The organism is Maridesulfovibrio spiralis (SeqCode) (assembly GCF_048571135.1).
Classification (GTDB): Bacteria; Desulfobacterota; Desulfovibrionia; order Desulfovibrionales; family Desulfovibrionaceae; genus Maridesulfovibrio; species Maridesulfovibrio spiralis.
Genome location: NZ_CP182344.1, coordinates 3,858,186 through 3,915,856, shown reverse-complemented (window position 1 = coordinate 3,915,856; position 57,671 = coordinate 3,858,186). Strand labels below are relative to the sequence as shown.

50 protein-coding genes (1 of these 50 only partly in view) are annotated in these 57,671 nt (G+C 46.0%); 14 read left to right on the top strand and 36 right to left on the bottom strand.

The annotated features are described in order from the left end of the window. Both ileS and ACNI29_RS17585 read right to left on the bottom strand, forming a co-directional pair. Window positions 1–72, bottom strand: partial view of an isoleucine--tRNA ligase gene (ileS, locus tag ACNI29_RS17590; protein ID WP_419779666.1) — the 5' portion only. It extends 2,742 nt beyond the left edge of the window; the window shows 72 of its 2,814 coding nt (coding positions 1–72); the start codon lies at window positions 70–72; its stop codon lies off the left edge, out of view. Between the two features lie 271 nt (window positions 73–343). Next, entirely contained in the window at window positions 344–604 is a 261-nt protein-coding gene (locus ACNI29_RS17585) for a DUF493 family protein (protein WP_419779665.1), read from the bottom strand. A 222-nt stretch (window positions 605–826) separates the two neighbouring features. On the opposite strand from ACNI29_RS17585, the gene ACNI29_RS17580 reads away from it, so the two are divergent. Further along, complete coding sequence (locus ACNI29_RS17580) at window positions 827–1,246, top strand: hypothetical protein (protein ID WP_419779664.1); 420 nt, start codon at window positions 827–829, stop codon at window positions 1,244–1,246. 187 nt (window positions 1,247–1,433) lie between these two features. After that, the gene (locus tag ACNI29_RS17575) at window positions 1,434–1,979 is read left to right on the top strand and encodes a hypothetical protein (RefSeq protein ID WP_419779663.1); all 546 of its coding nucleotides are present in this window, start codon (window positions 1,434–1,436) and stop codon (window positions 1,977–1,979) included. Between the two features lie 50 nt (window positions 1,980–2,029). On the opposite strand, the gene ACNI29_RS17570 is transcribed toward ACNI29_RS17575, so the two are convergent. The 3 genes from ACNI29_RS17570 to nadC form a co-directional block, all read right to left on the bottom strand. Next, window positions 2,030–3,610, bottom strand: coding sequence for an L-aspartate oxidase (locus tag ACNI29_RS17570; protein WP_419779662.1), 1,581 nt, complete (start codon window positions 3,608–3,610; stop codon window positions 2,030–2,032). Between the two features lie 78 nt (window positions 3,611–3,688). Beyond that, window positions 3,689–4,711 (bottom strand): quinolinate synthase NadA, encoded by a 1,023-nt coding sequence (gene nadA, locus ACNI29_RS17565; protein ID WP_419779661.1) that lies wholly within the window; start codon window positions 4,709–4,711, stop codon window positions 3,689–3,691. Between the two features lie 11 nt (window positions 4,712–4,722). After that, window positions 4,723–5,598: a carboxylating nicotinate-nucleotide diphosphorylase gene (gene nadC, locus ACNI29_RS17560; RefSeq protein ID WP_419779660.1), complete on the bottom strand. Its 876-nt coding sequence runs from the start codon at window positions 5,596–5,598 to the stop codon at window positions 4,723–4,725. 171 nt (window positions 5,599–5,769) lie between these two features. Here nadC and mgtE point away from each other — a divergent pair, with 171 nt between their 5' ends. Together mgtE and ACNI29_RS17550 are read left to right on the top strand one after the other, a co-directional pair. After that, complete coding sequence (mgtE, locus tag ACNI29_RS17555; RefSeq protein ID WP_419779659.1) at window positions 5,770–7,122, top strand: magnesium transporter; 1,353 nt, start codon at window positions 5,770–5,772, stop codon at window positions 7,120–7,122. A 227-nt stretch (window positions 7,123–7,349) separates the two neighbouring features. After that, window positions 7,350–8,774: a transferase gene (locus ACNI29_RS17550; protein ID WP_419779658.1), complete on the top strand. Its 1,425-nt coding sequence runs from the start codon at window positions 7,350–7,352 to the stop codon at window positions 8,772–8,774. Window positions 8,775–8,849: 75 nt separating this feature from the next. On the opposite strand, the gene ACNI29_RS17545 is transcribed toward ACNI29_RS17550, so the two are convergent. From ACNI29_RS17545 to ACNI29_RS17520, 6 genes are all read right to left on the bottom strand, one after another. Continuing rightward, complete coding sequence (locus ACNI29_RS17545) at window positions 8,850–9,521, bottom strand: adenylate kinase (RefSeq protein ID WP_419779657.1); 672 nt, start codon at window positions 9,519–9,521, stop codon at window positions 8,850–8,852. A gap of 72 nt (window positions 9,522–9,593) precedes the next feature. Next, window positions 9,594–10,619: a tRNA lysidine(34) synthetase TilS gene (gene tilS / locus ACNI29_RS17540; protein WP_419779656.1), complete on the bottom strand. Its 1,026-nt coding sequence runs from the start codon at window positions 10,617–10,619 to the stop codon at window positions 9,594–9,596. A 173-nt stretch (window positions 10,620–10,792) separates the two neighbouring features. After that, window positions 10,793–11,128, bottom strand: a complete 336-nt coding sequence (locus tag ACNI29_RS17535) for a hypothetical protein (protein ID WP_419779655.1) — start codon at window positions 11,126–11,128, stop codon at window positions 10,793–10,795. Window positions 11,129–11,139: 11 nt separating this feature from the next. Next, the gene (gene hemA / locus ACNI29_RS17530; protein ID WP_419779654.1) at window positions 11,140–12,459 is read right to left on the bottom strand and encodes a glutamyl-tRNA reductase; all 1,320 of its coding nucleotides are present in this window, start codon (window positions 12,457–12,459) and stop codon (window positions 11,140–11,142) included. Between the two features lies 1 nt (window position 12,460). Further along, the gene (ccsA, locus tag ACNI29_RS17525; protein WP_419779653.1) at window positions 12,461–13,288 is read right to left on the bottom strand and encodes a cytochrome c biogenesis protein CcsA; all 828 of its coding nucleotides are present in this window, start codon (window positions 13,286–13,288) and stop codon (window positions 12,461–12,463) included. Continuing rightward, the gene (locus ACNI29_RS17520) at window positions 13,275–13,952 is read right to left on the bottom strand and encodes a precorrin-2 dehydrogenase/sirohydrochlorin ferrochelatase family protein (protein ID WP_419779652.1); all 678 of its coding nucleotides are present in this window, start codon (window positions 13,950–13,952) and stop codon (window positions 13,275–13,277) included. The genes ccsA and ACNI29_RS17520 overlap by 14 nt, the downstream gene beginning before the upstream one ends. Window positions 13,953–14,056: 104 nt before the next feature. Here ACNI29_RS17520 and ACNI29_RS17515 point away from each other — a divergent pair, with 104 nt between their 5' ends. The 4 genes from ACNI29_RS17515 to ACNI29_RS17500 all read left to right on the top strand — a co-directional run bounded on the left by ACNI29_RS17515 (window position 14,057) and on the right by ACNI29_RS17500 (window position 18,753). Then, window positions 14,057–15,277 carry a glycosyltransferase family 9 protein gene (locus ACNI29_RS17515; protein WP_419779651.1) on the top strand — a complete coding sequence of 407 codons (1,221 nt, stop codon included), beginning with the start codon at window positions 14,057–14,059 and terminating at the stop codon, window positions 15,275–15,277. A 13-nt stretch (window positions 15,278–15,290) separates the two neighbouring features. Beyond that, a complete protein-coding gene (locus tag ACNI29_RS17510) occupies window positions 15,291–16,565 on the top strand; it encodes a CgeB family protein (RefSeq protein WP_419779650.1) in 1,275 nt (424 codons plus the stop codon). A 61-nt stretch (window positions 16,566–16,626) separates the two neighbouring features. Continuing rightward, entirely contained in the window at window positions 16,627–17,505 is an 879-nt protein-coding gene (locus tag ACNI29_RS17505) for a CheR family methyltransferase (protein ID WP_419779649.1), read from the top strand. Window positions 17,506–17,535: 30 nt separating this feature from the next. Next, window positions 17,536–18,753 (top strand): HDOD domain-containing protein, encoded by a 1,218-nt coding sequence (locus tag ACNI29_RS17500; RefSeq protein WP_419779648.1) that lies wholly within the window; start codon window positions 17,536–17,538, stop codon window positions 18,751–18,753. Here ACNI29_RS17500 and ACNI29_RS17495 read toward each other — a convergent pair. From ACNI29_RS17495 to xerD, 11 genes are all read right to left on the bottom strand, one after another. Then, window positions 18,750–19,877 carry a sensor histidine kinase gene (locus ACNI29_RS17495; protein WP_419779647.1) on the bottom strand — a complete coding sequence of 376 codons (1,128 nt, stop codon included), beginning with the start codon at window positions 19,875–19,877 and terminating at the stop codon, window positions 18,750–18,752. The two genes, ACNI29_RS17500 and ACNI29_RS17495, sit on opposite strands and share 4 nt — an antisense overlap. 77 nt (window positions 19,878–19,954) lie before the next feature. After that, entirely contained in the window at window positions 19,955–21,217 is a 1,263-nt protein-coding gene (locus ACNI29_RS17490; protein WP_419779646.1) for a replication-associated recombination protein A, read from the bottom strand. After that, window positions 21,214–21,936: a 16S rRNA (uracil(1498)-N(3))-methyltransferase gene (locus ACNI29_RS17485; RefSeq protein ID WP_419779645.1), complete on the bottom strand. Its 723-nt coding sequence runs from the start codon at window positions 21,934–21,936 to the stop codon at window positions 21,214–21,216. The genes ACNI29_RS17490 and ACNI29_RS17485 overlap by 4 nt, the downstream gene beginning before the upstream one ends. Before the next feature lie 232 nt (window positions 21,937–22,168). Then, a complete protein-coding gene (gene lysA / locus ACNI29_RS17480) occupies window positions 22,169–23,407 on the bottom strand; it encodes a diaminopimelate decarboxylase (RefSeq protein WP_419779644.1) in 1,239 nt (412 codons plus the stop codon). A gap of 23 nt (window positions 23,408–23,430) precedes the next feature. Next, complete coding sequence (locus tag ACNI29_RS17475) at window positions 23,431–23,883, bottom strand: hypothetical protein (protein ID WP_419779643.1); 453 nt, start codon at window positions 23,881–23,883, stop codon at window positions 23,431–23,433. A 3-nt stretch (window positions 23,884–23,886) separates the two neighbouring features. Continuing rightward, on the bottom strand, window positions 23,887–26,544 hold the full coding sequence (gene mutS / locus ACNI29_RS17470; protein WP_419779642.1) for a DNA mismatch repair protein MutS: 2,658 nt from the start codon (window positions 26,542–26,544) through the stop codon (window positions 23,887–23,889). A gap of 15 nt (window positions 26,545–26,559) precedes the next feature. After that, entirely contained in the window at window positions 26,560–27,666 is a 1,107-nt protein-coding gene (locus tag ACNI29_RS17465) for a tetratricopeptide repeat protein (RefSeq protein ID WP_419779641.1), read from the bottom strand. A gap of 54 nt (window positions 27,667–27,720) precedes the next feature. Continuing rightward, complete coding sequence (locus ACNI29_RS17460; protein WP_419779640.1) at window positions 27,721–28,080, bottom strand: LapA family protein; 360 nt, start codon at window positions 28,078–28,080, stop codon at window positions 27,721–27,723. A gap of 20 nt (window positions 28,081–28,100) precedes the next feature. Beyond that, window positions 28,101–28,589 carry an HIT family protein gene (locus tag ACNI29_RS17455; RefSeq protein ID WP_419782119.1) on the bottom strand — a complete coding sequence of 163 codons (489 nt, stop codon included), beginning with the start codon at window positions 28,587–28,589 and terminating at the stop codon, window positions 28,101–28,103. Between the two features lie 305 nt (window positions 28,590–28,894). Beyond that, window positions 28,895–31,567, bottom strand: coding sequence for a CBS domain-containing protein (locus ACNI29_RS17450; protein ID WP_419779639.1), 2,673 nt, complete (start codon window positions 31,565–31,567; stop codon window positions 28,895–28,897). Between the two features lie 10 nt (window positions 31,568–31,577). Then, complete coding sequence (gene xerD, locus ACNI29_RS17445; protein WP_419779638.1) at window positions 31,578–32,489, bottom strand: site-specific tyrosine recombinase XerD; 912 nt, start codon at window positions 32,487–32,489, stop codon at window positions 31,578–31,580. A gap of 116 nt (window positions 32,490–32,605) precedes the next feature. Between xerD and ACNI29_RS17440 the strand changes: the two genes are divergently transcribed. The 4 genes from ACNI29_RS17440 (at window position 32,606) to ACNI29_RS17425 (ending at window position 37,266) form a co-directional block, all read left to right on the top strand. Continuing rightward, the gene (locus tag ACNI29_RS17440) at window positions 32,606–33,772 is read left to right on the top strand and encodes an LL-diaminopimelate aminotransferase (protein WP_419779637.1); all 1,167 of its coding nucleotides are present in this window, start codon (window positions 32,606–32,608) and stop codon (window positions 33,770–33,772) included. Further along, complete coding sequence (gene folK, locus ACNI29_RS17435; protein WP_419782118.1) at window positions 33,751–34,266, top strand: 2-amino-4-hydroxy-6-hydroxymethyldihydropteridine diphosphokinase; 516 nt, start codon at window positions 33,751–33,753, stop codon at window positions 34,264–34,266. Before ACNI29_RS17440 ends, folK begins: the two co-directional genes overlap by 22 nt. 56 nt (window positions 34,267–34,322) lie before the next feature. After that, window positions 34,323–34,589, top strand: coding sequence for a transcriptional regulator (locus tag ACNI29_RS17430; protein ID WP_419779636.1), 267 nt, complete (start codon window positions 34,323–34,325; stop codon window positions 34,587–34,589). Window positions 34,590–35,187: 598 nt separating this feature from the next. After that, window positions 35,188–37,266, top strand: coding sequence for a tetratricopeptide repeat protein (locus ACNI29_RS17425; RefSeq protein WP_419779635.1), 2,079 nt, complete (start codon window positions 35,188–35,190; stop codon window positions 37,264–37,266). Window positions 37,267–37,519: 253 nt separating this feature from the next. On the opposite strand, the gene ACNI29_RS17420 is transcribed toward ACNI29_RS17425, so the two are convergent. From ACNI29_RS17420 to gad, 3 genes are all read right to left on the bottom strand, one after another. Continuing rightward, the gene (locus ACNI29_RS17420; protein ID WP_419779634.1) at window positions 37,520–38,773 is read right to left on the bottom strand and encodes a M20 metallopeptidase family protein; all 1,254 of its coding nucleotides are present in this window, start codon (window positions 38,771–38,773) and stop codon (window positions 37,520–37,522) included. A 19-nt stretch (window positions 38,774–38,792) separates the two neighbouring features. Then, window positions 38,793–38,987 (bottom strand): hypothetical protein, encoded by a 195-nt coding sequence (locus ACNI29_RS17415; protein ID WP_419779633.1) that lies wholly within the window; start codon window positions 38,985–38,987, stop codon window positions 38,793–38,795. A gap of 87 nt (window positions 38,988–39,074) precedes the next feature. Then, window positions 39,075–40,418: a glutamate decarboxylase gene (gene gad / locus ACNI29_RS17410; RefSeq protein WP_419779632.1), complete on the bottom strand. Its 1,344-nt coding sequence runs from the start codon at window positions 40,416–40,418 to the stop codon at window positions 39,075–39,077. A 160-nt stretch (window positions 40,419–40,578) separates the two neighbouring features. Here gad and ACNI29_RS17405 point away from each other — a divergent pair, with 160 nt between their 5' ends. Both ACNI29_RS17405 and ACNI29_RS17400 read left to right on the top strand, forming a co-directional pair. Continuing rightward, entirely contained in the window at window positions 40,579–41,952 is a 1,374-nt protein-coding gene (locus ACNI29_RS17405) for a bacteriohemerythrin (protein WP_419779631.1), read from the top strand. Further along, complete coding sequence (locus ACNI29_RS17400) at window positions 41,953–42,642, top strand: DNA alkylation repair protein (RefSeq protein ID WP_419779630.1); 690 nt, start codon at window positions 41,953–41,955, stop codon at window positions 42,640–42,642. A gap of 287 nt (window positions 42,643–42,929) precedes the next feature. Here the strand turns inward: ACNI29_RS17400 and ACNI29_RS17395 are convergent, their stop codons facing one another. The 11 genes from ACNI29_RS17395 to ACNI29_RS17345 form a co-directional block, all read right to left on the bottom strand. Beyond that, window positions 42,930–44,384: a TrkH family potassium uptake protein gene (locus ACNI29_RS17395; protein ID WP_419779629.1), complete on the bottom strand. Its 1,455-nt coding sequence runs from the start codon at window positions 44,382–44,384 to the stop codon at window positions 42,930–42,932. Further along, window positions 44,384–45,751 carry a Trk system potassium transporter TrkA gene (gene trkA / locus ACNI29_RS17390; protein ID WP_419779628.1) on the bottom strand — a complete coding sequence of 456 codons (1,368 nt, stop codon included), beginning with the start codon at window positions 45,749–45,751 and terminating at the stop codon, window positions 44,384–44,386. The genes ACNI29_RS17395 and trkA overlap by 1 nt, the downstream gene beginning before the upstream one ends. A 187-nt stretch (window positions 45,752–45,938) precedes the next feature. Further along, window positions 45,939–46,202 carry a 30S ribosomal protein S20 gene (gene rpsT / locus ACNI29_RS17385; RefSeq protein ID WP_419779627.1) on the bottom strand — a complete coding sequence of 88 codons (264 nt, stop codon included), beginning with the start codon at window positions 46,200–46,202 and terminating at the stop codon, window positions 45,939–45,941. A 177-nt stretch (window positions 46,203–46,379) separates the two neighbouring features. Then, window positions 46,380–48,473: a glycine--tRNA ligase subunit beta gene (gene glyS, locus ACNI29_RS17380; protein WP_419779626.1), complete on the bottom strand. Its 2,094-nt coding sequence runs from the start codon at window positions 48,471–48,473 to the stop codon at window positions 46,380–46,382. A gap of 17 nt (window positions 48,474–48,490) precedes the next feature. Beyond that, on the bottom strand, window positions 48,491–49,363 hold the full coding sequence (gene glyQ, locus ACNI29_RS17375; RefSeq protein WP_419779625.1) for a glycine--tRNA ligase subunit alpha: 873 nt from the start codon (window positions 49,361–49,363) through the stop codon (window positions 48,491–48,493). A gap of 162 nt (window positions 49,364–49,525) precedes the next feature. Further along, window positions 49,526–50,266 carry a DNA repair protein RecO gene (gene recO / locus ACNI29_RS17370; protein ID WP_419779624.1) on the bottom strand — a complete coding sequence of 247 codons (741 nt, stop codon included), beginning with the start codon at window positions 50,264–50,266 and terminating at the stop codon, window positions 49,526–49,528. A 31-nt stretch (window positions 50,267–50,297) separates the two neighbouring features. Then, the gene (locus tag ACNI29_RS17365; RefSeq protein ID WP_419779623.1) at window positions 50,298–51,188 is read right to left on the bottom strand and encodes a helix-turn-helix domain-containing protein; all 891 of its coding nucleotides are present in this window, start codon (window positions 51,186–51,188) and stop codon (window positions 50,298–50,300) included. A gap of 87 nt (window positions 51,189–51,275) precedes the next feature. Further along, window positions 51,276–52,214 carry a SurA N-terminal domain-containing protein gene (locus tag ACNI29_RS17360; RefSeq protein ID WP_419779622.1) on the bottom strand — a complete coding sequence of 313 codons (939 nt, stop codon included), beginning with the start codon at window positions 52,212–52,214 and terminating at the stop codon, window positions 51,276–51,278. 130 nt (window positions 52,215–52,344) lie between these two features. Further along, window positions 52,345–53,307 carry a SurA N-terminal domain-containing protein gene (locus ACNI29_RS17355; protein WP_419779621.1) on the bottom strand — a complete coding sequence of 321 codons (963 nt, stop codon included), beginning with the start codon at window positions 53,305–53,307 and terminating at the stop codon, window positions 52,345–52,347. Window positions 53,308–53,340: 33 nt separating this feature from the next. Further along, window positions 53,341–56,790: a transcription-repair coupling factor gene (gene mfd / locus ACNI29_RS17350; protein ID WP_419779620.1), complete on the bottom strand. Its 3,450-nt coding sequence runs from the start codon at window positions 56,788–56,790 to the stop codon at window positions 53,341–53,343. 172 nt (window positions 56,791–56,962) lie between these two features. After that, complete coding sequence (locus ACNI29_RS17345) at window positions 56,963–57,442, bottom strand: chemotaxis protein CheW (RefSeq protein ID WP_419779619.1); 480 nt, start codon at window positions 57,440–57,442, stop codon at window positions 56,963–56,965. Window positions 57,443–57,671: the final 229 nt, after the last annotated feature.

Below are 57,671 nucleotides of genomic sequence, written 5' to 3'. Positions count from 1 at the left end.
ACGCTGTTTGAGGTTGGCTTTCATGGGAAATTTGGTCTTGGGCAGACACAGGGTCTTTTTATAATCGCTCATGACTGGAAAAGTCCTCCGAAACTATCTTTAAAGATATAATATTTGATTAAAGGCTGTTTATGAATTTCCTGTTGACGGAAAGAAGTTGTTCAAAACAAGATTAAAAATATCAGCTTGTTATCATTAAAATGAACAAAATCCGGCAGATTGTGGAAAAGAAAACAACCGTTTTGGCGAATACTTAAAAAAATAAAAAATGCTCAAAAATGAGCGGCGTTATCTTTAAACAAGGTGTGATGGAAGTCAACCCGGAGTTGCTTCATTATATATATTAGAGGGAAATGAGTCCTTCAATAGTGGCGGCTTTTTCGTAGATGTTCAGGATTACATCAGAGCTGTTGGCATGGATGACTACGGTTACGCTGGTGTATTTCCCTGTTTTGGAGTCTTTTTCAGTGTAGGGGAACCCGTCAATCATGGATTTAAGTTCATCCAGAGATTTGCTGGGGACAATGAATTTAAAAGTGTAATCGCAAGGCCACTCATGGTGTTCATCAAGAGTCGCTTTAAATTGTTCAATGGAATTTGCCATGTTTATCTCCTTATATCTTTGAAATATCTATTTTTTTGTAATTAAGCTTTGAACAGATGGGCAATATCTGCACCGCCTGTCGGGCAATGTTGATATATGGATCGTATATGGTGCTGTCAATGGTGCAAAAAAAGTTTTTCCCATATCCCTAAAGGATATCATTACAGTGTCGATATATTAAGCAGGTGTTCCTAAAATAATACAGAAGGGAAGGACGTAAAAATGAGTAGAAAAAATCTTCACGCAACAAATTTCAGGAAAGTGCTTGAATTGTTTCATGACGGGCGGGGCCATGATGCAGAGAGTCTGCTGCGAATTATTCAGGAAGACTATCTTGAGATGTACGAAGAGAACAAAGAATTGCGTTCCCAGATTAAAGAGGTTGCCGAAATTCTTGATCTTGCCGAATGCATGGAGTTTGACGGACAGAAATACTGGATTGATGAGGACAGCGAAAAGACCGGACCTTATTGTCAGGTCTGTTATGACCGTGATGGAGTCCTGATCAGGCTTCAGGAGCGGGCTAAGCATTGGGAATGCTACTCATGCCAGAATCTGTTTGTAAAAATGCCTACCGGAAATATAATTCATAAAAGTAGGCCGAAGAAAGAATCAAAGCCTTTACTCAGGCTTTTTAGCTAAAAAAATCATTTTTCAGTCCTTAATATACACCTTGAAACGGGCCTGTTCGTATTTGCGAGCAGGCCCGTTTCTTTTTTATTGCAACCAGTAAACTGTAACACAAAAGTGGTGGCAAAAAGATCTGATAGTATTTATGGGAAATTTCTGAGTATGTATTGATTATATCTGAATACAGCGGAGATTTTTTATGGTCCTTAATGAACGCCACATGCAGCTTTTGAAGCATGTTAGAAGTTATTCAAAAATAGAAAGATATCACGGCCTTTTGCCCAAAAGAGAAACCTACCTATATGATAAGGGGCTGATCGACAAACTTCTTGAAGCTGGTTTGATTGATGAAGGCAGCATCTGTACTGCTTGTGGAAACAATCTTGTAGGATACCGTATTTCACGAATGGCTGAGAAAGAATTCGACAGATTGGACATGGACGTCAAGGATAATGATTGGGAGACTTTCTGTGGTATTGATGTCGAGATAAACGAGATCCTGGATAAAGTTCACATCAAAGCTTTAATAGATATTTTTCACCTTTCAAGGATATCTCTCTTCCGTGGGATTGCACCCAGATGCATTCTGCAGGAAGCATTCACGGAAGATATTTTGAATGTGCTGCTTGATGTTGGATATATTAATAAGATTTCCCTCAAAGGGCCGGCAATACTTTATGAAAATGGTTTTGTTCTTGCGGATCGGGCTTCGCGGATGTTGAAGCAGGCCGGGTATGTAAAATAAAATGGGGCAACTCTTGTGAGCTGCCCCATTTGTTTGGATGCAGTGGTGTTTTAGCTGACCCGGTAATGACAGCCTACGCTTGTTTTGTTGCGCAGCGCGGCCAAAGTTACGATCAGAGCAGCCTGACTGCCATGGAACAAGTCGATGATAGGTCGGCTGATCGGGGTTCGTTTGTAGAATGAATGCAGGTTGCGATTCAAGTTCTGCAAATCACCCAGCGCGCGGTTCAAGCGTGCAGTGGAGCGGGTGATACCCACGTAGTTCCACATGATGTTGCGTAAAAAGGCCCAATCCTGCGCGATGAGAGCCGGATCTTCATTTTCATTTGAGCCGGGGTTTTCCCAGTCCGGTACTGCATTAAGCAGTTTCTTGGGAATTCTGGATTTCTTTTCGATTCTGCTTGCAATGTCTTCGCCGGAAGTGAAACCCCAGAGCATGCCTTCAAGCAGGGAAGTACTTGCGAGGCGGTTCCCTCCATGTACGCCTGTGCAGGAGCATTCTCCGATAGCGTAAAGACGGTCCAAGGTGGATTTGCCTTTTTCATCAACCAGCACACCGCCGCAGAAATAATGGGCGGCCGGAACAACCGGAATCGGCTGGTTATTGATGTCGATGCCGTTGTCCATGCATTTACCGTAGATGGTCGGGAAACGTGTGGGCAGATCCTGCTCCACATGGTTCGCCGCATCAAGGTAAACGCATTCTTCCTTAGTGCGCAGCATTTCCTCAAGAATTGAGCGGGTTACAATGTCACGGGGAGCGAGATCGCTACGTGGATCGTAGCGATGCATGAACGGCTCGCCATAACAGTTAACCAGTTTTGCTCCTTCCCCGCGAACTGCTTCGGAAATGAGGAAACGTCGGCTGGCTCTGGTTCTTACCCGCTGAAAAAAGGAAGTGGGATGGAACTGCACCATTTCCGCATTTATCACCCTTGCCTTGGCGCGGTTGGCCATTGCAACGCCGGAGCCGATGGAACCGGGAGTATTTGTGGTATGCAGATAAATCTGGCCTAGTCCGCCTGTTGCCAGCACGGTAAAGTCCGCCAGAAAGGTTTCCACAATATTCAACGCTTCATTGTAAACATATGCTCCGAGACATTTATTGCTCAGGGAATACCTGAATTCATTATCACGGGCATGGTGGTGGTTGGTCAAAAGGTCAATGGCTGTTCTGTGGGGGCAGATCCGGATGTAAGGATGATCTTTTACATGCTGGATGAGCACGTCCATGATCGATTTTCCGGTATGGTCAGCGCAATAGAGGATGCGGTTGACCGTATGTCCGCCTTCTTTGGTCAGACTGTATTCGCCATCGTCTTTTCTCTGAAACTCAATCGGATATTTTTCCAGCAGCAGCTTTTTAAGGACTTCCGGTCCATATTTAGCCAATGTCCGCACGGCTTTTTTGTTGTTGTAATTCCAGCCGGCGGTGAAAATATCCTTTTCCAGTGTTTTAGGAGAATCATCCGGTCCGGTATATACGACCCCGCCTTGGGCGAGTCTCGTGTTGCCGGTATAAAGATCTTCTCCGGGGGTTAATAGTGTAACTTCTATACCTTTTTCTGCTATCGTCAGAGCTGATATACATCCGGCGATACCTGATCCGATAATCAAAACTTCAGTTTTCATTCGGTTTTCTTGCATGCCTTAGATCTCATTTTACGGCAGCCTTTTGCAGGTTCCGGCTAAAGGTTCAGTCGGTATAATCTATTTGCAGACGTCGAGCATTCTTTGCAGAGCGAGTCTTGCCGGTTCTCTGATTTCATCAGAAACATCTTCATAAGGAGCTGTTTCCAGATTCTGGAGAAGTTCTGCAAGATTCTCTTCAGTAATTTTAGCCATGTTGCTGCAATAGCTGATGCCTAACGGCAGGATGTTCTTATCAGGGAACATTTCTTTCAACCTGAGCACAAGGTTGGTTTCAGTGCCGACCACAATGGTTGTACCCGCAGGAGCTTCATCAACATATTTAATAAGATATGAAGTTGATCCTGCACCGTCAGCAGCTTTCACAAGTTCCGGCGGGCATTCAGGGTGAATTATCACTTTGCAGTCAGGATACTCAGCACGGAATTTTTTAATTTGGTCCAGTTTAAAGCGCTGGTGAATAGCGCAGAGTCCGGGCCAGATCAGCAGTTCCTTGTCCTGAGTTTCTGATACATCAATCTGCGTTCCTTCAGAGCGGATGTTAAGGATCATGCGCTTGTCAGGTGCAATGCCAAGGGCATCAGCAGTATTGAGCGCAAGGTTTTTGTCTGGCAGGAAGAGAACCGCATCGCCTTGTTCCTGTGCCCAACGGAGCATTTTTTCAGCGTTGGCGGAAGTGCAGACCGTGCCACCATGTTTTCCGCAAACGGTTTTCACCGCAGCGGGGGTGTTCACATAAGCGAGCGGAATGATTTTTCTTCCGCTTTCTTCGATGAGTCTGGTCAGTACTTTATCCACCAGCCATGCCGGGGCCATATTGGCCATGACACAGCCCGCGCTGGCATCAGGAATGTAAACCTTCTGGTTCTCCCGGCGTACAATTGCAGCGGATTCAGCCATAAAATGGACACCGCAGAATACGATATATTCTGCCTCCAGCTGTTCGATCTGACGGGCAAGTTCAAGGGAATCGCCCTTAAGATCGGTGTGTTCTATGATTTCATCGGACTGGTAATGGTGTCCAAGGATCGCCAGTCTCTTTCCGTACTTTTTCTTTTGTTCAGCAATAATATCCGAATACATCAAAGTAGATCCTACATTGGTATGATCTGCATGCTCATGTCAGAGCATTTTGCGGAGTGGGTGATCCTGCCTACAGAGATGTAGTCCGGGCCGGCTTCTGCAAGAGCGGCGATGGTTTCAAGGGTCACGTTTCCACTGATCTCGGTTTCAATTTCATCAGGAATGGTAGCGATAGAGGCTTTTGCTTCCTCAAAGGTCATGTTGTCGAGCATAATACGCTCAACTTTGCAGGCCACAGCCTCGTCTACTTCTTCCTGATTTCGGCATTCCACCTCAATAGGGGGGCATTCCTGATCATATTTTGCACGCAGCTTTTCCACAGCGGAGGTTATTGATCCGGCGCGGTCAATATGATTGTCCTTGAGCATAAGCATTTCCACCAGATTAAGACGGTGGTTTTTGGCTCCGCCGCAAAGGACAGCGTACTTTTCAGGGTAACGCAGGCCGGGCAGGGTCTTGCGGGTATCGAGGAGGATAGTCTCACTATGATCCAGCGCGTCTACGTATTTACGGGTTTCAGTTGCGATTCCGGACATGTGGGAGATGAAATTCAGGATAACCCTTTCCGCCTTGAGGAGCAGGCCGGCGGGACCCTGAATGGCCGCAATGAGCGTACCTTTGGAGATTTTTTCACCTTCATCCACATTAAGATGCACCTGGCACTTGTTTTCCTGATCTGCAAACTCAAGAATCAAGTTAATGAGGGGCAGTCCGGAGATAACGGTATCTTCTTTAGCGATGATCTGAGCGGTTGCAATATCGTCCTGCTCAAAAAGCCCCAATGAGGTCAGATCGGGTCCATCTTCGCTTAAAGCTATTCTTATAGTAGCCAGAAGGAACATTTTCGCTTCGGCCTGAAAGAAGTCGTTGAATGCGTTTTCAGTCATATGATTCCTGTTAATATTCTGTAACATTATGTTTGAGGTCATGTAACGATTTCTGGTATCCCGTTTTGCAAGGCAGCACAAGGGCTGAGAAGGATTTCACAAACTAATTTTTCAACTGTTTCAGGGTGATATTTTTTGACCTTTAAGTCTAATTGGTATACTTGATGCGCCATGGCGAATCGAAAAGGCATACCCGAACCACTCCGGCGATGGCAGGAACACGGCAAAGGACGAGCTGGTGCAGTTGACCAGTGCGTCATTGATGCCATGCACCCTGCGGATGCTGCTGATCATATTGAAGAACTTGGTCTGGAAGAACAGGTCAAGTTCATCAAGCAGTTGCCGATACGCGATGCGGCTGACTCTATTGCCGAAATGGAAGAGTATGACCAGCGGGAATTGATTGAACGGCTCAATGTCGGCATGGCTGCGCGCATTCTCGAAATTATGTCCCCGGATGATGCCACGGATATTCTCGAGGGGCTAAATGACGATCTGCGTGAAACCCTTTTGCGCCAGATTAAAGCCGAAGACAGGGAAGAAATCTCAACCCTGCTGACCTTTGATCCCGATACTGCCGGTGGTGTTATGACCACCGAGGTTGCCATTGTCCGTGACAACATGACCGTGGATCAGGCTATTGCCGAAATCCGCAAGGAAGTGGAAGATAAAAGTATCCCTTACTACGCATACGTAGTCGGGCGCCGCAACCAGCTTGTCGGTGTTGTTTCCATGCGCGATCTGCTTCTATCCCGTGCGGGCAAAATGCTTACAGATCTGACTCATAACCAGCACCTCATTTCTGTTAATTACAGTGTGGACAAAGAAGAAGTTGCCCGGCTGATTGCCCACTATAATTTTCTTGCCATGCCTGTAACCGATTTTGACCATCGCTTTCTTGGCGTTGTCACCGTTGATGATGTAATTGACATTATTAATGAAGAGGCCAGTGAAGATATGCAGGCAATGGTTGGTGCGGGAACTGACGAAACCGTTGATTCCCCTTGGGGTTATTCGGTTAAAAAGCGTTTGCCGTGGTTGGTTATAAATGTTGCCAACTCTGCTGTTTCCGCATGGGTGGTCCATCTTTTCGAAGGTAATATTGCCAAGATGGCTATGCTTGCCGTGCTTATGCCTATTGTTGCAAACCAGGCCGGTAATACCGGGCAGCAAGCGCTTGCGGTTATGATTCGTCAATTCGCTACAGAGAAATTCGACCGTAAAAAGTCATGGGAAGCTGTGCTTCGAGAATTCAAAATCGGACTTGCCAACGGTATCTGTATCGCTTTTCTTGTGCTTGGCGCTGTATTCATGTTGACCAGCAACTACACTTTGGCAATGGTCATGGCCGGGGCATTGTTTATTGATATGGTACTCGGTGCGGTCGTCGGTGGAGCTATTCCGATTATTCTTAAGGAATTCGGACGAGATCCAGCGCAGGCTTCTTCTATTTTTCTGACGACAATAACCGACAGTTTCGGTTTTCTTTCGCTGCTGGGATTAGCCGGTATTTTCTTGCTTTGATCCTGATGCAAATTATGTTTTCTTGCCCCATCTGAGTAATTACACCTAGATGGGGCTTTTTTTTGTTCAACTTAATAATATTACGACATTTTTTCTATTGAATGCTTCCGGGGTAAAATGTACCTTCTCAAAAATCAAATTCTGCAATCTGCGTTTTTTGCCTGTTGCAGCCAATCCGGAATTTCCGGCATATTCGGTCAAACCGTCCGAATGATAAAAGGGAAGACATGAGACAAGTCAAAAAACTCATCAATCATATTATATCGAGGGTGAATGTAAACCTCCGGCCTATGGGACTGGATGTTGAGCAGGCCCTGAACAGTACCATTAATGTTAACAAGCTGACTGAGGCATATGCATATTATGCTTTGTCAATTGACCATCCCATCTATTTCCGATTCCGGGAAAGCAATCTCGGCGGGTCATATTTTCTTGGTAAATGTGATGTGGACCGCTCTATTATCATCAGGAGTGATATCCGCGGCGATGAACTCAAAGAAGCGGGCACTGAAGTTGAATTTGGCGGAGTGAAAACAGAACTATACCGTGATGAAATTATTCAGGTCGTAAACAGTTTCCTATTCAAAACACTTGTTCATAACCATTCTCGAAATCCTGAAATTCCGGAATTTTTTCGTATTCTGAATACCGTTGCCATGCATTATGCAAATATTCACGGTACAACAACTGAAGGTGCTTACCTTGGCGCGTTTGCCACGGCTGACCTTTCTGTGCTGCACAATTGCATTCTTGGAAATTATTGTTACGTGCAGGCTGGCGATCTTTCTAAAGTTTGTATTGATCCCGGCCGTATCTGGATTAAAGCTGAAGGAAAGTACGAGTTCAACTACAGTTATCCACAAGCCACATTGGAAAAATATATTTCATGGGATCAGAATGGTGATCTCGTCGGATTGTTCTCTGATTTTCTAAAAGACCGCCGCAGTGATTTTCTTCCGGTTTATGATTCACTTTCTGATTCTTTTCCAGTCTGGGTTCCTGAAAATGCCTTTGTCAGCCGTTATGCGGTGGTAAAAGGAGATTGCGTTATCGGCGAAAACTGCCTTGTTGCGCAGCGGGCATACATTGAAAATTCTGTACTCGGAACCGGGTCCAATGCGCAGGAGAACAGCTTTATCGTTAACACACGTTTTGCCGGACTTGTTGTTGTCGCACATGGCGGCAAGATGGTTCAGTGTAATATAGGCGACAAAGTATTCATTGGGTTTAACTCTTTCCTCCATGGAACCGAAGAAAACCCTGTTTCTGTCGGCAGCGGATCAATTGTCATGCCGCATACCATTATCCATGCTCACGAAAATATTGAAATTCCAGATGAAACTATTGTCTGGGGTTACATCACCAAGCAGGAAGATCTTGAAAAACAGTCCATGTCTTTGCAGGATTTCTCTAAAGGCAGAGCTTTCAATATCGGCAGGATGTCTTTTTATGGTGACGGCGCTGCATTCATCCGCGATTTCCAGAATCGCATCGAGCATATTCTGGTGGAAAACGGCGCACGTTTTGATGGCAATTCCGAGAGCAGAGGACACGCTCAACGAACCCAATACGTTTCCTATAACTTATTCCAGCCTTATTTGGGTGGAGAAAAGTTGGGTATGTTCCCGACTATTATTGTTGAAGATGATTAGCTCTATATTTCAAACAGAAAAAGGCCCGCAGTCAAAACTGACTGCGGGCCTTTTTTATAATCGGCTAATTTCGAACTAAACGAGCTGACCCATGAGGGTTTCTTTGATCTCGTCGATGGTGCCTTCACCATTAAGTTCGATGTACTTGAAGCCGGCTTTAGGAGCCAGATCTTTGTAGAAGTATGCTGCTGCAACAGTACCGGTCTTGTCATCATAGTAGATGTCGTGACGTTTGTTGATTGCATCTTCGTCCTGGTCGTCAGCGCGCTCGGAAAGAGCACCGCCGCATACGCGACATTTGTCTCCATCAGGCTTGATAGCGTCGATGAATTTGTTGTTGGGGTGGTTAGGATCGTTTTCGCAGAGGCGACGGCCCATGATGCGGTTTTTAGCAACTTCGCGGGGCAGCAGGATTTCGATAACGAAGTCCAGTTTTACGCCGTCTTTTTCGAGAGCTTCCCAAAGCTTTTCAGCCTGTACGATGGAACGGGGGAAACCGTCGAGCAGCCAGCCGTTTTCATCGGAAGACTGGAGAACGTCGAGAACCATGGGAATGGTGATATCATCGGGAACGAGTTCACCTTTGTCGATGTACTCTTTAGCTTTCATGCCGAGCTCGGTACCACCACCGATGTGCTTACGGAAGATAGCGCCGGATTCGATGTGATCGAGATTGTATTTTTTCTTAGCGAGAGCGCCCTGAGTTCCTTTACCACTACCGTTGGGTCCAAAAATAAGAATATTCATCTGTTGTCCTCCTAAAGAATTAGTAACAAATTTCACAAAGTTCTAAACTTTGCTGTCGTCGCTGTCAATGCCCTAATTAACTTTGAATAAGAGTCCTGCTTTATTAAGCTTTACTACCTTATTTCCCGGGAATTGGAAGGTTAAACCTGATTTTCGTTGTAAGAAGGCCTGATCAAGCTGCAGGATTGAATCAAAGAGAGCATGTCCGGGACCAAGGTCATCCAAAATTTTTTTGTAAATACGAAGCCTTAAAGCGGAATGACAATTGTTCAAAATTGAACAAGGTAAAAATATTTCGTCACTTTTAGCCGATTCAACTTGCTTGAGCGCATCTTCAATCTGTCCTGACCAGAAATCCTCATCAATTTCAGCTTGATGTTTTAAACGCACTAATCCAACGCCTAGACTGGGATTTTCTTCGTTTAGTAAAGGGAGAATACGATTACGGACCCGGTTGCGGGTATATGCATTTGATAGGTTGCTTTTGTCCTCGCGCCACGGGCATCCAATGGAGCGCAGGAAATTTTCAAGCTCTTCTTTTTTAGTTGATAGCAGGGGCCGCAAAAGCTTGCGTGCGGGATCATAAGCATCCATGCCTGCAAGTGCGGGCCACCCAGTTCCCCGGAGCAAACGCATCACAATATCTTCGGATAAATCTCCCAGATGATGGGCCGTAAGTAGAAAATCAGCATTGAATTTCCTCAAGCATTGCTTGAAAAAGTCATACCTGATTATCCGACCAGCCTCTTCAAGACCAATTGAATTTTGTTTAGCATCTCCGGCAACATCAGCTTTAAGCACCTCAAAAGGCACGTCCATGCGCTGACAAAGCTCTTCAACAAAAATCCTGTCCTGACCAGACTCATCCCGCAATCCGTGATCAACATGGGCGCAAAAAACCCTGCCACCCGATTTACGGGCGAGCAGGGTCGCAATAATCAACAAAGTTGTCGAATCAATACCGCCGGAAACACCGACGAGGAGATGAGAAGCGGCAAAATTAGTACCGCACTTTTGTTTGCCGAATTTTTCAATATCCAGACATAGTTTTGCCTGCTTAGGAGCTAAATCCTGAATCTTGCTTGGCAATGATTTCATTAATGCCTCCGGCGGCCTCGCGGTGCGCCCTGCCGGGGGCCTTAAACCCTTTTGCAAAAGGGTTTAAGAATCCCAAAAACTTTTATTAGGGCTTCGCCGTCAATTGATTCAAAGAACGTTTTAGGTTGTTACTTGCGAAGCATAACTAAAACGTCTTTTGGGAAGAGGCATTCTTATAAATGCACACCGAGATCCATGATAAATTTATCAATGTAATCGAGCATGTGATTACGCTGTTCGGGGGTGGCATAGGCTACGCATTCACAGCGGATCTTGTTGGAAGCGCGCACCAGAACCTCAATTTTCATGCTATTTTCCATGACTTCAAGAGCCATGAAGTAAGGACCGCATTCACCGATATGTTCTTTTTGGACATCTTGAAGAAGATCTTCGGGAACAGGCAGATAGAAAATATCATCAATCGGCCCGGAAAAACCTACTTCTTTGAGCGCATCAACAATCTTAGTCAAATCTTCATCATAAATATCTTCAAGAAGGTAATTTCTCATGAATCTGTCCTTTAGTTGTCAAAATTATTCTTTTTCTTGCGTCCGCAGTGGGCGTCCGCGGGAATAGTTTCATTGTCGAGGTTGAACATGCGTCGGGCAAGATCAACGAATTCATCAGCCTTGCCTTCTTCCTCGGTACGGCGTTTGAGGAAGGCCACGGGCTCGTGGAGCAGCTTCTTACCAATGGACATAGCCATGGTTTCGAGCGCTTTGTGAGTTTTGGGGTCCACATCGCCGAGACGTTTGAGGGTCTTGGCAAGTTCCTGCTGGGCCACGTTTTCACTGCGGTTGAAAAGGTCCACAATGGTCGGCTGCAGGTCGAGGGAATTAATCCAGTTGCCAAAGGAAAGAGTCTCGAACTCAACGATGGAATTCGCTTTGACTGCTTCGTCTTCGCGCTGGGATTTGTTTTCCTCAACAACATCCTTGAGGTCGTCGATATCATACAGATAGACGTTATCAAGGCCGTTTACGTCCGGGTCAATATCGCGGGGCACAGCAATGTCGATGAAGAACATGGGCCGAAATTTGCGTTTCTTGATGACCTTTTTCATCTCCTTGGCGGTAATAACCGCGTGGGGCGCTCCAGTGGAGCTGATGATAATATCGGTTTCAACAAGATGGTCATAAAGACTTTCAAAAGGAACAGCTTTTCCGTTCATGCATTCCGCCAGACCTTCGGCACGGGAATATGTACGGTTGGCAATGGATATTTCCTCCACACCGCTGTTCAACAGATGGGTAGCGGCAAGCTCTGCCATTTCCCCGGCTCCGATAAGCATGGCCCGGTGTCCTTGGAGTTCACCGAAAATCTTTTTAGCCAGCTCTACGGCGGCGTAGCTGATGGAGACTGCACTGGAGGCGATAGAAGTCTCGGTTCGCACCCGTTTGGCAACGAAGAATGCCTTATGCAGCATGCGGTTAATGATAACCCTCGCGGCTCCGGCTTCCACAGCATTGCGGTATGAATCTTTAAGCTGTCCCAGAATCTGGGGCTCGCCGACAATCATGGAATCAAGGCTGCATGCTACCCGGAAAAGGTGCTTCACAGCTCCTAGTCCCTCGTGGCAATAGGAGTTCGGTTCAAGCTCACTCACAGAACCGCAGCATCTTTGCGCCCAATACGCAAGGATGTCGGTCCGGCTGATATCCGGTGAACAGACAACAAGGATTTCAACCCTGTTACAAGTGGATAAAGCCATTACTTCACGCACACCCATTTCAAGCAATCCATCTTCGAATTCCTCTATATTGGTCAGGGCGTAGCGTTCCCGAACATCCACTCCGGCGGAGCGGTGGTTAAGGCCGATTAAGTAAATATTGTGGTCCATATTAGGCTTTGAAGCTATGGTGAGTGGGGATAAAAAAGTTGATACCCCACAGAGAAATCATGGTGATAACAAAGACGATAATCACCAGAATTGCCGGTTTTTTGCCTCTCCAGCCCATCATGATGCGCTGGTGAAAAACGAAGGCGAAAAGAAACCAGACTACTAAAGTAACAATTTCCTTCGGGTCCCATGAAAACATTTTGGAAAATGCGGCTCGGGCCCAGAGGAAACCGGCAGCAAGTCCCAAAGTGTAAAGCGGGAATCCGATGATGATCGACCAATGGTTTACATTGTCGAAAGTATTAAGCGAAGGCATTTCCTTTTCCATTCCGGTAAGGTTTGCCTTGGTTTTAATTTTGTTGTTCAGGTAGAGGAAAGCGACTCCGGCCCCGGCAGCCATTGCCATCAGCGCGATGCTTAAGAAAATGGTCCCGATGTGGAGACCGATGAAAAGTCCGGCCAGATGGGCGGGAATAGTCACCTTCAGGCTCTGTGAAGCGAGGGATATAATAAAAAGGAGCAGGGCGAAAGGTGAAGCGGTAAGTGCGAAAAAAGTAGAGCGCAGCTTCCACCATAAACCAAAATAGACAAGGATGAAGCTCCATCCCAGAAGGCTGAAATAGAAATAGCCACCGCTAAAAACGGTGCTCTTGTAGAGGGTCACCGCCAGAAGCAGGTCGAGGGTATGCAGCACGAAACCGCCGATTGCGGAAAGGTTACCCAGCTTTCCCAGCAACTTGTTGTTTTTAAAGCTTCCAATGAAGAAAAAGGTCGTACCCGCAAGGTAGAGGGCGATAATTACGTACTGGAATAATTCAAATAAGCTCATCAATTAACTCCGGTATACGGGGAACAAGTTCTTGGGGAAGGGTGTCTGCCAAAATTTGCTTCACCCGTTCCATGTTTCCAGCCTCAAGTTCATCTAAAATCGGGGACCCGACAAGCAACCTGAACAAAGCGGTGTTGTGGCTTGTTTCCTTGCCGAGGTCAAGGACCAGTGGTCTTATTCTTCCCATTAAAGTTATAAAAGCGGCATAATGCGGGCCGAAAATATCCTGTAATTCACGACGTATTCTTTTAGTGAATGCCGGAGTACACCCTCCGGAAGACACAGCCAGCGTTAAATCTCCCTGCCTGATCACTGAAGGAACAATAAAGTTGCTTCCTTCTGGAAAGTCAGCGATATTGCAAAGAATATTTTTTTCAGCACAGAGTTCGGACATGCGCCGGTTAAGCTCTGCATTGTTAGTGCAGGCAAAAGCGATAAACACATCGTCCAGATCGTTATCCTGAAAAGGGCGTTGCTCAAAGATCACCCGCTGATCACGGCTGATTTCCTGCAATTCCGGTCCCGGCTCTGCGGTGTCCAGCACGGTTACCTGTTCGGGATCGCATTCAAGTATGGACTTGAGTTTGCGTATTCCGACAGATCCGGCACCGACCAGCAGACATTTGCGGTTTTTCACTTTAAGAAAAATAGGGTAGTAGGTCATAGACATCCTGCATAACAAAAGTGTGTGTGCATTGTAAAATGACAAAGTGCTGATAAATAGATATAATTCAAAAAATCAACCCCTTGCAAGGAAACTTATTTTTAATGAAACGGGCTTTGGTTATACAACTTACAAGATTCGGCGATCTGGTCCAGACCAAACGTCTTGTGCTCACCCTGCAAAGGCGCGGTTTTACCGTGCACCTTTGTGTTGACCGTTCTTTGGTCTTACTGGCCCGGATTATTTATCCTTATTGCGAAATACACTCGCTGATAGCGCACGGTAGCGGGATAGCAGGAGAGGGCAAGGACACAGTACTTCCGGTCAATTACGAAATCTTCAGACAATTATCTGAGATCGATTTCAGCGAAATATATAACCTGAATTTCTCGACCATGAACTATGCCCTTTCATCGATGTTTGATCCTGAAAGGGTCAAAGGGCATAAAAGGGTAAATGGACAGCCTATTAAAGACCGCTGGTTTGAGCTTGGATTCCGGCTGGCTGCTGAGCGGCGTAACAATATAAATCTGGTCGATTATTGGGCCGCACTCAGTCCGGACATGATTCCGGCTGCTGAAGTAAATCCGCTTGCCGTCCCCGGTGGAAAAGGGATCGGGGTGGTCATGGCCGGTCGGGAGAGCAGACGTTCACTCCCGTATGAAGTGCTTGCCCCGCTGGTTATGTCAGCACGTTCTACCAATAAGAATAAGAACATTTATCTGCTGGGAAGTAGGGCCGAGCGTGATGCAGCTAAAAGACTTCTCTCCAAGTTCCCGGCCGTAGTGGCGGAGACAACCGTGAACCTCGCCGGTGAAACTGACTGGAAAGGCTTAGCTGATGCCGTAAGCGGGCTTGATCTTCTGATCACCCCGGACACTGGAACCATGCATCTTGCAGCGCATTTAGGTGTTCCGGTACTGGGTACTTTTCTTTCTTCCGCATGGTGTTCGGAGACCGGGCCATACGGCGCGGGGCATACGGTTTTGCAAGCGGACATTGAGTGTTCGCCATGCATGGAAGCCGCTCCCTGCTATAATAATATGAAGTGCTTGGCTCCATTCGCAGATCCTTTAGCTGCCCGCTATGTTGCCACGCGTAAGCCGGAGCATCTGCCCAAAGGGATATCCGTTTTTGAATCGGCATGTGATTTTCTAGGAACAGAATTCGTATTGAAAACCGGAAATGACCCAAGCGGAGACCGCAGGCAGCGTTTACGCAAATTCATCAGTTGCCACCTTGGGCTGCTTGATATTGGAGAACATGGTCCCTTTGCTGATTTGGCGGAAAAATTTTACAAAGACAAAGACTGGATAGCTCCTTAAAAAGGAAATTTGTATGGATAAGAACAAGGTTTTGCGAATTCTGGTTGTGCTTCCTTTATACGGCGGTTCGCTTCCTATCGGTCGTTATTGTGTTTCCGCATTGAAAAAAATGGGGCATCTGGTGGAGACCTTCGAGGCTCCTGACTTCTATAGCGCATACACTGCCATAGATAATCTAAAAGTTACCTCGGACAGGCATCAGTATCTTCGGAACAGCTATTTGAATATGCTGTCGCAGGCAGTGCTGGCCAAAGTGGAAACCTTTGAACCGGATATGGTTCTGGCCATGGCTCAGGCGCCGCTTACCCACCAGGCACTGAAACGGTTACGTAAAGATAATGTAAAAACAGCCATGTGGTTTGTTGAAGATTTCCGCTTGTTTACCTACTGGCAGTCTTTTGCGCCGTTTTATGATGTTTTTGCCGTTATCCAGAAAGAACCTTTCTTTAGTGAACTCAAGCAGATAGGTGCTGACAACGTTCTTTATCTGCCTTTGGCCGCCCAGCCGGACTTTCATAAACCGGAAGAAATCAGTCCTGTTGATGCCCGTAAATATGGCGGGGATGTGGCTTTCATGGGCGCGGGCTATCCAAACAGACGGATGGCATTTCGTAAGTTGATTCATCATGGATTGAAGATCTGGGGGACAGAGTGGGATGGCGATCATGTTCTTAAACCTCATGTGCAGCTGGACGGACGCCGTGTATCTTCAGAGGAATGCGTAAAAATTTTTAATGCAACAAAGATCAACCTGAACCTGCATTCGTCTATCAATGCTGACGAACTGGTCAGCGGCGGGGACTTTATCAACCCGCGTACTTTTGAATTGGCCGCCTGCGGATCTTTCCAGCTTGTGGATAAACGTTCGCTCATGGCAGAAGCTTTTGATGATGGAGAACTTGCTCATTTTGATGATCTGGATGATCTGGATCGTAAAATTGCGTATTTCCTCGCTCATCCTGATGAACGCAAAGCATATATTGAGCGGGGAAGAGCGCGCGTGCTCAAAGACCATACTTATGAAGTTCGAATGCAGAGTCTGTTGGATTTTACAGTTGAGCGGTTTGCCGATTGGCCCGTCGAGCGCAATACCGACGCGTTTTTTGACATTAACTTTCCAGATGACTTGAAAGATGATATAATTAAATTAATTGATAGGTTGGGATTGCCTGCCAATGTCGGGTTTGATGATCTGGTGGCCGCAGTCAGAGCACAGCAGGGACAGTTGACTCCTTTGGACACAGCGGTGCTTTTTTTGGATGAATGGAAAAAGGTTTATAAAGGATAAATTCGATTTCTATCTGGCTGCACGGTTTTATATTTGTATATTTGAGTTCCGGGAAAGTAATATGAGTGGATTGTTTTCAGGGAAAGGTTTTAGTGGAAATATTAAAATTTCCCAGAAAGAATTTTTGGAAATCAGAGATATTATCTATGAGTTGTCCGGTATTTTTTTGCAGGATAACAGACGTTTTCTGGTTGAAAACAGATTTGCCCCCCGGCTTTCTGAGTTGGAATTGAAAAGCTATTCCGAGTATATTGATTACTTAAAGAATCACTTTAAGGGTAAAACCGAAGAGTTAAATATGCTTACGGAATTAATCACCACCAATGAAACCAGTTTTTTTCGTGATAACTCCCAGCTTAAAGTTTTTCGAAACTTCACGTTGAAAAAAATGATCGATGCCGGAAATGAGTCTGGACGTCGTGAAATTAGAATATGGTCTGCAGGATGTTCCTCCGGCGAGGAGCCGTATACACTTGCAATTATTTTGCATGAAGCACTCAAAGATGAAATCCGCAAGTGGCGCATAAAAATTACTGCCAATGACATTTCTACTAATGTTTTGAAGATGGCTGAGAAGGGGATATATACTCGATATTCTTTACGAACAACTCCTGCCCATATCATCCCTAAATATTTTAAAGACCGTGGGAATGATGTTTTTCAGATCAACCCCGAAGTTAAGCGGCTGGTGTCGTTCAGCAAGATCAATTTGAATATGGACAGTCAAGTTAAGAGAATTCCCAAGTCCCATATTGTTTTTTGCCGAAATGTTATAATTTATTTCGATAAAAAAATGAAAGCGAAAGTTTTGGACGGTTTCTATAATAATTTACTTGATAACGGGCACTTATATGTGGGACATTCCGAATCATTACATGCAGTAACAGATAAGTTCAAACCGAGGCAGCACGCTGGAACGATCACGTACCATAAGATTTAAATCTGCCGTTCAACATTTGCGAGGCTCATTATGCAGACTGTGAACATTAACGATGTCCAGCCGGGGATGATTTTAGCAGCTGATCTGAAGCAGGGAAACAGAATGCTTTTGCCTGCGGGATCTGTCCTGACAAATAAAAATATCACAGTTTTCAAGAATCAGGGAATCGAGTCAGTACAGATTGTACCATCCGGAGGTTCGGAACCGGATGAAGACAGCATAGATAGGTCTTTCGTCTATGCCCGCGATTATTTCATGTTTGTGAATCATGATGATCCGGTAATTATGCAGATGTTTGATGTTGCTGTTTACAAGCTGGCGCTTCGATTGATGGAGGGCTGGCGACTGCCTACTAAAGATGAACAGCACGTTACTGCGCTTGATGAGATGCGTGATCTTTTCTTTCGCGACGAAGGAACCATTGAGGATATCGTTGATGCCGAACTTAAAGTGGCGTCCTTTCCTGATATATTTTTCAAAGTAAAAGACGTAGTTGAAGATTCCAAAAGCACAGCTGGAGACATCGCCGGTGTTGTGGGGCTGGATGTCGGGCTTTCTACTCAGCTGTTGAAACTGGTCAACAGTCCGCTTTACGGCTTTCCTTCAGAGATTAACAATCTGGTTCGTGCAGTTGCGTTAATCGGCGGCAAGGAGCTTTGTACGTTGGCCCTTGGACTTTCTACCATCGGTTATTTCAAGGATATTCCGCCGGAATTAATTGATATGCGTGCTTTTTGGATGCACTCTCTGACTTGCGGTGTATTTTCTAAAGTTATCGCCGAACAGGTTGATGGCGTTGTGCCGGAAATGATGTTTACTGCCGGACTGCTCCATGATGTCGGACGCCTTATCTTATTTAAAAAAATGCCTTACAGCGCAGTTCAAGCTATGCTCTTTGCCCGGGAGAACTTCATTCCGCTGGTAGAAGCCGAAGATGTTGTTCTCGGCTTCAATCATAGTCAGATTGCCCGCTGCATGCTTGAAAAGTGGAATTTCCCTCCCGCTCTGACTGAGATTATCAGCAGTCACCATGCTCCCGGTAAAAGTGAAATGCAGAAAGAAGCCGGAATCTTGCAAGCTGCCGACAACCTTGCCTTGGCGGTTGGAATTGCTGATGGCGGTATGTATGTTCTACCTGGTGTTGATGATGAAGTCTGGGATGTACTGGGCGTGGATGCTGAAAGTTTGAAAAAGATCGTTGATAACTACGACTACCAGATTAAGGAAATATTCAATACTTTTTTTTAATTAGTATCAAAACCATTTGTGCAGCATTCAGAGTCCGGGCAGGGGATTTTAATAATGACTGTAGTCCCTTTTCCTGATCCGGGACTTTCAATCTCCAATTTGCCCTTGTGCTCAAAGACAATTTTTTTGACTCGCGGCAAGCCCATGCCAATTCCTTTTGCTTTGGTCGAAAAAAATGGGTCCAGCACATGGTTCATGATTTGAGGCTCTATCCCCATACCTTGATCCATGATTCTTATTTGGATTACATTATTATTTTTTTTGATCTCGATAGTTATGTTGGTAATGTTGTCCGGCGTAAAGTTACTGGCATTGAGCATAATTTCGACTATCGCAGCTTCGAATAGTTTTTTACCCACAGTAATTTTTGCCACTTCGCAATCAAACTTCATTTCAATGTGTTCATCAATACGCTCAAGTATGAGGTTGGCATTGCATAGTGCGTCTTTAAATAAATCAAAACAATTGACTTCTGACGGATATGGTTTTGGAATATTGGAATAAGTCTTGACTGCCGCAACCAGTCCTTCAAGCTTCATGGCTTCTTCGGAAATAATTTTTAATTCACGTTGAAGTGGATCTTCTATATCCAGTTTGCGGGAAATGAGATTGGTCATTCCACCTATGACAGTGGTGGGATTCAATACTTGATGGGCAACTGCCTGCGACAGGGAGTCCAGACTTTCAATCCTTTCTTTTTGCAATTCAGCGTTGCGGGAAAGGATTTTTTTTTCACGCTGTTCAGCATTATAAATATCTGTAATATCTTCGAAGAGAAAAACAAGACCGAGGATTTCCTCGTTTTCTGTCAGATATGAAGAGGTTATGGATAGTTTTTGTGGACATTCCCGGTCTTTAATTGCGTAGGGAACAATATGTTTCAGCCCGGCTTTCTGCTCATTTATGACATCAAGAATTACCTGATTGAATTCCGCATTAAATGTGGCATCTGTGATAAAAATTTCACCCCAGCCAAGCCCTAGGTGTTTATTAATATCCAATTTAAGAATTTTACAAGCAGCCGAATTCAGGAATTCAATTTTTCCTTCGCGGGAAATAACCATGATTCCAACATCGATACTTTCGATAATATTCTCAACAATTATGGAATTAAATGATGCCATTCATGTATCCTTATGGGAGTTTGACCAAGTATACACCCCCATAAGAACACAGGCAACAAAATAGCTTACTTATTGACTCACTTGCCCCACTTTTTGGGTTCAGGTCTTTTCCTTGGTGGACGCGATCTTCGCTGTCCTTTCAGCCACGCATTTAAACGCGGCTCCTCTCCCTGATCTTTGGGATCATAAAACATGCGGTCGGAAATTTCCGGCGGCAGGTATTCCTGATCGATATAAGAGTTGGGATATGAATGCGGATACAGGTAGTTGCGACCATAGCCCCATTCTTTTTGCAAATTAGTGGTAGCGTTACGCAGATGGAGCGGGACTGGATGCATGCCGTTCTGACGGATTTCTTGTTTTACAGTATGGTATGCCGCATAAGTGCTGTTGCTTTTCGGGGCTAAAGCCAAATAAACTACGGCCTCGGAAAGGGGAATAAAGCCTTCGGGCATGCCTATGAATTCAACAGCTTGCTGGCAAGAAACAGCCATGGTCATAGCGTATGGATCAGCCAAACCAATATCTTCGCCTGCTGAGATGATCAATCTGCGGGTTATAAATTTTGGATCTTCACCGCTTTCAATCAAACAGCCAAGATAATAAAGGGCCGCATCCGGGTCACTGCCGCGAATGGATTTGATCAGCGCTGAAGCAAGTTCGTAATGGGAGTCACCATCCCGGTCACCGCGAATAACGGTTTCAGGTAAAATTTTGCGCAGGTTTTCAGCTTCACGCTTTTCTTCCGGTAATTGAGACGTATATTCCAGCAGATTAAGTAGGCTACGTCCGTCTCCTCCGGCCATGGAAGTAATCAAAATCAGACTTTCTGCACTCAGTTCAATCTCAAGTTCATCGCAGGCACGTTTGCAGATTGCCAGCAGATCAACTTTGCTGAGAGCACGTAATCTCAATACATGCAGACGGGAAAGCAGTTGCCGGGTCACGCTGAAAGACGGGTTTTCGGTGGTCGTCGCAAGTAAGGTGATTTCCCCTGATTCCAGAATCGGCAAAAAGAAATCCTGCTGTGCCTTGGAAAACCGATGCAGTTCATCAAGTATAAGAATATCCATGCCTGCCAGTTGTTTACGCAAAGCCGCAATGCCTGATTCCGGTGCGCTGATACGCATGAAATGACGGCCTGTGGATTTTGCCAGAAGCATGGCAAGTGTTGATTTACCGCATCCCGGAGGACCGAAAAGCAAGAGGCTTGGCAGTCGTTTGGAACGCTCAAAAGCTTCGATGCGCTCACGAATGTGATTCTGGCCAAAAAAATCGTCAATATTTTTAGGACGGATACGGTCAGCCAAAGGCTGGTTATCTGTTAATTCTAATTTCATATTTTTTGTTTTTCTAAATATGCAGTCCCCATGCAGAGCAGGGCAGCTGTTTCCCATCGGAGGATGGATTGGCCCAGACTGACGGGTTTGAAACCGTTTTCAATTAATAATTCAGCTTCACGCCGGCTGAAACCACCTTCCGGGCCGATCACAGCCAATGTGGATTCTGCCGCAAATACAGAATGATCCGGCACAGTATCGTTATCCGCTTTTTCCCACAAGAAAAGTTTGTTGCTGTACGGGGCGGCTACTTCTATTAATTTTTCCAATGATCCTGAAACGGTCGCAAGTTCCGGCAACCATGAGTTGCCACACTGTTTGGCAGCGGCGACGAGCTTTTCGTTCCAGCTTTCTTTGATCTCGGCTGGAACTTTGCCCTGACTGAATTCGCTCTGAAAGAAGATCAGTCCATGGGTTTGCAATTCAACTGATTTTTCCAGAATCCAATTACGCCGCGATGATTTGTTCCAGCCTATGGCGAGAGTTATATTGCGGATGTCCGGAGTAGATTTTTCTTCATCCAATTCCAACTGAACTTTACTTTTCGTAATTCCGATAACAGTAAATAAACCTTCACGACCACAGCCGTCAAAGAGACGCACGGTATCACCGACGCGGGTCCGCAGAACTTTTCCAAGATGTTTGGCCTCTCCACCTTCAAGCATGAAAGGGGAGTTCCAGTTTTCCGGGGGAAGGTAGAAAGAATTTAGTCTAGCCATAGCTCATTTTATTTAAAGTCCCAAAAAAAGAAAATCCCATATCCGGGATTTTAATGTCTGAACCGTAAGCCGCAATGCTTATGTAAGAATTGGCGAAGCCATATTAAAAAGTTTTGGGATTCTAAAACCTTTTTCCAAAAGGGTTTTAGCCCCCGGAGGGACTCTCGGTAGAGCCGCCGGAGGCAAAAGCCCCCGGCAGGGTCCCCGAAGGGCTGCCGGAGGCTTATTTATATTAAGATTCCAGTTTAATAAGATCTTCGTAAGTTTCCCTTCTGCGGGCTACGATTACGTCATCACCGTCAACGATGATTTCAGCTGCACGCAGGCGGGAGTTGTAGTTGGAAGACATGGTGAAGCCGTATGCTCCCGCGGAGTAGACAGCGATGAGTTCACCCTGTTTCATTTCAGGCAGCATGCGATCTTTAGCAAGAAAGTCACCGGATTCGCAGATGGGCCCGACGATATCGTAGTCTATTTCTGCGCGGTTGTTCTGGGTAACTTCGGAAATACGGTGGTAGGACTGGTAGAGCGAAGGACGAACCAGATCGTTCATGGCAGCATCAACGATGAGGAAATCCTTAGTCGGGGTCTTTTTGGTATAGACAACTTCACCGACAAGAATACCCGCGTTACCGGCAATTACGCGACCGGGTTCAAGTATCACTTTAAGTTCTTTGTTGGCCAAAGCTTTGCTCAATGCTTCGCCGAATTCTTTCGGATGGGGCGGTTCTTCTTCATCGTAGGTGATACCGAGTCCGCCGCCGAGGTCGAGGTGTTCGATCTCAACACCCATGGCTCCAAGTTCGTCGCGGAAAGCGAGCAGTTTGTCGAGTGCTTCGAGGAAAGGTTCGATAGTGGTCAACTGGGAGCCGATGTGGCAGTCCATACCGATTGGGGAAACATTGGAAAGATCCTTTGCGGTCTTGTAAGCTTCCTTAGCGGTTTCCATATCCAGACCGAATTTGTTCTTCTTCATTCCGGTGGAAATGTAGGGATGGGTCTTGGGGTCAACATCGGGGTTGATGCGGAAGCTGATGCGCGCAATTTTATTCATGGACTCGGCCACTTCATTGATGCGATGCATTTCGCCAACGGATTCAACGTTGAACATGAGGATGTCGGCTTTGAGAGCTTCAGCAATTTCGTAAGCTTTTTTACCCACGCCGGAAAATACGATTTTGCTTGCTGGAACGCCTGCTTTAAGCGCACGGAAAAGTTCGCCTCCGGAAACGATATCCATGCCTGCTCCCATTTCAGCCAGCAGTTTGAGCACGCTCAGGTTGGAATTAGCTTTTACGGAGTAGCAGGTCATGTGGTCGAGCCCGGTGAAAGCGGAATCGAAAGCTTCGAAATGTCTGCGCAGTGTAGCTGCGGAGTAGATGTAGAGAGGAGTGCCGTATTCTTTGGCAAGCTCGGTAATGCTGATGTTTTCAGCGTGAAGTTCGTTATTTTTAATTTCAAAATGATGCATTGTGGAAGGACTCCATTAAAAGATTAGGGTGCAGCTGTGTATACGTCGGAAACTACTACTCCGAGTGCATCGTAAACATTGCGTCCTACGACTCTCCAACGATAGCTTTTAGCGGGATTAAGTCCACATTCGCTGAATACGAAAGTGGAGCCGTCAGATTGAATACCTTCGGAACCGGGGGTGAATTCTTTCCGGATAGCCGGGAAGAATGGACATGTCGGACATCCTTCTCCCGGACCGGAACCTTCGGCTTGAAATTGAAGACTTAAATTGTCCACATTTTTGTAAGCGCCGTCAACCTTTACTATTACTTTAAGACATTCACCGACGCGACGTCCTTCTACAGAGGAAAGGGTAAAAGAATCTTCACTTTTAGAAGGAGCCGGCCACATCTTTACGCCGCAACCGGCGGTTGCCAGAAGCATAAGAGCAAGGACGGGAAGCAGTATTTGTTTTTTTAATCTATGAAATTTCATTACTTAATCTCCAAGTGATTTTTTCCACTGATTCATAAGGGTAAGGGCTTCTATGGGTGAAAGTCCGTTAACATCAAGATTACGCAATTCTTTTATAATTATGTGATCTTCGGGCGGAGCTTCGTTGTTCTTTTCATTTCCGGTGCAGAGCATTCCGGGCAGAATTGATTGCACAGAAGGAGCTTGATACACTGGCTGGCCGTCCATATCCTGCGATTTTTCTTCAAGATTCGCAAGAATTTCCCTTGCCCTTACTACTACAGGCTTGGGTACCCCGGCAAGCTTGGCCACTTCGATACCGTAACTTTTGTCAGCCGGACCGGGAACGAGTCTTCGCAGGAAAAGGATATCGCCTTTCCATTCACGAACTGCGATATTAAAGTTACGCAATCCATCGATTATCCCTTCAAGAGAAGTCAGTTCATGGTAGTGGGTGGCGAAAAGGGTTCGGATTCCGCCCCGTGCTCGTTTGGAAAGCTCTTCTACAACAGCCCAAGCCAAAGCAAGGCCGTCGAAAGTTGAGGTTCCACGCCCGATTTCATCGAGAATAACCAGACTTCGTTTGGATGCCTGTCGCAGGATTCGGGCAGTCTCCATCATTTCAACCATGAAAGTTGACTGGCCCTGTGCTAGATTGTCCGAGGCTCCGACACGGGAAAATACGCGATCCATGAGTCCGATGCGACCGCTGGTGGCTGGGATATAAGATCCGATCTGGGCCATGATGCCCATTAAAGCGACTTGGCGCAATACTGTTGACTTACCAGCCATGTTCGGTCCGGTAATGAGGAGGATACGCCGTTTTTCATCAATGGTCAGGCTGTTGGGGATGTAGTTGGCTGCCCCTTGGACTGCTTCGACCACCGGGTGGCGTCCTTCTTCAATTACTACTTCCATACCGGAATGTATTTCCGGGCAGGACCAGCGGTTGGCTCGCGCAGATTCAGCCAGTCCCTGCCAGAAGTCAACAGCGGCGATGGCGTCAGCCATGAACATGAAACGGCTACGGTTCTTGGCAATATCTTCGCGTACTTTTTGAAAAAGATTGTACTCAAGGGTCTTGCGCTTTTCGGAAGCCGAGATGATTTTTTCTTCCAGCTCTTTGAGTTCCGGGGTGATGTAGCGTTCACTGTTTACAAGTGTCTGACGCCGCTCAAAGTAATCGGGAACCTGTCCTTTGAAAGCTTTGGAAATTTCAAAATAGTAGCCGAAGACTTTGTTAAAGCCCAGTTTGAGCTTGGGCAGGTCGTTGGCTTTTTTTTCATTTTCCAGCAGGCCGGCAAGCGTTGATTCTCCGTGCTCGGTCAACTCGATGAGTTCATCCAGTTCCGGGTTGTACCCGCTTTTGAATAGCCCGCCTTCGGTAATCACCGGAGGAGGGGAGTCAACAAGAGCATGTTCCAACAGCTCGGATACGTCGTTCATTGAATCCCATTTCTTAACGATAGTCTTCAGAGCCGGAGTAACCTGAGTTCCTTCATCCGCACTGGTCACAGCTTCATGAAGGAGTTGGTGGACCGGAGGCAGGGTTTTCAAACTCTGGCGCAGACTGATAAAATCTTTGGGCGTTGCCCGTCCAAGCACTACACGGGTGGAAAGACGTTCAAGGTCATAAACCGTATCCAGCAGTTCGCGTATTTTTGCGCGCAGAGAATCATCGTCATGAAAAAAAGTAACCGCACGCTGGTTGTTCTCAATGGGGGAAATCTCGCGCCACGGTTGTTTGAGACGAACAGACAGCAGACGCCCACCCATGGGAGTGATGGTTTTATCCAGCACATTAAGCAGGGTTCCTTTACCTTTTTTGCCGTCCAACCTTTTAAAAAGCTCAAGATTGCGCTCGGTGACTTCATCCAGAATCATGAACTTGGTCAGGTTCAGGGGTTTGAATTCATCGAGGTGGTCAAAGTCCTGCATCTGGGTCTGGCGCAGGTAGGCGATTAATGCCCCACAAGCCTGAGTCAGCTGTGGCTTATCTTCAAGGTCCAGCGAATCAAGATCCGCTACATTCTGTGCTTCAAGAACATTGTCCATTGCGGATTTGTAGTTGAAATATCCGGCAGATGGAGCCGGGGCGATACGGGCGTCGATTTCAGCATACTGTCCGGGAACAGCTTTTCCTTGAGGAAGGATGAGTTCACGGGGGTTAATTTTTAGAGCCCACTGCCAGAGGTCATTTTCATTTTTACTCTGGATTCCGCTCCACTGTCCGGTGGAAAAATCCATCCATGCCAGTCCGCCCGCAGACTTTGCATCATCCCAGATCAAAGCCCCGAGATAGTTGCTGGTCTTGGCTGAAAGAGTGTCGTCCTCAACAACGGTTCCGGGAGTATACACTCGGGTAACCGCACGTTTTACCAGACCTTTTGCCTGCTTTGGGTCTTCTATCTGATCACAAAGTGCGACGGTATAGCCCTTTTCGATCAGCTGAGAAAGGTAGGTGCGTGAGGCATGATGCGGTACTCCGCACATGGGGATTTTATCAGCGGAATTAGGATTTCGGCAGGTCAAAGCGATCTGCAATTCACGCGCTGCTATTTCAGCGTCCTCAAAAAAAAGTTCGTAAAAATCCCCCATGCGAAAGAAAAGCAGAGAATCAGGGTGTTCGGCCTTGATCTGCAAGTACTGCTCGAACATGGGGGTGAGTTTTGGTTTGCTCACAATAATATATAGGGCTTACTGGTTCAGTTCTTTACGGAACGAAATTGAATGCCAACTGCGGCATCTTGGGCAATTGAAAAATATTCTATCACGTTTGAGACCGCAACTGGAACAAGTGAATCTTTGAATTTTTCTCGCAACATTTACGAAAAAGTCCAGTTGGTTTTTAAAAGATGAGGTCAGTTCCTGCTGATCCTGAGCGAGATTGAAAAGTTCAAGTCGCGCCAGCCAGAAGTTTTGATTCAGCATAAGAGTCTTTTCAAGCCAGACTCCCGCTTCTTCTTGTTTTCCGCAAAGCTGTAGAAGCCGTGCCCCGTAATAATGCATGATTACATCAGGGTCGGACTGGGAAATTTCTTCAACCATCACTTCATAGTATGGGTAATTGCGATCGTTACCCTGATCTTTGGTCGTGACGGGGGTGTCCCCGAAGACAAGCGATTCTGCCAGAATGCCTTCCACGAGAACAAAAGTTAAATGCTTGGGAACCTGTGAAAGAGCGGTATTGAATTCTTTTTTAAAATTATCCAGCGAACCTTCCTGCTTTAATCTGGTCAGCACCAGCAGCCATGATTCGACAGAATGTGATGAAATTTTGAGGGCTTTTTTCAGAGTGCGCTGCGCTTCGCTGTCTTCGCCGGTGGAAGTATAGTCTTCAGCCAAACGGGCAAGATAGTGTGCTTCCTGTAAGGGCTGGTTCAATTTGGAATAGAAAGTGGCAGCTTTTTCGAATTCTCTGCTTCCGGCTGCCAGTTCGGCCAGCTCAGTTAGTATCTCAGGTGAGTCACCGACTATTTCACGTGCTTTTTCAAAAGCATTTACAGCACGGTCAAGAAAACCTCCTCGGCTGAAATCCCGCCCAAGTTCATAGAGGGCGCGTGATTTAATAGCCGGGTCCAGCCCTGGACGGACAATAAGACTGTTTCTAATCTGGGCGGCACGTTCGATTTCACCTTGTGAACGATACAGATTTCCCAGCGCGAGGTAAATTTCTACAGCTTCAGGAGTATCTTTTACAACCTTGCTGAGCTCGTCAATTGCTGCGCGGGTGTCAGCAAGTCCGGTGCGGCCTTTTCCGGCCCCGGACGAATAAGACGGCGCCCGATTATCGGACGCCGTCATTTTCTTCTTTTTAAATACGCTTAAAAAGGACACTTATACTCCTTGTATATGCGCTTATTTATCAGAAGCTTTCTCTTCGCTTTCTTCGGCGGAGGGATAGTTCCCCTCATCGAGGGGCAGATTGCGCAGAGAATTAACTTCCTGCTCGAGGTTTGCCATTCTGGTGCGGCAGTTACGGAGCTGACCGGAAAGACGGATTTTGTCAGCCATGAAGTAGAGCAGACAGAGCACGGAACCTGCGGCAAACGCAATCAGGATCAAGAGGTAGTACGGAAGAGGCTGGCTCATGAACTTGTAGCTAAACAGTTCGATGGACAGAGTTACTTCCTTGGAAAGTTCAGGAGTATTCTGGATAAAGAATACCATAGAAAGGAAAAAGAGAACTACCAGAGCCAAAACCTTCAAGTAACGCATGAAACCCTCCTTAGTGTTACTTAGCGACAGCAGCTGTCAAATAACGGCTTGAGCCTTTTGTAAGTTGAGGACAGGTGGTCGGGTATAACATTTGTTTCTCCGAACACCGCCATAAACGATGCATCCCCGTTCCAACGGGGTACTAACTGAAAATGGAGATGGGCGGCGATCCCAGCTCCGGCTGCTTCCCCTATATTCAGGCCGACATTAATCCCTTGGGGGTTGCATGCCTTTTCCAGAATATCGCAGCTTATGGTTATATATTTCATGATCTCTGAAGCTTCCGCTTCTTCAAGATCAGTGAGCTTACTGACATGACGGTATGGCGTAACCATCAGATGACAGTTATTGTAAGGAAATTTATTCATAATAACAAAGCAATGTTCAGCCCTGTATAGAATTAATCTTTCCTCATCCTCTTCTGTGCTTTCGGGGATACAGAAAACACATTCATCAGGCTTAGGACCAAGAATGTAGTCCATTCGCCATGGTGCCCATAATACGTCCATCTGTAAAACAACCTTTACATTAAGTTCGCATAGCAGTGAAGTTGCCATACGATTGTCCTGCTAAACTTTAGCTAAGACGGTTCACATTGTTTTTATCAAACAATATTAATTTCCAGTAATTAAATACCAGCTAATTATCAACAATAAATATGAAAAAAACAGCTTATTCTTGAAAAAAAGCTAAAATAAACCATTTTTCTCTTACAGAACAAAAGTTCGCATGTTCTACACGGGTTAGCATGCAAGAGCAAGGGAAAGACTATTAAACAACGTCTGATATGCCTTCTAAATAAAATCAAATTTACTTACTGTAACTTTTTTTTGGTTTTCTTAATCCTATCCTTTAAGAAATTAAGTTGATCTTCCCGTCCCTTCAGTTTTCCATCCAATTGCGCCAGCTTTACAGCATTAAGCAGCTGGGAATATAAAGGACCGGGCTCCAGTCCCAGTTTTTTTAGATCCTCACCGTCAACGTCTATTGTCTGTAGTCGCAGGCTGGTCAGGTATTGGGAAACATATTTTTTTATCATGTCACGCTTGGTCCGGGCCATGATAAACAATACGCCCTCAAGAGGGACGGGGTTCAGGGTTTCATAAATTTCGCTTGGTTTCATTTCCTGTTTGAGATTCATGATATTTCCGGCAGCCCAGAAAACAGTATCCCTCAGGTGAACGAACTCTCTGCGCTCCGTGGGTGAAAAGCTGAACCGGTCGTAAATTTGCTCCATTTTGGCCTTGGAGACTCCCATACACATGGCTAGAAAGTATGTTTTCCACACTGAAACGGGCGGTTCAAGATATAAAAGACTGTACCAGCTCATTAACCTTTCGAGTTCGCCGATGACCTGTGAGCGTGCAGAATTAAGCACCATCAGCGGGTGGATGGCTTCAAGTAATCCCAGTTCGTTCATGCGTTCAATGCTGTGAAGTACATTCTTTTCATTAAGAATAATACGCAACTCATGAGTCAGGCGGTATCCGGAAAGTTTGTTGATCAGATTCAATTTGAGCGCGTTCTTGATCAGGTTCAGGGTCTGACCGCCGATCTTGAAATCAAAACGTTGCTCAAAGCGGATCGCTCTCATTATACGGGTAGGATCTTCAACAAAACTAAGTGCGTGGAGTACACGGATAGTCTTGTCTTTGAGGTCCCGCTGTGATCCGAAAAAGTCGACCAGCTTGCCGAAACTAGAGGGGTTAATATGCACAGCAAGTGCGTTGATGGTAAAGTCACGACGGTACAGGTCCATCTTTATGGATGAAAGTTCTACCGTAGGCAGGGCAGCCGGATACTCATAATATTCAAGCCTTGCGGTTGCCACATCCACCCGCTGGCCGTCAGGCAGGATAACCACGGCAGTCTTGAATTTACGGTGATATTTGGCACGACCGTCCATTTTCTTGGCCAGTTTTTTAGCAAAAGCGATGCCGTCACTTTCAACAACCAGATCAAGATCGAAATTGGTTTTTGTCAGCAGTACATCGCGTACAAATCCACCGACCACATAAGCTTCGGTTCCTATTTCTGCAGCCATTTCCCCGGCAGTTTCAAGTATGTCGAGGATTTTGTTGGGCAACCGGTTGCGCATGATGTTGCGGATGTTGCGTTCCTGCTTTTTGTCCGGGAACAATGATTCCGGTATCCGTGCCGGGTCCTGCACCAGCATGTTGATCAGGTCGGTCCGGGTAACTACTGCAATAACTCGGTCATTTTCCACTACAGGAACCAGTCGCTGCTTCTGCCCCAAAATGATTTCCATTACCCGATGCATGCCCGAATCGGTTTTGATGGTGGAGAAGGGGTGCTGCATATAAATTTCAACTTCCATGTCTCCAAGATCATGAGAGAGCGCCTTGTCTGCAGTTTTATGCTCCAGCAGACCAACCACGCGCATGTTCTCCATGCTGTCCACTACGGGGACACCTTTAAGGCTGTACTGGGTCATGCGGCCGACAGCTTTCTTGATGGTCATGTCGCGAGGGATCGCCACCGGCTGCTTGGACATGATGGATTCCACATTGAGGCGCGGTGTGACCTTAGAATAAAGCATTGCGAAAAGTTCATCACGAACTTCCGCGAGAGTACGGTCCTTGATGGTCGCTGAAGCGGCATAAACATGTCCGCCACCGCCGAAGCTGGTGCAGATCGCGCCAACGTCGATATCCGGTGTCCGTGAACGGGCCACCAAATGAATACGGTCATTCATGCGTCCAAGTGCAAAAAGGACTTTGATATTTTCAATGTCCATAAATTTGTGCACCAGCACCGAGAAATCAACCACATATTCAGGGGTGCTGATTTCGGAGATGACTACATCAAGATCATTAATGGTGTGCGTGGTTGCTCCTTCAAGTAACCGTCCGAGCAACGTGATCTGCTGGGCGGAAAGGTCACGGTTAAGCAGATCTGTAATTACATCCAGCTCCATGCCGTTTTTTAAGAGCCATTTTCCAGCCTCAAAATCATGTTCGGTGGTGGAGTTAAAAGTAAATGATCCGGTATCTTCATATAAACCAAGTCCCATAATGGTCGCTTCTTCCTGGTTTATCTCAATACCGCGTTTTTGGATTTCATGAGAAAGGATTGCAACACTTGATCCCCAAGGTTTTTTGATGATCAACTCAGGGTCAAGGTCACATTCGGATTTCATGTGGTGGTCGTAAATATGAATTCGCAATCCCGGATTTTGTAAAATCGGATCGATATGCACAATTCGTTTACGGCGGGAGGTATCCACAACAACCAGCAGTTTGACCGCACTTTTATCTATTTCTTTTAAATGTTTAAAATTAAAGAAATAGGTAGCGCTCTCCATATAAAAATTACGCAGGTTCTTTTCCTGGCTGCCCGGAAAGATCAGGGTAGCATCAGGATAAAGTTTTCCGGCAGCGACAATAGCGGCTAGACAATCGAAATCCGCATTTACATGTCCGGTAATTATTGTTTCCGCTTTTATAAGCTCATCATTTTTTGACATTCTTAAAATCTCACATTACAGAACGGGGGTGAAAACGTTTGTGGAGCTGGACCAATCTTCCAGCTTGAATATGTGTGTATATTTCGGTAGCATTAATGTCTGAATGACCGAGAAGCAACTGGACTGTACGCAGATCCGCACCGCCATCCAGCAAGTGGGTGGCAAATGAATGCCTGAAAGTGTGCGGAGATATTGAACGTTTTATCCCTGCTTCCAGTGCGAACTTCTTGATCAGTTTCCAGACACCCTGTCTGGATAGTCCTTTCCCGGATCTGTTTAAGAATATGTTCTTAACCTTGGGATTAAAAGCAGGACGCCAATCCTTAATGTATTGGTTTAAGAAATTTTGCGCCACATAATGAATCGGTACCAGCCGTTCCTTGGAACCTTTGCCGAAAATAATGAGAACTCCTGTTTGAGGATCAAAGTCTTCGATGTTAAGATTGATCAGTTCAGATACTCTCATTCCGGCTGCATAAAGCAGCTCAAGCATAGCACGATCGCGAAACCCCAGTTTTTCGGTCAGCTTGGGCAGAGCTAGTATGCGGCCGATTTCTTCCGGTGAAAGGAACACAGGTATTTTTCTGGGGAGCTTCGGATTTTCCAGCAATGTTGAAGGATCTTCTTTAATGAGTCCTCTCGACGTGCAGAACGCGAAGAATCCTCGCAAAGATGAAAGATGCCTCGCCAGCGAGGTTGATTTCAATGCTTTTGACCTTAGATATGTAAGGTAAAGCATAAGTGTCTGACTTGTGGCGTCTTCTATTTTCGCGGACCTTTCTTCCAGAAAATTCTGAAAAGACTCCAAATCACTCAGATAACCGTTAAGACTGTTTTCCGAAAGACCGCGCTCTATAAGCAGGTATTCCAGATAACGGTCAATCCATTGGTGTTTACTGGTTATGTTTTCGTTCTCGGTCATATCCTATATTCTTTACACATATGGGTACGACTGCTCAAGATGATTGACAGAGCAAACAAGCACATTTAAACAGTTTTGATAATAATTTAACCAAAAAATGACAGGAGCATATCGAAATGCCGGAATTTAAACTTGCCGACAGGCTCGCAACACTTCCCCCGTACCTCTTTGCTGAAATCGACAGACTCAAAGCTGAAGTTGCAGCGCAGGGCATAGATATCATCAGCCTCGGCATCGGAGATCCCGACCTTCCGACTCCCGACTTTATTATTGAAGCACTGCACAAAGCAGCTCAGAATCCAGTCAACCACCAGTATCCTTCTTATGTCGGTCTGCTGACTTTTCGTCAGGCTGTTGCCGACTGGTACAAAGAAAGATTCAACGTTGAACTGGATGCAGCTAGTGAAGTTGTTTCCCTGATCGGCTCTAAAGAGGGCATTGCACACTTCCCGCTGGCTTTCGTAAACCCCGGTGATCTCGTACTGGTAGCTTCTCCTAACTACCCGGTTTACCCGGTCGCTTCCGGTTTTGCCGGTGGTGAAGTTGAAATGATTCCGCTGCTGGAAGAAAACGACTTCCTGCCCGACCTTGATGCTATCGATGACGCCAAGTGGGACAAGTGCAAAATCTTCTTCGTAAACTACCCCAACAACCCCACATCAGCTACCGCAACTCCCGAGTTCTACGCAGAACTGGTTGCCAAAGCCAAAAAGCATAACGTAATCATCGCTGCTGACGCCGCTTACACCGAAGTCTATTACGATGAAGACAAAAAGCCTATTTCCATTCTGGAAACTCCCGGCGCAAAAGATGTGGCCATTGAATTCCACTCCCTGTCCAAGACCTACAACATGACCGGATGGCGCTGCGGTATGGCAGTGGGTAATGCCTCACTCGTTGCAGGCCTCGGAAAAATCAAAGAAAATGTCGACTCAGGCATCTTTCAGGCTGTACAGGAAGCCGGAATTGTTGCACTAAAAGAAGGCGAACCTTATGTTAAGGAATTTCGCAAGATCTACAAAGAGCGTCGTGACTGCGTCATCGAAGCTCTGGAAAAGATCAATATTTCCTGCAAGGTGCCTGATGCATCCATTTTTGTATGGGCGAAGACTCCCGAAGGCTATACTTCTTCCGAGTTCGTATCCAAGCTCCTGAAGGAAACCGGTGTTGTTGTCACTCCCGGTAACGGCTTCGGCGAATCCGGTGAAGGGTATTTCAGAATTTCGCTGACTGTTGATACCGAAAGGCTCAAGGAGGCAGTATCACGGATATCCAAACTGTAAAGGTCTACATCAGCCTTGGTTCAAATGTCGGAGATACAGAAGACCATTTGAATCAGGCAGTTGCCAGGCTGGAAAAATATGAAGGTATTGATCCTGAAGTCTGGTCCGAAACTTATCAGACCGAACCTCAGGGATTGAAAGATCAGCCGTGGTTTACCAACCAGGTGGTCCGTTTTGATGTCGATCCTGAATTATGGTCAGCAGAAGGTTTTCTTTCCACGCTGCAGGCCGTAGAAGGACAAATGGACAGAGTTCGGGACGTCAAAAACGGTCCCAGAACAATTGATCTGGATATCATTCTTTTCGGCGACCGGATCATCGATAGTGGGGCATATCTAACTGTTCCGCATCCTCGGGCACAGGAAAGGGCGTTTGTGCTTCTTCCAATGACCGACATTGACCCTGAAGTAGTATTCCCCGACGGGACATCTGCTGCCGATGCTCTGAAGAAAATCGATTACCGCATTGAAGGTAATAAGATTTATCAGGATTAATTCTTGGGCCGCACCTTCTACAGGTGCGGCCTTTTTTTATTGAGGTGCAATTAACTATGCTGAAGTTTATTGTTATCGCCGTGGCCGCATTTGTCATGTGGAAGTTGTTCACAGGCGATCAAAAAAAGAAACAGGATAAAGCCGGAAACGACTTTAATAAAAAAGTTAAAACCGGAGAAATGGTCAAAGACCCGATCTGTGGTGCTTATGTTCCCAAGGATGGAGATATCCGGGTACGTAACGGCGAGAAAATTGAGTGTTTTTGTTCCTACGAATGTCGCGATAAGTACATAAAAAGTCTCGATAGTGACAGCGGCGAATAGTCTTTTAGTCATATCTTTTTTGCGAGCTCTTTTGACTTGGTCGAAGGAGCTCTTTTTTATGCTTAAAAAAGTGGGCTTCAAATTTAGCTCCTGATGTTCTTTTCAAAATATTTGCATCCCTGACTTCGTCTTAACTTTTAAATGCGCTTAAATCTCAATTAAGCAAAAAACCAAGACCATTTCGAAGACGAGTTGACCCGGTCGGGGTCAACAAATTCACACAACTTACTTAATCTGCTCAAGCCTATCTTAAACATTTGATTTATTTCGCTTTATATAATTGTCTCATAATGTAAATTATGTAAACTTTGGAATATGTGCCGGATATGTTTGTCCAAAAAACAAGGCAGCCACTCCTGCTATCGGTAATGGTCATTCAGTTTTAATAGTAAATTATAGTTACTTATGAGTTAACGAACTGCAAACAATTCTACAGGCTGCACTTATTTCGGTAATACTCGTTGCTTCGACACTAAAAAATGGATCAGCTGAATTTTAAGTTTTACATCAGGATTAAATTTGCCTCTTAGGCTGCTTTTCTTTATCTCACTGGGATAACCTTTCACTTTGACCTGAAATTTAAATCCATGAGGTTTTCATGAATTTGTTACTTAAGAAAAAGATATTACCTTCTCTTCTGGCCGCGGCTGTTTTGTTTGGCGCTGGAGGAAATGTATTCGCTGCAAAGAAAATAGATTCCTTTGAGACCTGGCTCGAAAAATATGGTGCATGGGACATTTTGGAACAAAACTATTCTCAGACCGGCGACACACCGGAATTGATTTTGAAACGTGCTGAGACTGCTTTTAACCTTGGACGCTATTCGGCCTGTCTGGAAACGCTACAATCCACTCCTGCATTTGAAGATAACTCTCAAGAGATAACCCGACTCTGGCTTGGCGGAAAATGCCAGCGCGCCCTTGGTGATCCTGTTAAAGGTGTAATCTGGTTTAGTCAGGCTGCACGTTTGATGGATCAAAAAGTTATGGTGGATAAGTTTATAGAAAATTCATACCTTAAGAGCATCTGGTTTGATGTCTGGCGTTCTCTTTACTGGGGCTACCGTGTTATTCCTGAATCCTCCCGTGAATCCCGCAAGATGCTGCTTGATCAGACTTTTTCTCAGGCTGAACAGGTCTGGTCGAAAACCTATTTTATTCTCAACAGTAAATCCAAGCTGAATGTGCTTAATTCAACTTCGGACATTCTCCCGGAAGTCATCAATTCAACTATAATTAATGATGATGACCGAATGGTTATTGCCAAATCACTTGCTGCAGCAAGTATTGGCGAATGGGATAAGTCCAACCACGCACTGGAAGCTGTTTCTAATTCAACGGTTCAGACTTTTTGGAAATCCGTTAATCAGTACCTTGAATCAGGTAAAACACCGGACGCATCGTTATATAATGAAGGAAACTTAATTCGCCCCGAATCATTTTTCAAAGCAGGGGTGCTGGAACCGGCAGTCGTCTCCCCTACTCTTTGGCAGCTTGGTGCGCCGACTTCTACTGCATGGAATGCTTTCAGAAACAAGTTGATGGAAATGAATCCTCAGGAAGCACTTCAAACAATTGACCGCGAGACAGGCTCCCTTTTACTTTCAAGTGATCTGGTTAATGCGTTGCAAAACTACCGTTTAGCTTTTGCTTTTCTGACCGGGGACATGGAATTTGCCGAAAAAACTCTTAAGCGACTCGATAAGGAAACTTTGCCGCTCAGTCTCAGAATTGCCAGCGGTATTGCCTTCAAGCTTCCCTTATCAAGAGTACTGAGCACTGCAGATTACGGAAAAAATGAGAATTTATATATCATTTCCGGTTTGAGCGAAGCTGCTGGATTAAACTACTTCAGTGAGATCAATGCGCCCTTCTGGGAAGCCTTTTCAGCAAAACAACTCAATCCGGTTATCAATGCCAACCCTTTGGACAGGCTACTTGTTTATGCGGATTTGGCCAAACAAGCTGACACTGAACAAAATGCAAAAACAGCTCGACGCAGTGCTTTTCTTTTCCCGCAATCAAAATTAGGCGCGGAAAGCTTCATCTATTTGGCCGATCAGGCTGCCATGAATCGGGATTTCAATCTTTCAGCATACTACCTCAAGCGTGTCGATCAGGATAAGTTCGGTCCTGAATTACGTTTAAAATGGCTGACTGCCGCAGTCGAGTACGATCTTGCTGTTGGGAATGACGCAAAGGCCATGAAAGCCTACAACGAAATCCTTGATTCCGGCGGAACCCTTCCGGCAGATAAGGAATTGAAATTGGCCCTCATGATCCAGCAGAAAGGCGATCTCAAAAAAGCTCAAGCTATACTTGAAAGAATTTGGTCTGGTCGTGATCAACTCGAAAATGATGAGCTACGCGCTGAGGTTTTGTTCTGGATTGCCGAAGGAGAGCACGCTATGGGCAGAAAGGAAAAAGCGCTCAAGCATTACCTTGAGTTGGCTTGGGAGTTCCCGGAGCAGAATATCTGGGCAGTGACCGCCATGTATCGCGCGTCTATGATTTATGAACGTAAAGGCCAATTCGAGACTGCCAAGCGTTTTCTCAAAACAGTAATCAAACGTGCTGACCGTAAAGCTCAAAAAGAAGCTGCGCAGGCTCGATTAAATGCTATTGACGGCAAGTTGGCCAAAGTCGGTGCCGGAAAGGAAGTCAGCTTTCCGTTCTAAGGATCCTCCGGCAACCCTTCGGGAGTCTACCGACGGTCCCTCCGGGGCTTAACCCTTTTTGAAAAAAAGGTTTGTTTCACTGTCGTTATCCGTAAGACTCGAGCAAGAAGCTCTCGCCTAACGGCTAATGCAAGAATCCCCAAAACTTTTATTGGGGATTCGCCACTTGGTATCAAGGTTGTACAAAAAAGGTCGCTTTAACTTTTTAGTTATTGCGACCTTTTTTATTTCATTTGTAGTTCTCAATTTAGAACTATCTCAAAATTTTCAAAACGCTTCCAGTCATGACAGTTACCGCTGTTTTGATCGTCGGTTCTGGTGGTGGACAGAATCTGCTATTATGCAAAGACGGTGGTTTCGATTTTTGCTCCCGGCTTAAATTCAATTCTTTTGCTGACGTTGCTCCTGTGAAAAACATACAGGAATATATCTTTTTGCTGCCAGCAGTTCGAAACAACGAGAAATCCTCACTGACCATTAGCATTTCAGCTTCCAGAACATTTTCAGTTCCAATATTTTCCTCGGCTGCTTCACGAACGATATCCACTAAATCACTGTCATTGATTGTGGCTGGCAGACGCATGGTTTCGTCGACCTCAACAACCGGCAACAAATTTTCAGGAATTCCCATTGATAGAGCCTCGAACCGGCAAGTTCTTTCGACAGCCTCAAGGATATGGTTTTCAGTATCAGGATCGGAAAACCTGACTGTCGCTTCCATAACGATTTCAGCGGGGATTATATTTGCCCGTGTTCCGCCATGTATGGAACCAATGGTGATTACCGCCGGGGTCAGTGGGTTTATTTCACGGCTTATAATCGTTTGTAGCGAAGTCACAATCCGTGCCGCGAGAACAATGGGGTCTTTGCATTCATGCGGAATAGCACCATGCCCCCCTACTCCGCGCACTGTAATTTTCAGCTGAAATATCCCGGCCATGAGCGGACCGGATTTAACGGTAATCCGGCTGGCTTCAATTTGCGGGATCACATGGGTTGCAAGGCAGTAGTCAGGATAACCGAATTTCTCGAACAGCCCCTGCGCAAGCATACTCTTTGCCCCGGATCCGACCTCTTCAGCAGGCTGACCGACAAAAAGAACTTTTCCCTTCCAGCTGCCCTTGCACTTCGAAAGCACCCGCGCAGCACCAACAAGAGCCGTCATGTGAATATCATGACCGCATGCATGCATAACGCCGACTTCGTTGCCGGAACTGTCGGTTGTTTTAACTGAGCTGGCGTAATCAACTCCGGTCTCTTCGGTAATGGGCAAAGCGTCCATGTCCCCGCGAACCATTACAGTCGGGCCGTCACCGTTTTCCAATACACCGACTACACCGTGCCCCCCGAAATTACGGGTTACTGCAATTCCGCATGCTTCAAGTTCATCGGCAATCAGTTTACAAGACTCAGCCTCCTGACCGGAAAGCTCCGGATTGGCGTGCAATTTTTTATACACACCAATTAAATCCTCAAGCTCCGCAAGTACCTGTGCCTTCAAGTCCATAGAGGCTCCAAAGAAATGGTTATTCTTTTTCTTTTGCGCCGCTTCGAGCGGACATTTCTGTATGTGCCCTGCGTTTGGCATCATCAAGAACCGGGTGCAGAAGCCCTACAATATTACGTACGTTCAGGTTTTCCGCTTCCTTGGAGCAAAGCAGAACATCAAGAGCATCAAGCCCATGGAAAATATAATCAACACTTTTTTTTACATCACTCATCTATGAAACTCCTAATAGGTAAAAATTCTATGTTTACAGGCAAGTTAGATCATATTGCCTGTAAACATAGATGTCTATGAAAAATGATCAGCAATGTTTGAACTTAGCTTTAGTGATCGGCTTCTCTTCGGTTCCGTCACTGAAAAACTTAATAATGCGTCTAATGTCATCCATAAGCAGGTGTGCCATGTCCATGGACATTCCTTCCTTTACAACAATACGCAACACATTATCATCTTCGCAGTTCTCGCACATGCTGTACGCCGGAACGAGCCATCCGCGATGGCGCAACATTTCAGAAACTTTATAGACATCAAATTCGACTTCTACATCCCGGCGGATTCTAAAAGTAATCAACGGCATATGCAGCTTGGGCAGCAGGCTCTGAAATATTCCAGTTTCTTCAAGCTCTACTTTAATAAAATCGGCAGTATCCATGCATGATTGCATGATGCGGGTATACCCTTCGCGTCCCAGACGGATGAAGTTGTAGTACTGAGCTACAACCTGGTTGCCCGGACGTGAAAAGTTCAGGGCAAAGGTAGGCATTTCGCCGCCCAGATAATTGACCCGGAAGACAAGATCTTCGGGCAGTTCTTCGGGGGTGCGCCAGATTGCCCAGCCCACGCCGGGATAAACAAGACCGAATTTATGACCGGAAACGTTGATGGACTTAACCCACTTCAAGCGGAAATCCCATTCCAGATCAGGTTGCAGGAAAGGCGCGATGAATCCACCGCTTGCAGCATCCACATGAAGGGGAATTTCGTATCCGGTTTCAGCATTGAATTTTTCAAGCGCGTCGTTATATTCTTTGACCGGCTCAAAGTCTCCGGTATGGGTAGTACCCAGAATGGCGACAACGCCGATTGTGTTTTCATCACAGGCAGCCAGAATGTCTTCGGTTTTCATGCTGTAATTGCCATCAGAAACAGGAATCAGGCGTGGTTCAACTTCCCAGTAACGGCAGAATTTCTCCCAGCAGACCTGAACACTGGCACTGATGATCATGTTCGGCCTGTCAGTGGGCTTGCCCTTGGCTTTCATGCGGTCACGCCATTTCCATTTCAGGGCCATACCGCAAAGCATGGCCGCTTCGCTTGACCCGGTTGTGGAACAACCGCAGGCGTGTTCTTCATCCGGGGAATTGTAAAGATCGGAAAGAATATGCACGCAGCGGTCTTCAAGTTCGGCGGTTTGCGGATACTCATCCTTGTCGATCATGTTTTTATCAAAAGTCTCGGTCATCAACTGCCGGGCTTCATCCTCCATCCATGTGGTAACAAACGTTGCAAGATTCAAACGGGAGTTTCCATCAAGCATCAATTCATCACGTACCAGCGAATAGGCATGGCGCGGGGCAATGCTTGCATCAGGCATCGAATATTTTGGAATCGGGTCCTCAAGATCACGGGAACCGTAAATAGGCATGATATAATTTTTTCGATTTTCTGAATCTTTTTTATGCTTTTTAACATGATGAAGCATGATTTACCCCGTATTGCTTGTCAGTTGATTAATAAGTAAAGTTGCCATATTAAATTGAAAAGTATCAATAGGCATATAAACACATTGGAAAATAAGCTGCAAGATGTCATCTAACCTTCGCCAGAATATACAACTTATTGTTGCGTTCTTCATGGTTCTTTTGGGCGGTACTGCGGGCTATCTTTATTTTGAAAAAGGATGGTCTGTTCTCGATGCCCTTTACATGACCGTGATCACCATCACCACCATCGGATACGGGGAAATTCATGACCTCTCCCCTGCCGGAAGAATTTTTACCATTGTATTGATTTTTGCTGGTCTGGGTCTCGCCGCCGTTTTTGTGGCCCAGGTAGCCAAGATCATTATTCAATCCGGAATCAGAAACCTTTACGAGAAAAAGAAAATGCACGACAAAATCAACAAGCTGAACAAACACACCATAGTCTGCGGATACGGCAAGATAGGCCGTGCAATTTCTCTGAAGCTCTATGAACTTGGACTTGATTTTGTGGTTCTTGATCAGGATGAAGAACACTTGGCAGAAGCTGAGCAGCGCGGCTATAAAATACTGCATGGAGACGGTGCAGTAGACGGGGTTTTGCTTTCTGCCGGAATACGCCGTGCCGACTTTATTGTACTCTGCATCAACGATGATGCCAGCAACATTAATATATCGTTGGCTGCCCGCGAGCTTAACCCGGACATTTTTATTGTTGCCCGCGGAACAGACCCTTCAATTGAATACAGGATGCTACGTGCCGGGGCTAACACCGTGGTCTATCCGCTTGATCTTGGCGGAGAACAGATAGGTCATATTCTAGCCCGTCATGCCGGGGTTGCAGAAAAAGAAGAAACCGGCCCTGCTGCCCATGAAGTTATGGGTTACAGTTTGAGAATTTTCCCACACTACGACAGCAATCCGACCACAATCGGCGAAGTAAAAGCAAAAACGGGCGCAATCAACGCATTAGTGCTGCACCGGGCAGACGGAACCGATATAGAAAATCCTACCGACGACATGAAGCTCGATTACGGTGATTCCGTGCTGGAACTGGTCAAAAAAGATGGAGTCTGCTGCGACCTGAATAGCGACATCAAATGGTCTGAGGATCTGCTTCTGGGTATCCCTTCCATTGATGCCGAGCACCGGGTTCTTGTTCGCTATGCCGAGGATTTCCAGACAGCCCTCCGCGAAGGACAGGATCACGAAGCTGTAGCCCGACTCTTTGACCGTCTGTTGGAATACACCTCCAGTCATTTCGCTCGCGAAGAGGCTTTCATGCAAAAACGCGGTTTTCCTGAAATAGAAAAGCACATGCTGGAGCATCGTCGCATCACCCGCGAAGTCATGGAGCTGAACCGGGATAAAAAATACGTTTTCCCCGATAGCATTGATTCATTCCTGCAGGACTGGATCATCAACCACATCAATAATACTGACCGCAAATATGTGAAGTTTTTTAAAGAGGAAGGATAGATGTCCACTCTGCTCTTTACTGTCCGCCAAGAACTCAAGGCACATGCCGACCCTGACTGTGCGGCGGGCATGAAGAAATACATGAAATCCGAAATGGATTTTTACGGAGTCCGAACTCCCCTGCGTCGGAAGATATTTATGAAATCCTTCAAAGAATCAGGACCGTGGGATTTTGATAAATGGCAGTCAGTGATTCTTGACATTTGGCGCGAGGCAGAATTTCGCGAGGAACGCTATTGCGCAATCGATCTTGTTTGCTGGAAGCCATGCGAAAATTTTCAAACATGGGAAGCTGTCCCGATGCTTGAAGAAATGATTACTGGCGGAGCATGGTGGGATTATTGCGACCACTTGGCAAAGCCTCTGGGTAATATTCTGCTTGCTGAGCCTGTGCGTATGCGAGAATTGATGCTGAAATGGTCTGTCGACGAGCATATGTGGAAACGGCGATCATCCATTCTCTGTCAGTTACTTTTCAAAGATGAGCTGGATTTTGAGTTTCTGCAAAAATGCATTGAGCCGAATATTGATTCCAAAGAATTTTTCCTACGCAAAGCCATCGGCTGGGCACTGCGCGATTACGCTTGGACAAAACCGCAGTTGGTCAAAGATTATGTGGAAGCCAATACGGAACGTCTCTCGGGACTTAGCAAACGCGAGGCTTTGAAAAATATGCATAAACTTTTGTAGCCGACCGTGCTTTTGATTGAATTTCAGATAAATGAACATATCCGGCACTGGCATAGTAAATCGAAGCCAGTAACACCGCTGCCGCCGCTATAAAAGTAATGATCGCCTTCTTCATTTTATCGTTATCTCTTATACAGATTATTATTTATTTTTTCGTTAAATATAGAAAAACAATACTTTTGACAAGATGTGTAACGATACATCTAAATTTTCAGCATAAGAAAAGGGTTGAAGTCAAAAACTTCAACCCTTCTGATTTGTATAAGAATTTTGGAAATTATTTAAATTTATTTGCGCCAGAATTCAGGCACGCAAAGGACAATCACAGTATAAATTTCAAGGCGACCCAGCAGCATGCAGAAGATGAGTGCCCATTTTCCAAGTTCAGGAATGTGAGCATAGTTTTCGGTAGGACCTACACTTCCAATACCGGGACCGATGTTCCCAATGCAGGCCAAAGAAGCGGCAAATGATGAAACAACATCAACTCCGGTCGCCGAAACCACCAATCCGCAAAGCACAAACAGCAGCAGCCAGAGCACGAAGAATCCGAGGATATCGTTCATGGTTTCCGGTTTAACTACTGTCTTGCCGAGTTTGACACGGTTCACTGAGCGGGGATGGATGATGCGGAACACTTCCTGGTACGCCTGTTTCAGGAGCAGCATAATGCGCAAGTGTTTCATACCGCCACTGGTTGAGCCAGCACAGCCGCCGAGGAACATGCAAAAAAGCAGTAATCCCTGTGCAAGAGCAGGCCAAATTTCATAGTCCGCTGTAGCAAACCCGGTGGTACTGATAATGGATGCAACCTGAAAAGAGGTGTAGCGGAATGAATCTGCAACAGAATCATAGTTTGTAGCTGAGTATACCGAGATGGTGATGATTGCTATAATAACAAGAGTCAGTGCGCCAAAGAATCTGAATTCCGGGTCTTTCCAAAGTAACAGCGGACGCCCTTTGATCATCTGGTAGTGCAGACTGAAATTGACCGCAGCCACGAGCATAAAAAATGTAATGACGTAATCGATATAGGCACTATCGAAATATGCCACAGATGAATTCTTGGTGGAAAAACCGCCCGTAGCAAGTGTTCCGAAGGTGTGGCAGAGTGAATCGAAAAAATCCATTCCGCCTAACATGAGCAGCACGGCTTCTATGGCTGAAAAAAGCAGGTATACTTTCCAAAGGACCAAAGCTGTGTCTTTGATGCGCGGCTTGAGTTTGTCGGGAACAGGTCCGGGTACTTCCGCCTTGTAAAGCTGCATCCCCCCTACTCCAAGGAAAGGCAGGATCGCCAGAGAAAGCACGATAATCCCCATGCCGCCCAGCCAGTGAGTCAAGCTGCGCCAGAAGAGAATTCCTTTGGCATTCCTTTCAATATCCATCATCACCGATGCTCCGGTGGTGGTGAAACCGGACAGGGATTCGAAAAAACAATCCACATAGTTGGTGAAAACATCGCCGAAATAAAATGGCAGGCTGCCGAAAAAACCGGCAAAGACCCAACCCAAAGCAACGATAGCCATACCTTCACGGTGGCTGAGACCTTTATTGCCTTCACGTTCCTTAAAAATCAGAAATAAGGCCAGACCGCTAATGCAGGTCAGACTGAAGGATTTCAACAAAGGCAGAATACCGGCATCTTGATAGTAGAGAGAAAATGCCAACGGGAAAAGCATGGTCAGCCCAACACAGAGTGTTAAGGCTCCAATTATGTGCAGAACAATTTTCCAGCGCATTAATAAAGCTCCAGCTTGGTGGTGAGAGCCTTTTCAATTTTAGGAATATTTTTGTGGGTAGAAATAATCAGCAAACGGTCATTAGGCTCAATCACTGTCAGACCTGTGGGGATGATAACATCATCGCCGCGCTGAAAACATAAAATCAGGGTTCCGGCAGGCAGGTTCAATTCCATGATCGGCTTACCAACAATACCTGATTCCTCCTGTGCAATGGCTTCAAGAGCTTCCGCTTCTTCTCCTTTAATGGAAACTGCGGAAATAACTTTCCCCTGACGCACAAAATGCAGAATGGAGTTAATCGCAGAAAGGCGAGGACAAACCAGATGGTCAATGCCGATCGGTTCAATCAGCGGAATATAAGCAAATTTATTAATGCGGGTGATGGTCTTGCGTGCGCCGAGGTTTTTAGCCAGCAAACAGGAAAGGATATTCATTTCCTCATCGCCGGTAACCGCGATCACCATATCAAGATCACCAACGTTCTCTTCATTGAGCAGATCCTGATCTGTGCCGTCGCCGTTGAGAACAATAACCCGGTCGAGAGTCTCCGAAAGAGCCGCACATCGGTCTGGGTCGTTGTCGATTAGTCTGGTGTGATATTTTTTGTTGTCCAGTGCCTGCGCAAGAAGTGATCCGACATTACCGCCACCGACAATCATAACTTTTTTGATGGGGTCGGAAAGAATACCGGCACGTTTGAGGAGTTCGTTCTGCTGGTCACGAAGACAGGTAAAATACACAATATCACCCTGCTCAATGCTATCCAGACCGCCGGGAATAATAAGTTCGTCATCCCTGACAAGAGCTGCAATAACAACATCGATGTCTTCGCCCAGTGTTTCGCGTACTTTCATCAATTGCACGCCGACCAACGGGCTTTTGTCAGGAAGTTTAACGCCGATGAGACGTACCTTGCCGCCCACAAAATCATTGATTTCGACTGCTCCGGGAACACTCATAACCCTTAGGATTGAGTCGACGACCTCTTCATCCGGGTTGATGATGGTATCAATACGCAGATCTCCCTTAGTGAACATGTCGGAATATTTGGTATAATCCTCGTTCCTGATCCGGGCGAGTTTGATGATATCGGGCTGGAGCCTGTTAGCAAGAAAAGTGGAGATAAGGTTGATTTCATCCTTGTCCGTAACAGCAAGGAAAATATCAGCTTCGCTGACCCCAGCCTCTTCAAGAATTTCGGGACTGGAGCCGGAACCTTGAATTGTCTGGACATCCAGAGAATCGGAAACCTTGCTAAGAGCTTTAGGATTCATGTCGATAACGACAACATCCTTGTTCTCACCGGAAAGACGTCTGGCAACATTGAAGCCGACTTCTCCGGCCCCTACTATGATAACTCTCAAAAGTTACTCCTTGCGCATTACATCTGGCAATAAACAGAAAAGTACAGTTGAAATCAATAGTTGCTTATAGCTTGATAGCTTGAATTCAGCAACAACTACTTTGTTTGGAAGTGCTAAGAACGTAAAAAGCCCGTCGCACAGGGCGACGGGCTGAATTTGTCTTGTAAAGATAAAATCTTTTAAGACACTAAGCCATTTTGTTAACGGCTGCGCAGAGGCGGGAAATCCTGCGTGCTGCGGTGCGCGCGTGGATAACCTTTTTGGTAGCTGCTTTGTCGAGAACAGAAGTAGCTTTACGCAGGGAAGTTGCTGCGAGTTCAGTGTCGTTAGCTTCAACAGCTTCACGAACTTCTTTTACAACGTTTTTGATACGGGTACGTACCATGTTGTTGCGCAGGTTACGCTTAATGCTCTGACGGTGTCTTTTGAGTGCGGATTTATGATTCGCCAAGGTATTTCTCCTTAAATTAAATTTCTATTTTATAACCCGGCAAGCCGGGATTACGTTCAAACGAAGAGTGTCTTTAACCAATAACAGCTATTACTGTCAAGGCAGGAGAGTGTTTTTTTACAGAAAAAGTCTAGAAAAAAAACTCTCATAAACTCTCTCATTACCGGGGCCGCAGAATTAAACCTGCAAAGCTCCGAAATCAGCCAGCCTGCTGAGCCTGTCAACCAGCGCTTTAAGCAGGTTCAGACGGTTCATCCTTAAACCCTTATCTTCGCACATAACCATTACGTTATCAAAGAAGGCGTCAACAAAGGGACGCAGTTCGCCGAGGATTGCGAACAGCTTACTGAACTCGTCATTTTCCCAGAGTTCCTCAAAACGGGCTGCTGTTTCGTCAAGCTTGTTGGCCAGTTCTTTTTCCTGTGCTTCTTCCAGTTTATCAACTTCGAAACCGCCAGTGAGCGACACACCCTGCTCACTGCCCTGCTTCTTGATGATATTGGCCGCACGTTTGAAAGTGAGAACCGCCTGTTCAAATCCATCTGCTTTAGCGAACTGTGCCAAAGCTTCGACCCGTGCCTTGAGAGCAGTCACATCACGATATCCGGCTCCGAGAGCTGCATCAACAACTCTTGTCTCAAAGCCCTTACCTGTGAAGTAGGCACGGAGTCTGTTGGAAATGAACTCACCCAGTTTTTCGAGGAGTTCAGACTTTTCGAGTTTCCACTTGATATCTTTGGAGTAGCCTTCAAAAGCCATGTCCATGATTTCAAGGATGTCCACCCGAAGGTCGTATTCTATAATCATGCGCACGATACCCAGAGCGGCGCGCCGCAGCGCGTAGGTATCGTTTGCGCCAGTGGGGATCTTATTCAGACCGAAGCAACCGACCAGAGTGTCAGCTTTATCGGACATTGAAACAATAGCACCGCCGAGAGTGGAAGGCACAGGGCTTTCCGGACCGGCAGGCAGGTACTGTTCGTACAAGGCTTTGCAGACTACATCGTCTTCGCCGCATTTGGAAGCGTAGATGCCGCCCATTTTACCCTGAAGTTTGTCGAACTCGTTAACCATTTCGGAAACGAGGTCGGCCTTGGCAAGACGTCCGGCACGGGCCATTTCGGTCTGCAGAGATGCATCAACCTTACCGGCAATCAGTGCTGCAAGTCGTTCCATGCGGCGTGATTTGTCGCCCATGGAACCCAAGGGACCGAGGAATACAACGTTATCCAGCTTGGCAAGCCAGGTGTCGAAATCGGTTTTAAGGTCATTCTTCCAGAAGAAACGTCCATCTTCGAGCCTTGCGCGAAGGACCTTTTCCCAGCCCTTTCGAACCAGCTCCACGTCTTTGGGAACGAGGTTCAGGGTGCACAGGAAGTGCGGCAGGAGTTCGCCGTCTTCTTTCTGAATACCGAAACATTTCTGATGGCTTTCCATGCTGGTCAGCAGAACTTCTTTGGGGAGTTCGAGGAAAGACTCATCAAAGTTACCGATGATGGGGACGGGAAGCTCAACAAGGTTGCTGACTTCTTCGAGCAGGGAGTCTTTCCAGACAACAGAACCGCTAAGTTCAGCAGCGAGCCTGTCGCCTTCCTTGCGTACGTGCTCTCCCCTTTCTTCAGGGGAAATGATTACTGAGCTTTTGTCTTTGATTACAGCGAAATAATCATCAGCAGAAGCAACTTCCCAAGGACCGGCACCCATTACGCGGTGACCGTAGGTCTGGCGTCCGGAAGGCATACCGGCCATTTCGAATTCAACAACATCGGAACCGAAAAGACAAAGCAGCCAGCGCAGCGGACGTCCGAAAGCGAAATCAAGATTACCCCATTTCATCTTTTTGGGAAAGGAAAGCTTCTTGATTGCGGTCACGCAAATCTCAGGCAGAATGGAAATGGTCTCGCCACCACCAACGGTCTTTTTCGCTGCGAGGTAATCGCCTTTATCGGTTTCAAGGGTGTAAACATCTTCCAGAGCAATCCCTTGAGATTTTACAAAGCCTTCAAGAGCCTTGGTCGGATTACCGTCAGCATCGTAAGCAATACGTGCCGGAGGACCGGAAACTTCTTCTTCAACCTTTCTCTGCATACCAGCCATATCTTTAACAAAGATAGTAAGTCTGCGCGGAGTGGCAAAAGTTTCAACGCTGGCATTATCAATCATGCTCTCTTCAAGAAGAGTGCTGAAAATATCTTTAATATCGAGACCCAGCCGGGGAACAAAACGGGCGGGCATCTCCTCAATTCCAATCTCAAGTATAAAATCGGCCATTTTAGTTTCCGTATTATTTAGTCGTTTTTAAGCATTGGGTAATCCATATTCTCACGTTCTTCCGCATAAAGTCTTGCGGCCGCGGAAGCGAGATTACGCACTCTGCCGATATAGGTTGCCCTTTCAGTAATGGAGATAGCACCGCGAGCATCAAGCATGTTGAAGGTATGGGAACACTTCAGGCAGTATTCGTATGCCGGACGGGTCAGACCTTTTTCGCAAAGCTTTTTGCTTTCAGCTTCATATTTATCGAAGAGGTCAAGCAGCATGGCTGCGTCACTATGCTCGAAGTTATACTTGGACTGTTCCACTTCGTTTTGGTGGAAAATCTGGCCATATGTAACTTCGTCGTTCCACTTGAGATCGTATACGGACTCAACTCCCTGCAGGTACATGCAGATACGCTCAAGACCGTAAGTAAGTTCAACTGAAACAGGCTTGAGGTCGATACCGCCAACCTGCTGGAAGTAGGTGAACTGCGTTACTTCCATGCCGTTGAGCCATACTTCCCAGCCAAGGCCCCATGCGCCCAGTGTGGGGGATTCCCAGTCATCTTCAACAAAACGGATGTCATGTGCGGCAGCATCGATGCCGAGAACTTCAAGGCTCTTAAGGTAGAGATCCTGAACATCGTCAGGAGAAGGCTTCAGAATAACCTGAAACTGGAAATAGTGCTGGAGCCTGTTGGGGTTTTCACCGTAACGTCCGTCAGTGGGACGGCGGGAAGGTTCAACATAAGCGGTGTTCCACGGCTCAGGACCGATTACGCGGAAAAAAGTTGAAGGGTTGAATGTACCCGCGCCAACTTCAATGTCCAAAGGCTGGACAACACAGCATCCGTAATCAGCCCAGAAGTCCTGAAGTTTAAGTATAACATCTTGAAAATTCATCAAATTCCTCTCATCTAGCAAACAAACATTTGTATTGATTCATTCTCCCCGCTCTGCTCTCCAAAGCGGATAAAGGAAAATGTCCGGTTTACAAACAAATAACGCAGGATAAACCTGAATTTATCCTGAGCACGCATTCCACCCTGCCGGGCAGATAAAATTTTATATTTTCCGGTAGGTGTTGCCTTCCCAGATGACCCCCATGTGGTAGGCCAGGAAGCGATCCATAACGGAAAAACATTCCTGCCGAATCTCCGCAGGCAAGCTCAAAGTCACCCAATTCGCAGGTCCGGTATCTTGAATCCAGGCCAGAGTCCTAACGGTTCCGGCATTGATTGTCTCCCCTTCCCGGCCATCGACACAGTCGAGACATCTTATCTGGCCTTTTTCAATATTAAAGACCACGGGACGGGAACCAAACAAAGGTTTGCCGCATTGAGCGCAAATTGTAAAGTCAGGATTGTATCCTTGCTCAAATGCGACCTTTGCCCGGAAGAAAAGCGGAAAGAAATCATCCGGCTCCGCTTCTTCGATAACATCCAGTATTTCTGCCAGCAGATTGAAGACAGCACGGTTGCCATCTCGCTCCAATACCGCAGATTCAATAAATTTGAAACAATTTGCTGCAAGCCCCATTTTGCGGAGATTGGAGCGTATTCCCGGATAGCCTTTTACAAGACTTCCTTCCTGTAAAACCTGATAAGTTCCGGTTTTATTGGTTCCGGTTTTGAAAAGTACTTGCGAAAAGGGTTCCAGACAACCGCCGAAACGTCTTCTGCTTCTGCTTCCACCAAAAGCGAATGCGTTCTGTACTCCCCTCGTCGAAGAAAGAAACCGGACCCAAAGGTCGTTTTCCTTAAAACGTCCGGTTTTAAGGATAATTACTTTTTCAGTCAATTCCATCAGGCGTTACGACCGTACTAGGAAACAACTCCTACCGGGAAGCAGGGAATTCCAGTTTCAGAACTCTTCCCTTGATTGCTTCAAATTGGAAAGGTTTACCATCAGAAACAATTTCGACACCGCCGCCGTTACCGAGTTTGACATTCAAGCTTTCTTTATAAGGAAGGGAAAGGGAATCGCCTTCCTGAAGAACAAATTCTCTCGCTTCGCCGTCAACCACTGCTTCAAGCCAGCATGCTTCACCGGGCTTAACAGTAATGGCAACAATATTCTTAACCGCTGGAACAACTGATGTTGCCTGCTGCTCTGCAACATGTTCAGCGGCTTCTTCAACCGTTGCTTCAACTTCTTCAGCGACTCCTTCTACTTCCTGTGCAACAGCTGCAGGGTCGTTTTCAGCTACTTCCACCTTCTCCTCTACAACTGGAGCAGGAGCGGCCTGTTCAGAACTGGCAGGAGTTTTATCCACTACCTCTTCAACTGCTGCAACCTCGATGTTTTCAGCCGTTTTTGCAGAGAAAAAAGAACTATCGTGCAGATAATAAACCAGACCACCGACAATTGCGGCCAGAATCAAAACCAGAAAAACGGTACCGCCGACCCCTTTCTTGGGGGATGCGCTATAATCAGTCTGGCCGAGTTCTTCCTTTTCTCTTTTTTCTCTACCGGCTTCGGTAATTCCCGAGGCCATAATCTGAGAAAAATTTTCACCTATTTCTTCTGAATCAAGTCCAAGTGACTTGGCATAGTTTTTAATGAATCCCTTAGCATAAACCTCATGCGGAAATTCATCCCTGTTGCCACTTTCAATAGCATTTATGTTGACGCGACTGACCTTGGTGATTTCCATAATCTGTTCAATAGTCAGTCCTTGCCGTTCTCTTTCGTCTTTTAACAGGGAACCAAGCTCTTTCAAATCCATACGACCCTCACGGTACCATCTGGCAGTAGTGTTTTTGTTCTTAAAAGCCACGTAATACGCAGCCCATCCGCTACAGTTCTCCCCGAATTATTTATACTCAATAACAGCTTTTTCCCTCAGCTTCTTAATGAAGTCGGCAAAAAGCTTATCCTGTTTTTTCTGGTAAAGTTTATCGTATAATTCCTGCTTACTTTCTTCGAAGGATGCTTCTTCGGTCTTCTCGTATGAATCAAGTTTGAGCAGCGCTTTGGACTCCTGAACATCAAACGGTTCACTAATGCCCCCGGGTTTGAGTCCATCAAGAGCATCATGCCATGTCTGGGCAAGGTCATCCCAGTTCAAAACGCCGAGATCGCCGCCGTTCCCCATACCGGGACCGGTAGTATATTTATCAGCGGCATCTTCAAAGGTGATATCGCCTGCAAGGATCTCCTTGCGGACGTCTTCTGCAGAAGTTGTTGCAGGAAAAAGAATAAGCTTCAGGTGTACACTTTTAGCAATTTCACCCTGCTCTGTTTTTGTGCTGTTCCATGCGGCTTTGATTTCTTCGTCTGTAACAACAACTTTGTTTTTTACCTTGTAAGAAAGAAGACGGTGCTTACGAATATCTTTACGGATCTTGTCTTTAAAAGCATCTAAAGTAGTTTTTTGAAGTTCAAGCTGACGTTCAAATTCTACGTCATTCAGATTACTTTTTTCTTTAATGGCATTAATTTCGCCATCAACTTCCTGATCGGTGACATCCACTTTCATTCTTTTACTTTCCTGATCGATGATGATTTCAGTGATCATGCGATCAAGAAGCTGTTTGCGGATTTTTTTCAACCGTTCAATTTCAACAGCAGATAAATCACCACCGCTGAACTGTTTCATGATGGGTGTCATTTTATAATCAAGTTCATACATGGTCACAATTTCACCGTTAACAACGGCGACAATACCATCAACTACTTTTTCTTCAGCAATGGAAATAGATGCAGAGAAAATGGTCATACTGACCAGAACACCGGCAATAAAGCGCTTCAATTCAATATCTCCTGAAATATAAACAGCCGGGTCAAACCGACTTAATCTTCAATGAGGTGACTTTCCGCCAAAATAAGGCGAACTTCATATATTCCTATGACTAACTAAACTCTTTCACTGAACTATGCAACTATTCGGCTTTTACATCTTCAGCATGCTGGGCAGCCTGTTCTGATTCCTCGATTTCAGGCATTAATTTTTTGCTTATTTTGATCTTTGAAGTCGCCATTTTCTTTTGCAGCCATGCTTCAAATTTTTCCTGCAGTTTTCTTTCCAGCAAGACCTTTTCCACCATCGGATAAGCCTGCAACGGAGTCAGCAGGGTCGCTTTTTTCTTTTCCTTAAGGATCAAACAAAAAACTTCTTTTTTCTGAGTAATTACAGAGCTGGCTTCGCCTATCTGCAAATTTTCAACAAACGGTTTCCATCCTGCGGGAAGCTGTCCGTTTCTGATCCAGATTTCCTGAACGGAAACCTTGCGCAGCTTTGCGGAGATCGCAGCAGGTTTAAGCCCTTCGCGAAAAAGTTCAACACCCTTCAAAACCAGATCCTTACTCAAGCCTTTAACCATCACAAAGCGATAGCCAGCGGGCATATAAAAATCAGAAAGGTGGGTTCTGTAGTACTGTTCCGCTTCCTTGTAATCAATTTTGATTTCAGGACGCAGAATATCGCTGTAAAATTTATCCATGGCAAGCTGATATTTGAGCTGCGAACGCCATGCATTGATGTCTATGTATTCCTCGATCAAAATCTGTTCAAAGGAGTCATCAGGATAATCGGAGCGGACTTCGTCTTCCGCTTCTTTCATTTCTTTATCTGAAACAGAAATACCTCTTTGCTCCAGTTCCTGCGAAACCAACTCCTGCACAATTAAATCACCGAGAATCTGGCCATATTCAGAACGAACCTGCTCAACGGAAGGAACAAATCCCCCGTTTCCTTCGTGGGTGAGGTCGTATTTATACTCAAGCTGGGTAAGATAAATCGGGGTCCCGTTTACACGGGCAATTACACCCGGATCTTCACTTTCAGTCTGACATCCACCCAAGATCAGGCACGTGAGTAATATGGAAATAAATTTTTTTTTCATTAAAAATCCCGAATGAATCGTCTTGTCGCGAAGTTAAAGTAGCGGTTCAAGTTTTTTGCAAACAGAATCAAGTCCTTGCGAAACAGGAGCGTTTTGGTCAAACCGTATTTCAAGGGCTGCCGGAGGTTTGAGTTTGGCTTTTTCGCCCTGTTCTCCGATCCAGGCGATGAGTTTCGCGGGATCAACCGGATTGTTATTCTCCTGCCAGGTCAGAATTACCCGGGTGGGAAAGAGGTCTGCCCTCAGGACACCCAGACGAGCCAGTGTCCGTTTGAGATAAAGTACAGCAAGGAAATTTTCCACCTCTTCGGGGAAATGTCCGAAACGGTCTTTTATTTCAGCGGCCAGCTCTTCAATTCCGGCCTCGGTTTCAGCGGAGGAAAGTGCTCTGTAGTAACGCAATCTTTCCCGCGCATCCGGTACAAAATCTTCCGGCAGATGGGCTTTAAAAACAAAGTTCATTTCAGGATCACTATTTACCTTGGAATCATCGCCCTTAATTCTACGTACTTCTTCGTCCAGCATTTCAAGAAATAGATCAAGTCCGACTTTAGCCATCTGTCCGGATTGAACTTCTCCCAAGATATTTCCAGCTCCACGCAGACGCAGGTCTTCCATGGCGACCTTGAATCCGGCTCCAAGGTAATCAAGCTGCAAAATAATCTGCATTCTGCGCTTGGCTTTTTCGGAAAGTGAATCCAGCGATGAAACTACAAAATATGCGTAAGCCTGACGGGTACTTCGTCCTACCCTGCCGCGCAGCTGGTACAACTGTCCCAGCCCGAACATCTGGGCCTGATCGACAATCAGGGTATTCGCGTTGGGAAAATCAAGACCGGACTCAATTATCGCTGTAGCAACCAGAATGTCCAGTTCCTTGTGCCAGAACTTATGAATGGTTTCCTCAAGATTTTTTTCCGTCATCTGGCCGTGGGCCATACCGATTTTGGCATCCGGGGCTATTTTCTGCACGAATTCCACAACCCGTTCAAGCCCCTGTACCCGGTTATGAACCCAGAAAATTTGTCCGCCACGCTCAAGCTCGCGGGCAACAATGGATGTAAGCATATCCTCATCCCGTTCAATAAGCGCAGTCTCAACCGGCTTACGGTCTACGGGGGGAGTCTCAATAGTGCTAAGGCTGCGTACCCCGGAAAGGGAAAGCTGCAGAGTTCTCGGAATCGGAGTTGCGGTTAAAGTCAGCGCATCAATGTTCTTGCGCATTTCTTTGATCCGCTCTTTATGACGGACACCGAACCGTTGCTCTTCATCTAGGATAAGCAGACCTAAATTAGGTGCCTCAACATCCTTGGACAGAACCCTGTGGGTTCCGATTAGAATATCGAGGCTTCCGGAGGCCATTTCTTCCAGCACTCTCTTCTGGCGGGCCTTGGTCACAAAACGGCTGAGCATCCCTACACTGACCGGAAAGCCTTCCATACGCTGCAAAAATGTCTGATAGTGCTGTTCGGCCAGAACGGTTGTCGGACAAAGCAGGACAACCTGTTTACCATCCAGCACAGCTCTAAAAGCGGCACGCAGCGCGACTTCTGTCTTACCGAAACCAACATCACCGCAAACAAGGCGGTCCATGGGTTCCGGACTTTCCATGTCGCGGAAAACATCCTGAATGGCCTTTTCCTGATCCGGGGTTTCCTCGAATCCGAATGTGGACTCAAATTCCCAGTACATCTCATCCAGAGGGCCGTATGCGTAACCTTTGGCGATTTTACGGTAGGCATACATCTCCACCAATTCTCCGGCGATCTTTTCAATCGCCTTACGCGCTTTTTCGCGGGTCTTGGCCCAGCGCGCTCCGCCGAGTTTATCCAGAATCGGACATGATCCTTCCGGACCTTTGAATTTTTGGACCAGATTCAAACGGTCAACAGGGACGTAGAGCTTGTCTTCGGAATCAAAAAAGAGCAGTAGATAGTCGTTTGAAACATCACCGACATTCATGTGGTGCAGCCCACCAAAACGGGAAAGACCGTAGTCTCGGTGCACCAGCAGATCATCAAGCAGCAGATCTTCGTAGCTGGTCATGCCCTCAAAGGCTTTATCTCGGCTGCGGGTTCCTTTGGCTGCCTGCGGCTGAATAACATCTTCACCGAGAATCACAATCTGGTTCCACTCAAGCTCCATACCTTGCCGTAAAGGAGAAACGAGAGCATAAATACCCTTATTCAGGGGTGAATATTCTGTGGCGATGGTCAGCTGTTCCGGTTCGATGAGTGAAAGAAATTTTTTGCGTGAGCGTTCAGTTCGAAAGCTGAGCACCGTCTGGAAGCGTTCGGTCTTCCATTCTTTAAGCGCGGCAACCAAAGCGGCCCAAGGGCGTTTAATCTGTTCCGGCTTCCAAAAAATATCAGTGAATGCGGAAAGCGAACGCTCAGAAAGATCAATTCCGTCTTTTTCCCTGCCTATGACCAGATCTTCAAAGACCATCTGCCGCTCATCGCGCCATGTGGACCGGGCCTTTTCTTCGTTCCAGCAGATCACATGCACCGGCCATTTACAGCCGTTGTGAGCAGATTTATCCTGCAGGAAAGACTTCCAGCCGTATTCTTGGTCCTGTAGTTTGGAACGCAGGTTGGAAGCGGATGAAAGGACATAAACGGATTTCTTTGGAAAAAATTCTTTGAGATCAACTGCCTCAGGATAAAATAATCCCGGCCAGATCATGCCATCAGCATTTCCGGCTTTCTCGATTAAACGGGTATACCCTTCTGATGATATTTCGCCGGTTTTTTTGAGCTGGGTCCAGAACTTCTCAGCCTCATCAACATAATTTCCGGTCAGCATTGCCGGAGCGACCGGGAGAAGAGTCACTTCCTCAAGATCAGCTTTTGATCGCTGTGTTGCAGGATCAAAAACACGTATTTCTTCGAGGATATCCCCAAAGAATTCAAGGCGGACTGGAAAATCATATCCCGGAGCGTAAATATCCAGAATATCCCCGCGCATTGACATTTCGCCATACCCGGAAACGAGCTTTGTTCTAGTGTAACCCCAAGTAACAGCCTGCTCCATGAGCAGCTCCGGGTCCATCTCTTCGCCTTTGGAAAGTACGATGTAATTATTTTCCAATACTGAGGGGGATGGCCATTTTGGAAGCAGGTTGTCGGCGGTCATCAACACTGATTGCTTTCCGCCACGGGTCAGGGCATGAAGCGCGGCCCAGCGCTCTGCCCAGTCGGCAGCTGCAGGATTCTTGCTCAAATGTGGAGGGAGGAAAACCCAATCCCTTTCCCATGAAGGAACAACTTTGCCTTTATGTTCAAGTTCATTGCGGCTGAAAAGAGTAAGCAGAGCTTTTAATTCGGAGTATTCACGTGCGCCGGGAGCAACAAGCACCACAGATTCACCGCGAGAATGCAGATTGTGGGCAGTATAGGCCTGTGTTCCATGACCGCTTTTGAAAATACGTATATTATCGCCGCTTCCTGAGGCAAAAGCGGACAGCTGGGAAGGTAAGGACAAATTATCTCCGGAAATTTATCAAAATTAAAGTCGTCCTCCGCTCTTGCGGAGGACGACTTGTTTTTGCAAAGAAATAGCCCTGATGTCCAGTCTTAAAACAATCATCACGGATACGGTTACCAGAATTTTACGTAGTGCTTCTTAATAAGGCTACGAATATCCTGTTTTTATATTATACCTGTGCCAACTGTTCCTGTTCTTCGTTGGACAGCAGTCTGTTCAGGTCAAGCAGGATAAGCAACCTATCTTCAAGCTTACCTACTCCACTGATATATTCGGACTCAAGACCGGAAACAACAGGCGGCGGCGGTTCAACGGTGGAAGCGGGAATTCGCAGAACTTCAGAAACTGAATCTACTACAAAACCTACGATCATATCATTGATCTCAATAACTATAATTCTAGTATGCTGGTCATGCTCACGGGTCTGAAGACCGAACTTGCTTCTAAGATCGATAATAGGGATAACTTTACCGCGAAGATTGATTACGCCTTCGACGAACTGCGGCGCTCTTGGAACCTTGGTAATTTCCATGGTTCTGATGATCTCTTGAACCTTGAGAATATCAACGCCGAATTCCTCTTCTCCAATACTGAAGGTAACCAGCTGAATCAATTCCGCATCGAGCGTAATTTTTTTACCTTCTTCCATACTTGTCCCCCTGTTATTCTTTTACAAAGGTGGATGACCAGAGATTTGATCAATTTTAGTTTATCAAAACACAATAAGGTTCACAATTAATTCTACAATATTATTCATCAGAAACATTTGCAAGCTAATCCTGAAATTATAAAACAATTACGACAATTTTTATCGCCACAGAAATTGACTAGTAGCATATTAATGACTATCAATGTTATCTGAAAGCAAAAAGCGAAGC

Excerpts from the sequence above, each read along its gene's own strand:
- ACNI29_RS17585 (WP_419779665.1), bottom strand. The coding sequence starts at position 604 with ATGGCAAATTCCATTGAACAATTTAAAGCGACTCTTGATGAACACCAT.
- ACNI29_RS17440 (WP_419779637.1), top strand. The coding sequence starts at position 32,606 with ATGCCGGAATTTAAACTTGCCGACAGGCTCGCAACACTTCCCCCGTAC.
- ACNI29_RS17355 (WP_419779621.1), bottom strand. The coding sequence starts at position 53,307 with ATGAAAAAAAAATTTATTTCCATATTACTCACGTGCCTGATCTTGGGT.
- ACNI29_RS17485 (WP_419779645.1), bottom strand. The coding sequence starts at position 21,936 with ATGGCTAGACTAAATTCTTTCTACCTTCCCCCGGAAAACTGGAACTCC.
- ccsA (WP_419779653.1), bottom strand. The coding sequence starts at position 13,288 with ATGAGCTTATTTGAATTATTCCAGTACGTAATTATCGCCCTCTACCTT.
- ACNI29_RS17475 (WP_419779643.1), bottom strand. The coding sequence starts at position 23,883 with ATGAAATTTCATAGATTAAAAAAACAAATACTGCTTCCCGTCCTTGCT.
- ACNI29_RS17430 (WP_419779636.1), top strand. The coding sequence starts at position 34,323 with ATGCTGAAGTTTATTGTTATCGCCGTGGCCGCATTTGTCATGTGGAAG.
- ACNI29_RS17570 (WP_419779662.1), bottom strand. The coding sequence starts at position 3,610 with ATGAAAACTGAAGTTTTGATTATCGGATCAGGTATCGCCGGATGTATA.
- nadC (WP_419779660.1), bottom strand. The coding sequence starts at position 5,598 with ATGACTGAAAACGCATTCAACGACTTCTTTCAGGCCGAAGCGAAAATG.
- ACNI29_RS17365 (WP_419779623.1), bottom strand. The coding sequence starts at position 51,188 with ATGGATTTGAAAGAGCTTGGTTCCCTGTTAAAAGACGAAAGAGAACGG.
- ACNI29_RS17520 (WP_419779652.1), bottom strand. The coding sequence starts at position 13,952 with ATGACCTACTACCCTATTTTTCTTAAAGTGAAAAACCGCAAATGTCTG.
- ACNI29_RS17395 (WP_419779629.1), bottom strand. The coding sequence starts at position 44,384 with ATGCGCTGGAAAATTGTTCTGCACATAATTGGAGCCTTAACACTCTGT.
- ACNI29_RS17415 (WP_419779633.1), bottom strand. The coding sequence starts at position 38,987 with ATGAGTGATGTAAAAAAAAGTGTTGATTATATTTTCCATGGGCTTGAT.
- ACNI29_RS17580 (WP_419779664.1), top strand. The coding sequence starts at position 827 with ATGAGTAGAAAAAATCTTCACGCAACAAATTTCAGGAAAGTGCTTGAA.
- ACNI29_RS17550 (WP_419779658.1), top strand. The coding sequence starts at position 7,350 with ATGAGACAAGTCAAAAAACTCATCAATCATATTATATCGAGGGTGAAT.
- ACNI29_RS17495 (WP_419779647.1), bottom strand. The coding sequence starts at position 19,877 with ATGGCATCATTTAATTCCATAATTGTTGAGAATATTATCGAAAGTATC.
- ACNI29_RS17505 (WP_419779649.1), top strand. The coding sequence starts at position 16,627 with ATGAGTGGATTGTTTTCAGGGAAAGGTTTTAGTGGAAATATTAAAATT.
- ACNI29_RS17400 (WP_419779630.1), top strand. The coding sequence starts at position 41,953 with ATGTCCACTCTGCTCTTTACTGTCCGCCAAGAACTCAAGGCACATGCC.
- ACNI29_RS17510 (WP_419779650.1), top strand. The coding sequence starts at position 15,291 with ATGGATAAGAACAAGGTTTTGCGAATTCTGGTTGTGCTTCCTTTATAC.
- gad (WP_419779632.1), bottom strand. The coding sequence starts at position 40,418 with ATGCCTATTTACGGTTCCCGTGATCTTGAGGACCCGATTCCAAAATAT.
- ACNI29_RS17545 (WP_419779657.1), bottom strand. The coding sequence starts at position 9,521 with ATGAATATTCTTATTTTTGGACCCAACGGTAGTGGTAAAGGAACTCAG.
- ACNI29_RS17405 (WP_419779631.1), top strand. The coding sequence starts at position 40,579 with ATGTCATCTAACCTTCGCCAGAATATACAACTTATTGTTGCGTTCTTC.
- ACNI29_RS17420 (WP_419779634.1), bottom strand. The coding sequence starts at position 38,773 with ATGGACTTGAAGGCACAGGTACTTGCGGAGCTTGAGGATTTAATTGGT.
- ACNI29_RS17500 (WP_419779648.1), top strand. The coding sequence starts at position 17,536 with ATGCAGACTGTGAACATTAACGATGTCCAGCCGGGGATGATTTTAGCA.
- ACNI29_RS17465 (WP_419779641.1), bottom strand. The coding sequence starts at position 27,666 with ATGACGGCGTCCGATAATCGGGCGCCGTCTTATTCGTCCGGGGCCGGA.
- ACNI29_RS17515 (WP_419779651.1), top strand. The coding sequence starts at position 14,057 with ATGAAACGGGCTTTGGTTATACAACTTACAAGATTCGGCGATCTGGTC.
- nadA (WP_419779661.1), bottom strand. The coding sequence starts at position 4,711 with ATGTATTCGGATATTATTGCTGAACAAAAGAAAAAGTACGGAAAGAGA.
- glyQ (WP_419779625.1), bottom strand. The coding sequence starts at position 49,363 with ATGAATTTTCAAGATGTTATACTTAAACTTCAGGACTTCTGGGCTGAT.
- ACNI29_RS17455 (WP_419782119.1), bottom strand. The coding sequence starts at position 28,589 with ATGGACGTATTATGGGCACCATGGCGAATGGACTACATTCTTGGTCCT.
- ACNI29_RS17425 (WP_419779635.1), top strand. The coding sequence starts at position 35,188 with ATGAATTTGTTACTTAAGAAAAAGATATTACCTTCTCTTCTGGCCGCG.
- xerD (WP_419779638.1), bottom strand. The coding sequence starts at position 32,489 with ATGACCGAGAACGAAAACATAACCAGTAAACACCAATGGATTGACCGT.
- ACNI29_RS17535 (WP_419779655.1), bottom strand. The coding sequence starts at position 11,128 with ATGAGAAATTACCTTCTTGAAGATATTTATGATGAAGATTTGACTAAG.
- ACNI29_RS17345 (WP_419779619.1), bottom strand. The coding sequence starts at position 57,442 with ATGGAAGAAGGTAAAAAAATTACGCTCGATGCGGAATTGATTCAGCTG.
- ACNI29_RS17575 (WP_419779663.1), top strand. The coding sequence starts at position 1,434 with ATGGTCCTTAATGAACGCCACATGCAGCTTTTGAAGCATGTTAGAAGT.
- mgtE (WP_419779659.1), top strand. The coding sequence starts at position 5,770 with ATGGCGAATCGAAAAGGCATACCCGAACCACTCCGGCGATGGCAGGAA.
- ACNI29_RS17490 (WP_419779646.1), bottom strand. The coding sequence starts at position 21,217 with ATGAAATTAGAATTAACAGATAACCAGCCTTTGGCTGACCGTATCCGT.
- recO (WP_419779624.1), bottom strand. The coding sequence starts at position 50,266 with ATGGAATTGACTGAAAAAGTAATTATCCTTAAAACCGGACGTTTTAAG.
- lysA (WP_419779644.1), bottom strand. The coding sequence starts at position 23,407 with ATGCATCATTTTGAAATTAAAAATAACGAACTTCACGCTGAAAACATC.
- glyS (WP_419779626.1), bottom strand. The coding sequence starts at position 48,473 with ATGGCCGATTTTATACTTGAGATTGGAATTGAGGAGATGCCCGCCCGT.
- ACNI29_RS17450 (WP_419779639.1), bottom strand. The coding sequence starts at position 31,567 with ATGTCAAAAAATGATGAGCTTATAAAAGCGGAAACAATAATTACCGGA.
- ACNI29_RS17460 (WP_419779640.1), bottom strand. The coding sequence starts at position 28,080 with ATGCGTTACTTGAAGGTTTTGGCTCTGGTAGTTCTCTTTTTCCTTTCT.
- tilS (WP_419779656.1), bottom strand. The coding sequence starts at position 10,619 with ATGAAATCATTGCCAAGCAAGATTCAGGATTTAGCTCCTAAGCAGGCA.
- hemA (WP_419779654.1), bottom strand. The coding sequence starts at position 12,459 with ATGGACCACAATATTTACTTAATCGGCCTTAACCACCGCTCCGCCGGA.